A 53824-nucleotide genomic window follows, 5' to 3' on the forward strand; every position below is an offset into this window, starting at 1 on the left:
CATCAACGGCTCCCCATTGAACCGTAAATACTCCGAAATAAAGGAAAAGGCCAGAACGTATGACAACCAAATGAAAAAACTGCAAATAGAAGCACGGGATATCGCACAAAGCCACAATGGCAACCTGCCGAACGCTGACGCCGACCGGCTGCAACAAGCTTTTGATGAAGCCGTACAAGGGCAAGCCGAAAGCATCCGGCAAGCCTTGGAGGAAAACAAAGACAATTTGATTCCGGCCCTCCTCATCTCTGTCTACGGAGACCGGCTTGAAGACCAATACGTAGGAAATTATCTGGAAACGTACGCCTACAAAGACAACGGATGCCTCAATGAAGTAAACCAATACATGGCAGCCCTGAAACGTAAAGCCATCGGTAGCATGTTCACGGATTTTACCATGGATGACATGGAAGGCACGCCCCACAAGCTGTCCGACTACGTAGGTAAAGGGAACTATGTCTTGGTAGATTTTTGGGCCAGTTGGTGCGGCCCATGCCGTGCGGAAATGCCGAACGTAAAGAAAGCCTACGAACAATTCCACCCGAAAGGATTTGAAATCGTAGGCATCTCGTTCGATGCACAAAAAGGCGCATGGGAAAAAGGCACGAAAGATTTGGGCATCACTTGGCCACAAATGTCCGACTTAAAAGCTTGGAACTGCGAGGCAGGCAAACTATACGGTATACGAGGCATCCCGGCCACCATACTTTTCGGCCCAGACGGCAAAATCGTGGCCACGAACCTGCGCGGAGAAGAACTCCAGAAAAAACTGGAAGAGATTTACCAATAACCCGCAAACAGAACGTTCCTACGTTCCCATTCACGGAAGATGGCATCTCCGGATATTCCGGAAACGCCATCTTTCGCTTTATTATCCCGCTAAATTATGCTCTTGCCCAAACCTTAAAAACTAAAGTCTATACCCAGACCAAACACTTTGTTGGTACGGGTGAAAGAGTCACTACCCTTCAACGCCCCTGTCGCCACCAAAACGTCGGCCACAGGCTGTCCGGCCGCCATGGCCACCGTATTGCTAATGCCATTATAGTCGTTCGTCGTACGGTTGTAGTCCTTATAGAAAGTTTGGAAATAAGCCACGTTCACTTTGATATGCTTTGTGGCTTGTATGCCGAAGCCCACCCCCATAGAGTTGGAGCTGACATTAAAACTCATGTCCTTCATATAAGCATCCGTCAGTCCGTAATGCGTGTTCTGCCATCCGGCACTGAACTGCAACCTGTCGCAAATGTCGTATTCCACCCCGGCCAGGATTTCCCTTGAACCGCTTTCAAGAAGTTTTTGGGAGTCGCCTTCCTGCGAAGCCTGTTTGTCGAAATAATGATGGTAACCTGCCATCACACGCAACGATGGCAGGATTTCGTATTGCGCACCAAGGGTCAACAGTGCCGGAATGTCTTCCTTCACAGTCCGCCCGTCGCGGAACTTGTCCAACATGGCCAAGCGTTCAGCCGACTCACTGTTGGCCGCACGGTTGTCCAAACGAATTTTCGTCTTAAACTCATACTTGGCGCCAAAGTTGAACTTGCCTATTTTATAGTCCAAGCCGATAATGGGCGTAAAGCCCCACCCCGTCTGGTCGCAGTTAAGCGTCACGTCTTCTGTAGCTACCGCCAAAGTACCCATTTGTTTGGCAGCCGCACCGGCCTTTTGGGCCAATTCGGCATACTGTTGCGCCAAATCCTGATTTCCGGCAGCGGCAGCCTGTTCGGCAGCCGCCGTCAGTTGGCCGGCTTTTTCTAAATAAGAAGCCATTTGGCTTGAAAACAAAACCGGAGCACTCACCATTCCACCATCGGCCGGATTATTCACCGATATGTTCTTCACATAACCGTAGTAGTTCGTCGTGGCATACACCAAACGTCCACCCACGAAAGCCGACAGGTTGTCCGTCACCTTATAGGCCGCACCGATTTGAAACCCATAATAATATTGGCGTCCGCGCATGTAGCTGTCCATGGAATAGCTATTGATGCCCATATCTTTCCCCAATAAAGGCAGCAACGCTGCCTGACTCTCAAAAGAGCCTAAACCGTCCTCGAAGGCGCACTTTCCACCTCCACCGCCAATGGCGAAATTGAAAGAATACGACCAACGGCCACGATTGTAAGCCGCCTGCAAAGAAGGAACAACCGGAGCTTTGGCATCTCCTTTGAACAGTTTGGAAGATTCTCCACGATTGCCTGCACCGTATGCAAAAGGCCCAAACACAGAAGTAACCTCACGCGTTTGGTAGGCACTTTGGAAGTTCAAGGACAGGTGTAACCCATCCGGCAAGAAAGCTACACCCGCCGGATTACTATACACCCCGTCAATGCCAATGGCACCGTCTCGCGCGGGATTGCGCAAGAACGTCACATTCTGATTCGTGTTCGTAAGTAGCCCTCCGGCAAAAGTTAAACTTGAAACCATCAAGCCAAAGGAAGCCACAAGAGTTTTTTTCTTCATACCTATGAATATTTCTAAAAATCGGGCGCAAAATTAACGATTAAAACTTATATTCACAAAGAAATCCCTTGTTTTATTCTATTCCCAATCGTTACAAATACAACAAATACAGATTAAGGATTCCATTTCACGACAACGCACCTCCATTTAACGCCCACACAAAAAGCTTCCTTTGATTTTCCATTCTACCGGAATACCTCCAACGCTCTCCTATAATTCACACAGAATATTTGTATATCAACAAAATAAACATATATAAGCAAACTTTTTTCTACCATTTTCGCTCCCCCTTTCCTATTCCGTTTTTTATACTTATATTTGTTGTGGCCTTTCGACATACTTGCTTCGATGAGAATTAAACCTACTTAAAAATGACGGATATGAAAAAAACGCTATTTTTATGGTTGGCATTGGGAGCCACCGTGACTGCTTTTGCCCAATCCCCCAATGGCATCACCAAAACCTCGGCCGTACAAACGGGACAGACGAAAAACAAGGGAGAATCAATCATCTATAAAAGAAACACCCTACATACGACAGGAAAAATGGTAGAAACGGGACGCAAGGCACCGGACTTCCACCTGACACAGTCTGACCTGCAAGACGTAAAACTCTCTGACTTCAAAGGTAAGAAAGTCATTCTGAACGTATTCCCCAGTTTAGACACCCCCACTTGTGCCGTTTCCGTACGTGAATTCAACGAAAAGGCATCGGGACTGGAAAACACGGTCGTGCTCTGCATATCCATGGATTTGCCTTTCGCACAATCACGGTTCTGCACCACCGAAGGACTTACCCGTGTCATACCGCTTTCGGCCTTCCGAAGCCAGGATTTTACCAAAAACTACGGTTTGCAGATTGCAGACGGCCCCATGAAAGGCTTGTTGGCTCGTGCGGTGATCGTGGTGGACGAAAAAGGAATCGTACGGCACACCCAACTGGTCAAAGAGATTTCGCAGGAACCGGACTATGAAGCGGCATTGGAAAGCGCCGCAACGGCAACTACGGAGTGAGGACGCAGGCGCATACCCGCCTTCTGCCGCAAACTCCAAAAGGAAAAGGCTTATGGAGCAGATTTTATCCGCTGTCATCCCTCTTTTGACGGAAGTTTTTTCGTATCTTTGCCGCTTTAAGAATCATCATAAAAAAACAAACGATATATGTTCGACAATTTGAGTGAAAGACTAGAACGGTCTTTTAAAATCCTGAAAGGTGAAGGCAAAATCACCGAAATCAACGTGGCTGAAACCTTGAAAGACGTGCGCCGCGCATTGCTCGATGCCGACGTGAACTACAAGGTGGCCAAGACTTTTACCGACACGGTAAAGCAAAAGGCATTGGGGCAGAACGTGCTGACAGCCGTGAAGCCAAGCCAGTTGATGGTAAAAATCGTACACGACGAACTGGCAACCCTGATGGGAGGCGAAACGGCTGAACTGAACCTGCAAGGCCATCCGTCCGTCATCCTGATGGCGGGTCTGAACGGTGCCGGCAAAACGACCTTGTCCGGAAAACTGGCTCTGATGCTGAAAAGCAAGAAACGTAAGAATCCTTTATTGGCGGCTTGCGACATCTATCGTCCGGCGGCCATCGAACAGTTGAAAGTGTTGGGCGAACAAATCGGCATCCCCGTATATAGCGAACCGGACAACAAGGATGCCGTGCAGATTGCACAGAACGCTGTGAAAGAAGCCAAGGCCAAAGGTTACGACGTGGTCATCGTCGATACGGCCGGACGCCTGGCGGTGGACGAACAGATGATGCAGGAAATCGCCGCCATCAAGCACGGTATCAACCCCGACGAGACGCTCTTCGTGGTAGATGCCATGACCGGACAGGATGCCGTGAACACAGCCAAGGAATTCAACGACCGTCTGGACTTCGACGGCGTGGTGCTCACCAAATTGGACGGCGACACCCGGGGCGGGGCGGCCTTGTCTATCCGTACGGTAGTGAACAAGCCCATCAAATTCGTCGGCACGGGAGAGAAAATGGAAGCCATCGACCAGTTCCATCCTTCGCGTATGGCCGACCGTATCCTGGGCATGGGAGACATCGTGTCGCTCGTGGAAAAGGCTCAGGAACAATACGACGAGGAAGAAGCACGCCGCCTGCAAAAGAAAATCGCCAAGAACCAGTTCGACTTCAACGATTTCATGTCGCAAATCCAGCAAATCAAGAAGATGGGTAACCTGAAAGACTTGGCTAGCATGATTCCCGGCGTGGGCAAGGCGCTCAAAGACGTGGAAATCGACGACAATGCCTTCAAGAGCATCGAAGCCATCATCCAGAGCATGACTCCGCGTGAACGTACCAATCCGGAAATCCTGAACACTAGCCGCCGCCAACGCATCGCGAAAGGTTCGGGCACCAACATACAGGAAGTGAACCGCCTCATCAAGCAGTTCGACCAGACGCGCAAAATGATGAAAATGGTGACGGGCAGCAAAATGGGCAAGATGATGGCCAACATGCCCAAGATTCCGGGTATGCCTAAAATGCCTAAACTGAAATAAAAAACAATCCGCACAATCATGAGTGAAAGGATGAATAAATATTGCGCCGCATTTCTCTTACTGCTTTCTGGTGGGGGAAATGCGGCGCAAGCGCAAACCGCCTACAGCGTCTCCGGACGTATCGAGGACCCGTCCATGGAAGGACGGAAGATATATCTGAGCATATATGATAACAACAGGGACATAGACTCCGCCACCGTACACAACCAAAGTTTCCGCATGAAAGGAGTGGCCGACGCGCCATACTTCGTCCGTTTGGAACCATCCGACAGGAAAAGCTATGCCAATTTCGTCCTCGAAGACTCCGTGGTCATCGACTATCAGGCGCACAAACCTTCCAGTGGCGGCAAGCTCACGCAAAAGTACCTTTCGTTTTTACAAGAAATGGATTCGCTTAGATCCGCCACGGACTCGTGGAGAAAAAACTATAAGGCGCAACATCCCGATGCGACCGAAGCACAGTACACCCAAGACTTTTACAAGAGATATTTCCACTTCTACGAAAAATGGATCGGGCAGGAAGGCACCAACGGAGTGGGCGAATACGTTTGGCGGGATGCCTACATCCATTTTTACCATACAGGACAAATGGAACTCTTACGGATGCTCCGTGCGTCGCTCAGCCCTTACCTCGCTTCCCTGAAATTCACCCGAACTGCCGTGGACGAGAAACTTGCCAAATGGGAAAGCACGTCACCCGGAAAACCGTTCATCGACATCGAAGGCATCACGATGGACGGCAATCCGACACGCCTCTCCCAATACATAGGAAAAGGCCGTTTCGTTTTGGTCGATTTCTGGGCTAGTTGGTGCGGGCCATGCCGGAAAGAATCAAAAGAGTTCCTAAAACCGTTATGGGAAAAATACAAGAACGGGAATACTCTGACCATCGTGGGGATAGCCGTCAGAGACGAACTGGAAAAAACGAAAAAAGCCTTGGTGGAGGAAAACTACTCGTGGCCGCAAATCCTTGATGCGGGTACAAGTCCATTGGACCAATACGCCATCACGGGAATCCCCCACATCATGCTGCTCGCACCGGACGGAACTATTCTGGCCCGGAACCTGAGAGGCATGCAAATTGAAAAAACAATCCAAGAACATATCAATAAGAACACGCAATAAAAGGAGGTTAAAAATGACATTGATTGACGGAAAGGCCACCGCCGCACAAATCAAGGCGGAAATTGCCGAAGAGGTAAAACAAATCGTAGAAACCGGAGGGAAACGCCCGCATTTGGCTGCCATCCTCGTGGGACATGACGGAGGCAGCGAGACTTACGTGCGCAACAAGGTTTTGGCTTGCGAAGCCTGCGGTTTTAAATCGACCCTACTCCGCTTCGAGGATACTATCAGCGAAGAGGAACTTCTGGCCGAAGTGGACAAGCTCAACAAAGACGAGGACGTGGACGGATTCATCGTGCAACTGCCCCTCCCCCGCCATATCTCCGAACAGAAAGTCATCGAATCCATCGACTTCCGCAAGGATGTGGACGGTTTCCATCCCATCAACGTGGGAAGAATGGCCATCGGGCTTCCTTGTTACATCTCAGCCACCCCGAAAGGCATCCTGGAACTGCTCCGGCGTTACCATGTCGAGACGAGCGGCAAGAAATGCGTCATTCTGGGCCGCAGCAACATCGTAGGTAAACCAATGGCACAGCTTATGATGCAAAAGCAGTATGGCGATGCCACGGTGACCGTATGCCACAGCCGGAGCCGCGACTTGAAGAAAGAATGCCGCGAGGCGGACATTATCATAGCCGCTATCGGCCAACCTGATTTCGTCACGGCCGACATGGTGAAAGAGGGAGCCACGGTCATCGACGTGGGCACGACACGCGTCCCCGACGCTACGAAGAAAAACGGATTCCGCCTCAATGGCGATGTGAAATTCGACGAGGTAGCTCCCAAATGTGCTTACATCACCCCCGTACCCGGCGGAGTCGGCCCGATGACCATCTGCATGCTGATGAAAAATACACTGTCAGCGGGCAAAAAGGAATTCTATCGTTAATAGGGTATTGAACAGACATAAGGTGTACCGCCTGCTTGACGGTACACCTTATTATATATAAGCCTTCGCGGACTTCAAGGCTGTGGCTCAAAAAAAGTTTTAGTAAAAATCCGACGAAACATTTGCAGTTTCAAATAAAATGCGTACCTTTGCATCGCTTTAGGAAAGGAACATGATACTTTCCACACAAGCACACCAAAATGGTGACTATAGTTCAGTCGGTTAGAGCGTCAGATTGTGGTTCTGAATGTCGTGGGTTCGAATCCCACTAGTCACCCAAAGAAAAAGAGGATTTTCAGCAATGAAATTCCTCTTTTTTCGCTGTATATAAGGAGATTGCGTAGATGGAGACGAAAATATGTCATGAATAACATTGTTACAAGTAGACTTTAAGACTTACAAGTAACATGAATTTGTTTACCCATTGTTTATCCTAAAAGTTATGGCTACATTTAAAGCAACAATAAAGAAAGACAAGCAACGTTCCGATAAAACCTGGAACGTGCTAATAAGATTCACACATGAACGTAAGGTGCGATACATCTCCACAACGATGTATGTCACCAAGAAAGACCTGACCGCGTCTTTTAAAATCAAAAACCAACAAGTGATAGACAAATGCGATGATTTGATTCGGATTTATCGGGACAAGGTTAACAAGCTGAATCTTGAAATCAACTCCATGGACATTGATTCGGTCATAGATTACCTGAAATCAAAAGATGATAAAAGCGGCATAGATTTTATCGCCTTTTCTCGGAAATGGTGTGCGGCGCATACCGAAATAAAGGGAATAAGGAATTACCTTACAGCCCTAAATTCACTTTGCATGTTTTTTGGAAGAGAAACTATACTATGCAGTGAGATAACCGTCCAAAAGTTGAAAGAGTACGAAGAATATCTTTCAGACAAGAAACGTGCACAATCCTTATACCCATCTGCCATTCTCCGGCTGTTTATGGAAGCAAGGAATTATTATAACGATGAGGACAATGACATTATCCGCATAAAACAAAACCTGTCGAAGTATAAACCCAAACAGCAAAATGTGGCTGAAAAGAGGGCTTTGTCCGTAGAAGAAATCAGAAATGTATTCAATATTCCTTATACCGGAATCAAAGTGAGGGGGATGGACAATAGAAGGGATTTGGCGAAGGATTGCTTCATGCTTTCTTTTTGCCTGATGGGTATGAACTCCGCCGACCTGTATAATGCCACAGAATATGACGGGGAGCATATCACTTACTATCGTACCAAGACAAAAGACCGGAGAAATGATAATGCAAAAATGATTGTCAAGGTACATCCTATAATAAAGCCTTTGATAGAGAAATATCGTGGTAAGGAACGTGTGTTTAACTTCTATGAGAGGTTTTCTTCAATGGGTGACTTGAACCGCTCCATAAACATAGGACTTAAAGGAATTGGTAGGGAATTGGGTATAGACAATCTCCAATTCTATTCTGCGAGGCATTCCATGGCCACAATCGCTATTAATAAAGTAGGAATAAACAAATATATTGTCAACGACATGCTTTGTCATGTGGATTCGTCAATGAGGATAACCGACCTGTATATACAAAAGGATTTCGCTCCCGTCAATGATGCTAATTTCAAGCTAATTGAATATATGTTTGGATAAGATGCTTAAAGCCGGAGGTATAGTTCTCCGGCTTTTTCTGTTATTTGTTTTTAATAAACCCTATCGGATTACGTGGCTTCTCTTGCAGTCGCTTTTGTGCCTGAAGCTCGGCAAGCGTCTGGTTTATGAGTTCCAGTTGCATACGGGTATCTTCGTTGATGTCGTTCTGGTCGGCAAAGACTTCCTCAATATATTTTTCGATATTTTCAATCCGCTGTTCCAGTTCTGATGTCTGGAATGGTTTAGGAAGCGCAGCCATTTGACGGATGGCTACAAAAGCTCTCATTATCCCAATATTTACTTCAATGGCTATGTCGCTGTTCAGGATTCCAGAAAGCATGGCAAGCCCTTGCTCCGTAAAAGCATAAGGAAGTTTTCTCGTACCTCCCCAACTTGATGTTCCATTTTGGAATATCAAGTTTTGTTTGATCATGGAAAATTCCTCATTGGTAAGTTGGAACATAAAATCAGGTGGAAATCTTTTCATGTTCCGTTTGACTGCTTTGTTCAGGTTTCCGGTCGTAACTTGGTAAAGTTCTGCTAAATCTTTATCCAACATTACTTTTTGGCCTCTTATATCGTATATCTTACTTTGGATTATTTCAAGTTGGTTCATGGGCTATTCTCCTTTTTCTATTTTGATTCTTATAGGATTCCCGAATAGGAATGAGAATCAGCAAGGCACGCCATTCTCAAACAGATATTCAGGAGCTATGTCCGCGCCGTTTGCCCAAAATATCGTTTCATCCAACCCAAACTGGATAAACTTAGATTTGTCTTTCAGTTCTTCGTATGCAGGATATTCCAAAAGAGGTGCAAGGTCTATCTTTCGTTTTTCTCCATTATTGAAAGTGCATATCATGGTGTAATCACCAGTATATTCTACGTCTGTAACTTGAAGTATCACAATTGTATCTTTTTATCGATTAACATTCTTCGACTTTAATCGTTATTCAATAGCATTGTTGTTATCGTTTGATGATATTTTCCTAAAACGATACTCCGCATTGTTTTTGTCTAATGAATGTAGTTGCTCTTTTGCCATACGATGTAAAACGCTAAACCTGACATCACGAGCTATTCCGTTTTTAATCATTTCGGAATTATACGATTCCATATTGGATAACACTACTAACTGATTGATAGATGCTGTATCACGCATATTGAGTTTCTTTGCAAGTTCAGGGTTGGCTTCTTCCCAATCCTTAGCCGTATATCCAAACAAGGCAAGATTAAGCATGTCGGCTTCTGTCGCATAGATAATACGTTCCTTTGTTTTGGATATAGACAATTTTGGAATTATGTTGTCCCTAATGGCATCCGTATGAAGCTGATAATTCGTTTTTGACAAAATGCGTTTAACATCCCATTGCTGCACCAAAGGATTATTTTCAGATTCTTTCAGGCGTTGGTATTCCTTTATCAGATACAACTTGAAAACTGGGCTAATGGCTGCACCGAACTCAAACGCTATATCTTTATGTGCATAAGTGCCACCATAACGACCTGATTTGGAAATAATACCTATTGCATTTGTTTTTTCTACCCAACTATTCACGCTCATGGTAAAAGTAGGTAATCCTGCTTCCTTTTTAAAGTGGTCAAATTCGACCACTTTAAAATCCGGGTTATAAATGGTCTCCCATGTTCCAAGAAATTCAATGGTGGAGCGTGTCCTAATCCAGTTCTTTATTATATCCGCTGCACGAGAACTGTCATCCCTTGCTTTCACCATATCTGTAAGGCATATATAGTCATTTTCATTGGCTTGCAATACCACGGATATTTCAGTGTTATTTACTGTTATCTTCTTTGTTGGTGACATGTTTATTCCTCCTTTTTATTCAATTCCAGTTTCGCACCGCATACGGGACAAATAATAATATTGGATGTTTCGTCTTGTAACAATTCAGATACAGAAATGCCAATAATAGAAGCTATTTCTTTTAGTTTATCTAAAGACGGATTACCATTTATTATTTGTGATAGAGATGATTGAGTTATTCCTTTCCCTCCGTTTTTATTAGTCATCAATGCAGCTACTTGACTAACTGTAAAACCTCTTTTTTGAATTTGTTCTTTAATATTCATAATGTATAAGTTTTAAATTATATCGCAAAGGTATCGTTTTAACTCTAAATAGCCAAAAAAAATTAGATATATCTTCTTTAATACTTATTTTTATTAGTTTTAAATTTATCCAATCATTTTGTTAATTATTAGTTAAATCTAATACAACTCATTGTGGTATTAGTTTTATCTAATATCTTTGCATCATCAAACAAGAAGTAATAACAAATAAAACGATATAGATATGAGTATCATAGATTATAAGAAAGGTGAGAACAAAGGTGCTTTGTTTATTCATGGTGCAATATCAAGCTGCGTGCGTTACTTCACAAGAAGATAGTAGAGTTCTATTTCAAGAAAACGGACGGCACGTTACGCCAAGCGTTCGGCACGCTCAAAGAAGGGTTGATTGGTGAAACAAAAGGCACAGGCAGAAAGCCGAATGAAAACCTGCAAGTGTATTGGGACACTGAAAAAGAAGAATACAGGTGTTTCAAGAAATGCAATCTGGTTAGGTTCTCGAAATAAAGGCCACAATGACAAGACAATAATAGCGAGTTGGGGCTTCGGCCAACGTTTCTTGCAATGATGCCCCCACCGTCAAATGGGCGGTGGGGTTTGGATGAACGGCCGTGCAAATGCAGGGATTTTACAACAACGCAGTGATTGTCACAAATAAGATTTTAATTTATTCCATTGTATTTTATAGTATTAGTACCTTTGGGAATACCATTTTCTCAAAGGTATTTTCATGCAAAGAACCAAGATAGATATACAGAAAGTTTTACCTAATGAAGGACAAATAGAAGGACTTCCGAGAAATCCACGTCTCATTAAAGGCGAGAAGTTCCGGAAGTTATGCCGTTCTATCCAGTCGCTTCCGGAAATGACTGAAGCAAGGGATATTCTTGTTTATCCACATCAAGGAGATTATGTCGTTATCGGCGGCAATATGAGGTTGCAAGCCTATAAGCATTTGGGTTGGAAAGAAGTGCCTTGTTGCGTGTTGCCCGTAGATATGCCAGTAGAAAAACTCCGCCAGATGCTCATTCAAGACAACAACCCGTTCGGAGAAAACGATTGGGATGCTTTGGCTAACGAATGGGATAGCGAAGAACTGAACGATTGGGGATTTGATGTATGGCAAGAACCAAAAAAGGAGAAGAAAGCCCAACCAACCAAAGATACACGGAACGAAACGGAGGCAGAAAAGCCCGACTTCTTTGCCGCCATGTTGGGAGACCGTATCTATGACAGCGATAACGAGTTTGACATCCCTACACTAAGATTGGACAGACAGCCCACAAGCGGCTTGCTTCTGCCATTTTCCGGATGGGGAGCGGACACAAGAGCAAAGAAAGGCATATCCACCTATCATTTCTACGTAGAGGACTACCGCTTCACAAACATCTGGAACAATCCCGTATCGGTATTGGATAGTGGGTGTTCAGAACTGGTAGAACCAAATTTTTCATTATTCGATACCACTCCAATAGCTTATGGATTACAACAAATATACATGAAGCGTTGGATTGCCCGTTTTTGGCAGGAGTGCGGTGCAAAAGTATATGCCGACCTTAATGTGTCGCAGAAGTTTTACAAGTACAACCGACTGGGCATCCCTGACGGTTACAACGCTTTTGCTACACGCGGTTATGCTGATAGGCTGGAATACCTTAAAATGGAAATACAAATCGCTCGTGAAATATCAGGTCTCGACAACCCCAACATGATAGTTTACGGCGGCGGAGAGAAGATAAAGGAACTGTGCACAAAGAACAATGTGCTGTATGTGGAGCAGTTCATACGTAATAGGATAAAGTGAAAGGGAATAAAAATTATGGCAAAGACTTCGGGTGGTGTGCGCACATATCGGCAAGGCAGCTCCACTTACCGCAAACGGCAGGCGGAGGTTGAAGCCATGCGTCAAAGCGGCAAGTATTCCAGTGTGGAAATGGGTAAAGGTGGCGGCTACGTGGCTATTGAGAAAAGTACAGCACGTCACAAGCCCGAAGAACTGGAAGCGGCTCGCATCCTTGCAGACAAGGGGTACAAAGTGACACTGAAGAATGAGGCTGGTTCAACAAAGACTCCCGACGGGTATTTGTTTACGGTTTCATTTGAACAAAGGACACCTACAGGGAGTTCCGCAAAGAATATACGGGCATCGCTTTATCATGGAAGGGATAAGAAAGCTGATATTCCTATACTTTACATGAAAGGAAACGGTCATACCCGTAAAAGTGTTGAAGACGGAATAAAGTATTTTGAGAGTTCAAGCAAATATCGCTTTAAAGAAATTATAATCGTTACGCAAGATGGAAGAATACATCGTCATAAACATAACTCTTAAAAAGAAGCGGTCACTGACTTACGCTTCGACCTTACCCGATAGGAAATGTCCTACTAAGCAACCGGGGGGCTGCCAGTTCCCGACCCGGACTATAAGTATGATACAAAAGTAGCAATAATAATTGAGAAAGCATAGAAATCGGCTTGAAAACGGCTTGAAATGGCAAATAAGAGAATAGTTGAAGATGGGATAAAGACTCGTTTCACGAGCGAACGTCAGCCGCCCAAAAGTGGCCGAAAGCCCAAACTATACACCGTTGCCAAGAAAGCCTACAACGTGTCACGTGAGGAATGGAACGAAGTAAAATTATACCTCCTTCAATGTACCCCGCAGGAGATTGACACGATTATCGGCAAGGACGATACCCCGATGTGGGTGCTTATCCTTGCGCGTGGCTTAAAAAGAAATGCGGCAAAAGGAGTGACCGATGTCTTGAACGACATGGAAGACCGTTTGTTTGGACGTGCTGTGTCTTCCCCGGACAGCGAACAGACAATGGAACATGGAAGTATCAGTATTGATAAATGGATAAAAAAGAATAGTGATGATTGAATCAGTCCCTCAAATAGATCCACAAAACGTTTATATTCCGCTTTATGAAGACACGGAACACTTTATCATTCTCATAACTGGAGGTAGAGGTAGTGGAAAATCGTTCAATGCGGCTACTTTTATTGAGCGGCTTACATTTGAACAGTCAAGAGACCGCACGTTCGCCCACAGTATTTTGTATTGTCGCTATACAATGGTGTCAGCCAACCTATCTATTATACCGGAGATACAAGAGAAGATAGACATAGACGGTGGAAGCAAATATTTTAAAACTACTCGTTCGGATATAGTAAACATGTTCAGCGGCGGACGCATTATGTTCCGTGGTATCAAGACTTCTTCCGGCAATCAGACGGCAAAGTTGAAATCCATTCACGGCATTACGACTTTTGTCTGCGATGAAGCGGAAGAATGGACGAACGAGCAAGACTTTGACAAAATCATGCTTTCCATTCGCCAAAAAGGGATTCAGAACCGGATTATCATCATTATGAATCCGACTGATTCCAATCATTTCATTTATAAAAAATACATCGAGAACACGCATAAGTTAGTGGAGATTGACGGCGTGCCGGTGCAGATTTCCACTCATCCGAACGTGCTCCACATCCATACGACCTACTTCGACAACATCGACAATCTTTCTCCCCAATTCATCAAAGAAGTGGAACAGATGAAAGCGGAGAATCCCGAAAAGTATGCTCATACGGTTATCGGACGTTGGGCTGATGTGGCAGAGGGGGCAATTTATAAAAAGTGGGGTGTCGTAAAGTCTATTCCTCAATGGTGCAAGAAGATTGCATTAGGGTTAGACTTCGGATTTACCCATGATGAAACAGCAATCGTAATGTGTGGGGTGATGGATAATGATTTGTACATTGACGAGATATGTTATAAAACACAGATGCTCACAAAGGATATTATCCAGACGCTTAGACCCTATCAAGGGATGAAAGTCATTGCCGATAGCGCCGACCCTCGTCTGATTCAAGAAATACATAATGCAGGAATACGTATATATCCGGTTGAAAAAGGAAAAGGCTCTGTCATTGCAGGTATTGAAAAGGCTAAGGAGTTTAACATATTCGTCACCGAACGCTCGTACAATCTGATGAACGAATTACGAAACTATGTTTGGGACAAGGATAAAGACGGGCATTATGTAAACCAACCGGCAGACGAACAGGATGACCACTTATGTGATAGTTTCCGCTATTATGTATATGGCATGATATTAGGTAAGATTCAGAAACCACGGGATAATTCAGGAATATTCGCACACTAAAAATATTGATATATGAGAACGATAGACGAAGTTTTAAGAATTGAGGATATAGACCAAAAGATAGCCTATTTGAAAAAAGGCCGCAAGACGGAGCTTCCCGATGCGGTGAAGCTGTACAACGACTGGAATCCTAACCGCCATGAGATAATCACGGACACGGAAAAATACCCAAAGATTAAAATCACGGTCGAAAAGGAGAAGGAGGTCTATGATGAAAAGACAGGCAAGACAACCACTATCCCGAAAAAAACAAAAGATGTGGAGCCTAACCGCATCGCTCTGCCTATTGAACAGGACATTGTGAATATTCAGACCGCTTTCACTGTGGGCACGGAGCCGAAGATGAACTGCGAACCGGAAGAAAACGAACAAGGATTGTTTTCTGCCCTGAGAAAGGTGTTGGAAAAGAACAAAATCAAGTATCAGAACAAGCGAATCGTGCGCTCGTGGCTTTCCGAACAGGAGTGTGCCGAATATTGGTACGTGGTGAAAGATGATGGTTTTTGGGCAAAGTTGAAGCGCAAGATTGGCACCCTTTTCGGCGCGTCCGCTCCTGAATACCGTCTGAATAGCGTGATTTGGTCACCATTTAGGGGTGACAAGCTATATCCTTTCTTTGATGATAGCAATAACTTGGTGGCTTTCTCTCGCGAGTACAAGAAAAAGGATTTGGACGACGTGGAGATTACCTGTTTTATGACTATTACGGCAGATTCCGTTTACCAATGGGAGTTTATAGACGGTTGGAAATCCGTTTCTTCATTCAAACATGGATTCAAGAAGCTGCCTGTCCTGTATTGCTATCGTCCGGAAGCCTATTGTGAGAAGATTAAGACACTCCGGGTGCGGTTGGAGAAACTTCTATCCAATTATGCCGATTGTATAGATTATCACTTCTTCCCTATCCTGATGTTGTTCGGTGATGTGCAGAACTTTTCAGGTGAGTTTAAGAGCCGAGTAGTAGAACTGACTGGACAAGGAGCAAATGCGCAATATCTGACGTGGAATCAGGTCCCTACAACAGTCCAGTACGAAGCTGAAACGTTGATAAATCAAATATATGCGCTCACAAATACTCCTCGAATATCTTTTGATGCAATAAAAGGTAGTGGGAACGTTCTTTCCGGTGTGGCTTTCGATTATGTTTTCCTTTCCACCCACCTGAACGTGGAAAACTTGGCAGAGGTAATCGGCGAGTTCATGCAGAGACGTGTCAATTTCCTTGTTTCCGCGCTTGGTTCCATCAATTCCAGTCTTGAAAAAGCAGCCGAAACGATAGACATCAACGTGGAAATAGAACCTTACCGATTGGAAAACCTTTCAGAAAAGATAGACACAGCATTGAAAGCCAAGAACGGAGAATTATGGTCACAGCAGCGCGCTATCACTTTCGTTGGAAATATAGATAATGTGCTAGATGAGGTCGAGCAGATAAAGGAAGAGCAAGCCGAGAAACAGCAAAATGAAATCTCCAAGCAGGAAAAACTATCAAAGTTCAGTAGTAAAAGCAACCAACCTGTAAAATAGGACTACTGACATTTTGAATAATATTTGGGATACTTTTCCGGTTTACCAATATTATTCATATATTTGCGATAAATAAGCTACTATGTTGGATATTAAAGAATTAAGAATAGGGAATTATTTAAACTTAAATTCTCAATTATTTAAGGTTAAAAAGCTGTCTTTAAATGGCAATTTTTATTCTTATGAAATTGATAAAAATCTTGTATGCGGATGTTATTGCAATCCATTGCCTTGTTATAGAGAAGTAGAATGTGTTTCTACTAAAGATTTGTCTCCTATCCCTTTGACATCAGAGCTTTTGGAGAAATGCGGCTTTGTTTATGAAAATGTATTTGATTCGTATTGGTCGCCTGATTTACGCTATTTAAAGGAAACTAAAGAAGGATTTTACTTGTATGACAATGAAAATTGTTGTTGCCGCATAAGTAAATCCATTCATTTCTTACATCAGTTACAGAATATGTATTACTGTTTGACTAATCAAGAATTGAATGTAAAGCTATAGACATCTTATCCATCTACGTATTGTCGGCGCGATTCCACCCGGTTTCGCGCTTTCTTTGTATTTAATTCATGACAATCCCGCTATTGTCACGTATTATTCTTCCCTAAATTTCTTTTTTCTCTTCCACATCTGTAATTTTACCGTAGGATTTTATTAATCAAGCTCATACGGTATGACAATATTTGAAATGATTTTGGCAGGACTGCAAACGAAGTTTCCGGGTACGGACACTGCCACTTTGACCCGAATCGCCACCAAAAAGGCAGAGGGTGTAACGGACGAAACAAAGGTAAACTCCATTGTTGAGGGTATCTCTTTTCAGGACGTGATGCAAAACTATGGTGATTTCCGTGCAGGACAAGCACAGACTTCCGCTGTTTCCAACTACGAGAAGAAGCATGGACTGAAAGACGGTAAACCAATCGAGAATCCAGAAGAAAAGAAAGACGAAAAAAAGGATGATGTCCCTTCTTGGGCACAAGCTTTGATTGATTCCAACAAAACTCTTTCTGAAAAACTTGCCGGTTACGAACAGGAGCGCGCACAAGCACAGCGTAATGCGCAGGTTTCTGCAAAGGCAAAGGAATATGGCATTCCCGAAACACTTGTACCCATGTTGAACATTCCGAGCGATGCGGACTTAGACACTTACATGAAGGACGCAAAGCAAACGTTTGTCAATGCGGGATTTCAAGGCGTGCAAGTTCCCACAACATCAGAACAGCGTACTGAAAAGGAGAATCACGAAATTGCTGCTATGATTAACAAGGGAACAGAAGAGATTAAAAAACAGAATCAGTAACTTAAAAATGTAAAAAGATTATGCCAGGAGGAATTAAGTATAATTTAAAGCCTATTGAAGAACCTACTCCGGAAATGTGCCGGATTGAAACCATTTTCCGTTATTCGGGAGGTTTTAATCTGGTTTTGACTAATCTTACAGGAGTAAAGGGTATTCCACCCATGACACCATTGGTGCTTGATTTTGTAAAAAGACAGGCAACAGCAGTCATCAATGTAGATGTGGTAGAGGATATTTCCGCAGGGACAGTTTCCTTGAAGATAAAGAAAAATTCCTTTGCCTATAAAGGTATGCACTTAGGTAATGGTACGAATGGAGGAACAATCGAATCTATTGATAAAACCTCTAATGCCGAATATGATACAGTGACTTTAGCTGCTTCACCAACTTTGGCAGCTAAAAAAGGAGACACTTTGTTTGAAGCTACAGCAGCCGCAGGGAAAACTCCCAAAGCTACCGCAACCGCACTGAACTACGCATGGACGAAAGTAGAAGAAGGTGCAACCGTCACCGCTATCGGACAGGCTTACGAGATTAGACCAACCAAGCTGATTGTGCCTATTTCAGAAAAGGATAAGGCTTCGTTAGGTGACAGATTCATGTTTACTTATTAAAGAAAGGAGAGTATATGTATTTGACAGTTCAGACATTATTGAATGACCCTGAAATAGTAAAAGCGGTGATTGACCGTGTACAGGCTCTCCGTCTTGATACTATTTTCTGGAAGAAGCACCTTGATTTCGAGGAAACGAAGTCGCGCGTGTTTAAAACTTATCTCGGTACGGTTACAGGCGTAACAGCCGGTTCTGTTATCGACCGTAATTCTAACAAGCCGTTAAGAGAGCGAAAATCTCTCGGTTCAGGTTATGGTGAAGTCGCCTATTTGGGTGATCGTTACCAGATGGACAATGACAGGTTGGATATGTTACAGGAGCTTGTAACCAAGTACAACAACGCCCGTCCGGCAGATCAACAAAGAGCATTAAACGACATTATCAACTATATTGTGGATGATTATCGCCAAGTATTGCTTGCTCCACATAAGCGTATGGACTTAGTTGATGGTGCCCTGCGTTCCGATGGTAAGGCAACGGTGAAAGTGGATGACAATCCACAGGGTATTGCCATGCTTGATATGGAATTGCCTGTACATCGTATCACTCCAACAACGGGAGATAAGAGCAACTTCGTAAAATACCTTATGGATCAGGTTGTCGAACTTCGTACCAAGTTCGGTATATTCGTTTCAATGGAGATGTCTCGCAAGACGTTTATCAAGTCGATTGTCGGCTCAAAAGATTTTGGGGAGTTCTACAAACAATCCTTTGCACAGAAAGAGGTGCAGCTTTCTTCCGGCTTGATGTCAAGCGAAATGGCTACAACGATTTTCCAAGGGTTAGGCTTGCCACCTATTGTTATTAATGAGGACTTGGTAGAACTTGCTGACGGGACAATGAAGCAGGTATTCAAGGATAACCGAATTTCATTGTTCACCACGGCTAAACAAGGGAAGATGCGTTGGCATACTCCGTATGAAATCGCAGACCCTGTTCCAGGAAAGAACTACAACCGTTCGGAAGGAGGCATGTATATCTCCAATGTGAGAACGGATGAAGGCCGTTTCATGGAATATGGTTGTGAGTGGATTCCGGAATATACGTCTCCGAATAAGATTGTAATCTTTGATTTGGATACGATGTTGGCGTGATGAAAGTATCTGACTACATAAGGCAGACCTTCAGGGACTTTGGCGTTGCTTTGAGCGATGCCAATCTCCTTACAATCCTTTTGCCCATGAAGATAAGCGGAGAGGATGATGTAAACGAAGACAATATCCAACCGATTTCGGTAGGTATGACAAAGTTTATCCCTACCCTTTTACTTCGTGGTAGTTCCAAGTCCGTATCGGAAAACGGGCACTCCAAATCGCAATCATGGGACATTCAAGGTATCAAAGATTACTATTTCCTGATGTGCAAACGGTACGGATTGAAAGACGAACTGAATACGAACAAACCTAAAGTGACTTTTCTCTGATGTTAGACGAAGCACCTCACATATTAGTAGTAAGGACGATAACGCCGCCGGATAATGACGAGTACGGGCGACCGATACCCGGCACAGGCGGTGAATCGTGGGATGAACTGACTGAATGCTTTTGCCATGACAATTCCCAGCAAAAGGAAGTGTCGGTAAACGGCAAATTGTGGGTTTATTCCTACCATGTGGTATATGAGGGCAAGAAACTGGCATTAGATACAAAAGTAAGGTGTTTGGATAAGGACACAAAAGAGATTGTAGGAGAAGGTAAAGTAATCAAGAATGCCGAATGTTATTCGGAAGAACTGAAAGGGCGTTGTGATATATGGTTAGGGTAAGTGTCAAATTTGATTGGTCGGATTTTCCTGCTTTTGAAGAGCAAGGAACAAACGAAGTGCGCGAAACAGTCGATAAAGTCGGCAATGAAGCTGATGACTACGATGTGAAAGACGGAACTTATCAAAACCGTACAGGCACGCTCCGCAAGTCTAATAAGCATAAGGTTGAGAAAGATTGTAGTTTGATTTTGTATAACGATGCAGAAAGTCCCAAAGGTTATCACTATGCCTCTAATGTGGAAAGCAAGGGCTTTAGGGTGAGAAGCGGAGGGGCTTTGTATGCAGAGAAACGATTGAAAGAATTAATAAAATGAAAAAGTACATCGGAACAAAACAGATTGAAGCCGAACCTATGACAATGGGCGATGCTTACGAAAAAGGCTTGTTGCAAGCAGGTAAAGTGCCTAACGAAAACGAGAAGTCAAACGCAGGCTATCATGTCCGCTATCAAGACGGTTATGAAAGCTGGTCGCCTGCCGAGCCGTTTGAGAAAGCGTACAAGTGCGCAGACACATTTATTGACCGCTTATATATCGAATATTCCGACTTGATAGAAAAGTTCGAGAAATGCGCAACTTTTGTTGATAGCGACAAATTCCGTGAGGTTGTCAAAGATGATTATCCGGCATTTTTGCTTTCACTTCAACGGGATTTGATGGGACGTTACCTGCAAGCTCTAAGTTGCCGTATTAACATTGCGGACAATATTACCGAAGATGTTTCTATCCAAAGAATGTCTTTCGGAATTGCAATTCAAGCATTGAAGTTCGGTCTTGCTATCCGTAGAAAAGGTTGGAACGGCAAAGGATTGTTTGTAATTAAACAAGTACCGGCACACATCGGAAGTGATGTTATCCCAAAGATGCAATCACTTCCTCAGTCAGCTAAAGACTTGATTCTGTCAGGTAAGGGCTTTATTGACTACACAAGCCAATGTCTTATCTACAATGAGAATACAGGACGGGCTGACAGTTGGGTTCCGTCTATCTCTGATGTATTTGCAGAAGATTGGGAAATCGTAAAATGATAGTAACGACTGACATAGCGAATATTCTCTACAAGGACTGCCAGGCTTTCGGCATAGAGGTTTACCAATCGGGAAACATCCCTGACGAACACAAGGAATTGCCTTCCGAAAGAGTGATTATCCGCACTAAATCCCAATCCCCCGAAACCTATTGGAAGAAAGGCTTTGTGGAAGTGAACCTTTGTGTGCCAGATGTGGAAGGGAAAGCGAACCTCATCCGTTTACAGAAACTGGAACGTAAAGCGCAAGAGCTCTTGGATGATGTAGTAGGAGAATATGACGAGTCAAGCTACTATTATTCGATTGATTCAATCGGAACGGAAGCGGACACAGCTTTGAAGTGTCATTATGTGAATGTTAGAATTTTGTTTCAAGTATTAAATGTAAACTGATATGAAGCCATTTATAGGAATTAAAAGAATTTGGTATGGTAGTGTGATTGATGAAACCGTTACCAAAACGAGCCTGAAAACTCTGATTGGTGAAATGACAGAAGTCAAAAACTCCCACCAAGACACGTGGCAGTACACGGAGGATGACCCTACCTATACTGACTATATCAATGAGTTGAACGGGGAAATTTATTATCGTGATGTTACCCAAAAGGGAGCAAAAACCATCGCATTTACAATGGGTGAATGGACTTTTGACGATAAGGTTGCCTTGCAAGGCGGAGAAAAGGTTGACACAGATGCCGGTTGGGCTTCCTCTGATACGCCTGGCATTGTTAACTTGGGTATTGTGGCACAAACCAAAACAGGCAATTATATTGTCTTTACCAATGCTGCCGTTATTGCAAAAGGAACACAAGCGGAGAAGAACATAGGCTTAGGCGTTACAGCTGTTGCCATGTCGAATCCGGCAGAAGGAGTTAAATCAGATTACTTGTTTGAAGGGGAAAAAGTCGATGCCGCATGAACAACCGTCACCGTAACCCCTACGCCTTCCGACGCTACCGTTAAACTGGACGGCGATACGGTAAAGTCAAAGCGGGTGAACGCCGGTGCTTCCGTTCGCTATGAAGTGTCGAAAGTCGGTTACACTACTCAGTCGGGAACAATAGAGACCAAACCTTCCGATGCAGGCAAGACTGTGGACAAAAAGATTGTTCTTGTAGAGATTTCAGGGTAATGTTTAATTCTAAGGGTAAGGCGATAATGTTTTGTCTTACCCTTTTTAAGTTTTTATCAATGGAACAAAACGCAGCAAAAATAGTAACAAGTGCCATTCTTGATATGGACTTTAAAACAGTGGTAGTAGCAGGGAATGCGTATATAATTATGCCGCCAACAATGAAAAAACTTGCCGGAGCTGGTTATTGGCTTTCTGGGATTAAAGGAGATACCATTAAAGAAGTTTTTTTATCGAAAGACAATATAGAAGCCTTTTCACACGCCTTGTCGTGGTTGATACAAGGAGACGAAAGTCTGTTTGAAGAGCTATTGAATGGGACAGATAAAGAACTGAGTGACGCTTTGGAAGAAGCCTATTCATTGATTTCTGCTGAAAATTTTTCCAAGCTGTTGGCTTTAGCCAAGAACGTAGCAAATCTGACAGCAAAACCGAAACAGTAGGAAATGATTGCTTACTGGGACAAATCGCATCGTTCATGGAAAATCTGCATTTGTCTTACGATGAAGTGGTGAATAAGATACCCTACCGCAACTTGGTAATCATGCAAAAAGACAAGCTCCATGTGGCTTTCGGCGAAGTATTACGTGAAGTGTCGGATGAGGACATGTTCAAGAATAGAAAATTTGACGAGTAATGAAATTCAAAGGCGATATATCAGGTCTGGACGCACTGGAACGGCAATTGGAGGATGTCTATTTGGATCGCTTGGCTGATGCCGGAGAGAAAGCCGTACAAGAAGCCATAGCGGAGGGTAATTACCAAAATATCACGGGAAACTTGCGCAGCTCCATTGGCTATGTAATAGCTTACAATGGGCAGATACTACGTGAAGGCGGCTTCTACAAGATACAGGGAAGAGGCGAAAACATGCAGAAGGTGGAGTTTACCACTAAGGCAGGTAAGCATGTCTCCTTTTGGGCTAAAGGTAAGTACGGGGATGGTTCAGAGGGAAGCCGAAAAGGTTTGGAGTTTGCCCGTTCACGAATAAGGGAAACTATGGGATATGCGTTTATCCTTGTAGCCGGAATGGAATATGCAAGCTATGTCTCGTCCAAAGGTTATGACGTGATAGACAGGGGTACTTATTTATTGTGGAATTTAATAGGTAAATGATATATGGCAGGAATAATTACAGATGTATCATCTGACATACAGAAACTTCAACAGTTAAGAATGGAGATAGAGAATGTCAAGAAAGCATTGAAGCAAATCAATGTGAAAGTTGACATTGATATTGCCAAGGGGATGGAAGCGCAGTTGAAATCCCTTATGGGGCAATATGATGCTTTGGTAAGAAAGGTGTCGGAAGCTGAGGGGAAAATAATGGTTTCTACCAAACGGATAAACGATGCTTCGGAAAAGATTATCAAGGCGCAGGAGCAGCTTTCAAAGGCGGCAGATATGAATCCGAAATCTGGTAGTGGTAATGCAAACACAACTGCGAATAATGCGGAAACAGCAAGCGTGCAGGCACAGGCTAAGGCGTATGATGAACTGGCGGCAGAAATTGACGCTGTTATGGGAACGCGTATGCAAAACATCAAACGCTTAATCGAAGAACAGAATGCTATCCGTCTGATAAACGAAGAGATAAAGAATCTGACTAAATATCAGTCAGGCAATTCCTCTTTGACTACGGCTCAACAAAAACGGTTGGAACAACTCAACAATTCTCTGTTAACTCATAAGGCTGCATTGTCGGAAGTTCGTCAAACGTTGATGAACAATGTGAAAATGGATAATGTCGCGGCCACTTCAATGAACGGGCTTTCACAGTCATTGTCACGCATGAAGATTGCTTATCGTGAACTGACGGAAGAAGAAAGGAAATCACCTTTCGGAAAGGAATTACTTGCATCTATTAATCAGGCAGACGCAAAAATAAAGGAGTTGGATGCCACGATAGGAAATCACCAACGCAATGTAGGGAACTATGCTTCGGGATGGAACGGGCTTAATATGTCTGTACAGCAGATAGTACGTGAACTTCCGGCGGCAACAATGGGACTTAACATGTTCTTTCTTGCTATATCGAACAATCTGCCCATCCTTACCGATGAGATAAAGCGTGCCAAGGATGCTAATGAGGCATTGAAGGCATCCGGACAGAAAGGAGTACCGGTATGGAAGCAGCTTGTTTCGTCTTTGTTTAGTTGGCAAACAGCTATGATGGTTGGGATAACTGTGCTTTCAATGTATGGTAAGGAAATTGTGGAATGGACTAGTAATTTGTTTAAGTCCAAAGATGCAATATTGTCTACGGAAGAGGCAATGGAGAAAGTAAATGAATCCTTGGAGAAAAATAACGGAAGTTATGGTAGTAATATTCTTTCGGTCAAGAAACTTTCATCTGAATGGAAAAAGTTGTCTTCTCAAAAAGAACAATTGCAATGGATAAATGATAATAAAACAGAATTTAATAAGCTTGGTATCTCTATAAATGGAGTAAAAGACGCAGAGAATGCTTTTGTCAAAAATACAAGCGCTATCATAGAGGCTTTTAAGTTAAGGGCTAAAGCCACAGCTGCTCAAAAATTAGCGGCAGATGAATATGAAAAAGCATTAGTGAAAAGAAATGAAGCAGAAACAAAACAAAATAAATTAGAAGAAGAAGGCCCAACTGCAGTTGATAGACTTAAAGCCGCTATATATGGTAGGCGTAAAATAGTACCTGGCGCACAAGGAACTATAGGAGCCACAGTTACAGACTACGAACAATCTGTTCGAGATAATATAAAATCACTAAATAGTGAGGCAGATGCCGCAGAGAAAGCTGGTGATGCTTACTTTGATTTAGCAGCAGGGTACGAAAAAGCGGCAAAATCAGAATTGGATAAATCTGGTATTGAAGAATCTCATAAAAAAGTGAATGACAATACGAATAAGATAACTAATCAGCAATCACGTATTGTTGAAATTGAAAGAAAGAATGCCACAGACCGCATCCGCCAACAGGAAGATTTGGAGAATAAAGTGGCCCAATCCCGGATAGATGCCATGGATGAAGGCTTTGAGAAAGAGAAAGCCCAAATGGAACTCAACCATAAAAAAGAGTTGCAGGAGATTGGCCGACAGCGGCAGGATTACATCAATGCCATCATACAAATGGAAAAGGAGGCTTTTGATGCCAAGGAGAAGTTGAAAGCGTCCAAGGACAAGAACTATAAGACAAAGGCATTTGATTCTTCCACCGTAAGTGTTGATACATCCGCGTTCGACATTATGGGAAAGGAAACGAGGGAAAGGCAGAAAATGGAAATAGCGGATTTTTATAAGGATTCCCTTTCTGAATATCAGGACTATGTCACGAAGTACAATGCCACGAGGGAAAAGTTTGCCAAGGAAAGGGAAAGATATAAGAATGCCGGTGCTTCCGGTGCCCAGTTGAAAGAAATAGATTATCAGGAAGAGGAAACGTTAAAAGCCATTGACAATGAGTTTGCCGCCCGTGAGGAAAGTTTTAATTCATGGGCTGACAACGTAATTGACTTGTCACTTGAAAAACTCCGTGAATCGCTTAATCAGGCATATCAGGAGATGATGAACATGGAAATCAGTGACCCGGACAATCCTGATTTGGCACGCAAGAGGGCAGAAGTGGATACGCTAAGAAAATCCTTGGAAAAGAAAGAAATTGAAAAAGAGATATCTCCAGGAAAGTCCACAAAGGATTGGGACAAGCTGTATAAAGTTCTTACCGATGTGAACGATGTATTCGAGGAGATAGGAGATACTGTCGGGGGAACATTCGGTGAAATCATCTCCTTGGCCGGAGGCATCGCGTCTTCTTCCTTACAAGCGGTGGGTGCCATAAAGGCGATAAATGCGGAAATGTCTGCTTTGGATAAAGCATCCGCAGTACTGGCCGCCATAAGTGCCGGAATGAAAATCATATCAGGAATAGGTGGCTTCTTCAAGGAAAAGTTCGGTGCCGACTACTCGGAATATGAAGCCTTGAAATCCCAATATGATACCCTGATAAACATTTGGGACCAACTCATAGATAAGAAAATGGAGTATATTGACATTGATTACGGCATCGAGGCGCAGAAAGCCGCCGACGAAGCTGCAAGGCTTGTCAATGTACAGATAGAGCGTCAACGGCAACTCATCAAACAGTTGGCTTCAAGCGGAAGTAGTGCCGGTTCCCATTCTCTTGGATACCGTATAAATGACCGTCTTACCGCAGAAGATTACGAACGCATATCCGGCCTCGTTGGAGAGAAGATAACGGCTGAATACCAATTGTGGGACTTGTCTTCCGAACAGATGGAGAAGCTATTGACGGATGAAAGACTTGTGTCCGTATTGGGTGAGGTGAACGGCGAGTTCATCGACTACATCCAGAACATAGCGGATTATGGGGAGCAGTTGGAAGAAATCGCCCAAAAGGAAAAAGAGGCATTGACCGGAATCGGCCTTGACGAGTTCAAAAGCGGATATGTGGATTTGCTGTCCGACTTGGATTCAACAAACGAAGACTTTGCCGACAATTTCGAGAAATATTTGCAGAATGCCATATTTTCTTCGCTTATAGCCAACAAGTATAAAGAAGAAATAGAAAGCCTGTATAACCAATGGGCGGCAGATTCAGAAAGTGGTGGCAAGCTTACTCCGGAGGAAGCTGAAAGGCTACGGCAAGAACAAAAAGAACTTACAGAACAAATGCTTGCCGACCGGGAACAGCTCATGAACGATTTCGGGTGGGAATCATCAGGCGGAACTTCCGCACAACAGGCCAGTAGCGCGGTCAAGGTACAGGCATCCCAAGAAAGCGTGGATGAGACCAACGGAAGGCTCACGGCCATTCAGGAAACGGGATACCGTATCGAGAACGCCAACCAACAGCAGGCCATTGCCATAACTGAACTTAAAGGCTCGATTTCTGGATTGTTGTCTAAAATGGGCGGCATGTACAATATTTCCGACGAGACCCGTACAATTTTGGCCAATTCTTATTTGGAACTTCAACAAATCAGAGAGAATACAGGTGAAATAGTAAAGCCAATCAAACAGATGCAAAAGGATATGGAAGAAGTAAAACGAAACACATCAAGATTATGAAAGGAGAATTACTAATTAACGGAAAAGATGCTTGGACTACATGGGGTGTATGTATGGGGGAAGGATTTCTTGATTCAATAGATACACCTGCTCCAATGAAAGACTACATTGAGAATGAAAGCCGATTGGAGCACGGTAAGCGTATAATAACGGAAAACGCGAAAGTGGACAGCAGAAATTTCACATTGGAGTTTACCATTATGGGGAGTACGGAGAGTGATTATCGGGCAAAAAAGAAAGCTTTCGAAAGCGAACTTTATAAAGGTCCGATAACCGTCCAAATACCCAAGTTAAACAGTGAAGTGTACAGGTTGGTCTATCTTGGCAAAAGCATTTCTTACGGGTTAAGCCTTAACAGGTGTTTTGGAAAATTTTCAGCCAAATTTGAGGAACCCAACCCGGCAAATCGAGGAGATTTGTGACAATGGCCCGATTGTTGCAAAATCGGTTATCCAATATAATGTAGCATGAGCAATATTCATTACTTTTGGGTATATGATAGAAATAAAGGATAACAACGAGGTATTAGTTTTGTCCACACCGATAGGTGTAGGAAGCAAGCGAAAATTTGAGTTGATGAAAGATGACTATATCACGCTCAAATTTTCCTTGCTTTATCCCGTCCGGTTCAAACTCGGCTGTCATACAGAGTGCGAGTTTGGCCGCTTTGAAATCATAGAAGACCAGAAGCCGTCTTTCAACAATTCCACGGGCGGTTATGACTATGAGTTGAAGATGGAAGCCTCTTACATGAAGTGGAAGAACAAGGTTTTCAAGTACACCCCTGAAACGGGAGGCAATGAGGCGGCATGGGATTTGACGGCGCAACTTTCATACCATCTTGACATCTTCCTGCGCAACCTGAAAGCATGGGGATTCCAATTTAACGGTGAGGACTATGAATATGAGATAGACAATGACGTGAACGTGGACGCCTTGGTCATGCACTATTCCAACACCAACCTCATAGATGCGCTTACCGCCCTTGCGGAAGCCGCAAACTGCGAATGGTGGATTGAGGGCAAGAAAATCCGTTTCGGACGTTGTGAGAATGGGGAAGCTGTGGAAATAATCCTTGGCGAAGAGGCAGAAACCATGAGCCTGTCCAAGAGCAGCGGTGAATATTTCACGCGCATATACGCATTCGGCTCCACGCAGAACATATCATCCCGGTACCGGAAGAAACTGGAGTTCACCATAGACACACTTGACCGTTCTGGAAATAAAAGTGATTTCAAAGATAGCAATAAACCTGTAAACCCGTCTTTTTTCAGGAAAGACCTCATAAAACACCATTCTTATGAAAAACAGATGGACGGTGTAGGCACGGTGTCTGCAAGCTTGGCCACTCCGGACATTAAAGAATATGAGTTGTATGACAATCTTACCATAAATGTCATGCAACTGTACAAATCCCGTTATGTCATTGATTTGTCTTCAATGGTGTTCAGTTATGACTTTTCGTCATTCCCCAATGCCGTATTGGAGGTAAAAGTGGAAATCGTGGCATCCGAAAATGACGCAAGCACAGTTTTGTCAGAATCAAGCTATACCGTTGACAATTCAAACAAGACGCTGAAACTGTCCAAGGAAAGTTTTGAAAGTCCCTACGGATTGATACGCAAACTGTATTTACGAATTACATATTCTTGTACTTCCCCATTAGTTACGTATATTCCATATACTCTTGTCGGGGACTGCATATTGAGTTCGGTGTATGGGTATGTGGAAACAGACGTGCATTATGTTGATGAAGATGGTGAGAACCACAAAATAGGAGTGACCATCAACCGCAACGCCATGCCCTATACAGACGAGCATGCCACTTTATTATATGAAATCACGTCAAACGACAAACTATATATAGGTGCCAAATTCACGATTGACGGACTTGTAAAAGGGAATGTCCCCCTCGGCTATTTCGATTCCGACGTTGACGGCCTTACGGTAAACGGGGTTGTACAACGCAGGCTGATGCTTCCTGAAGGCACACCGTATATAGACGTATACCCCGACATGTCACCAGACGAAGTGATAGAGGGCATCGTGACTTTCGATTACGTCTATCCACGCAAGGTGCTTTCCATATCTTCGGTCGAAGAAGAAATGATTGATGTCACGGAAGGCGAGGAAAAGAAACCCACAGGAATGAAAGTACCGGTGTATACCATCAAGACCACCGGGCTTGTGGGGTTCGACAATTCCTATGTGATTTCAGAGAAACTTACGATCACCTTACAAACCGGAAAGCTTGCCGGACTTACATTCGGCCTTACGTTCCTTCCGGAAAAGAGTGACAATACGTCCACATGCTTTGAAATAGTTGCCAACGAGGACTACGGGGGCCGTTTGCCAGATACGGTAATGAAACCAGAGGCCGGGAATGAATTTGTCATGGCCGGATACGACACGGAATATGTTTTTGAGAACCTTGTCACAGAAGCGGAAGAGGAACTGAAATCTGAAGCAGAGAAGTATGCCGAGAAAATCAGGAACAACATCGGCACCGTGTCGGCCAAACTCATGTCAGACTGGTCAAAGGCACGTAATGAGGCACAGGAAACACCTTGTCCTTTCGATGTAGGCCAGAAGGTAACGGTCAACAACCCCTCATTCTTCCCAAGCCCCCGTACTATGCGTGTGCTTGGCTATGAACTTGCACTTGACATTCCATGGGATTCTCCTGTGTATACCATCGGTGAAAGTGCCTCCTATTCCCGTCTTGGCGCACTTGAAGACAAGATAGATTCCATCAAACTGAACGGAAGCCGTTACTTTTCTGGAAAGGTTAGCTCTTCAACATCAGGTACAAATGTGTATTTGATAAAGAAGGACGATGAAACCGAGCCGTCGGATACAAACGCCTATTCTTCGCTAAGGACAGACAAGGAGATAAAAGAAGGGATAGAAAAGAACAACAAAGAACTGGCCAAGAAGTTCCTTTCAAAGTTAAACGATGATACCGCTTCGGGCATCATTACTTTCCTCCAAGGGCTGATAATCGGTAATTTTTCATCCGGCGAATCCGGCGGCCAAATATCTTCCGACGGGGCGGCGGAACTGGCCTCGCTTCTGCTGAGGGGGGCATTGGAAATTGGGAAGTATTCCGCAGGGAAATCGGGCGCGAAGATTGGCGCGGACGGGGCTGCGGAACTGCTTAATGTTTTGGTGCGTGAATTAGTGACAGCCAACGGGATACAGTCGCCGGGATTCTCGACAGGGGCATTGGGCACGGGGCTGTGCCTGAAAATGGACGGGAACGGGGATTCCTATATTGAGGTTGACCGCATGCTTGTGCGCAAGGTGGCCGAGTTCATCAAGCTTGTGATTCAGGAAATCAAGCACGTGGGAGGACAGATTATCCTGACGCCTGCCTCCATGTCGTGCGTGAATGTGGAAGACAAGGGGGATTATTACCGCTGCCATTTCACGGCCACGGACGGTGAGAAGACGGTTGAGAACCAGTTTGTCGTGGGTGACTTTGCCCGTGCGCAGACGTTCAACGTGAAGGAGGGTGTGAACGAGAACGTGAAGAACACTTACTACTGGCGTCTGGTGACGGGCGTGGGTGACGATTACATCGACCTCTCGAAGACGGACTGCGACGCGGGCAGCACGGTTCCTGCCGCCGGTGACGAAATCGTGCAGTTGGGGAACCGGAATGACGCGGCACGTCAGGCGGCCATCATCCTTGCGGCTTACGGGAACGACGCGCCTTACATCAAGATGTACCGTGGCATCAACTCTTACAAGTTGGACGGGAAGGAGTTTGCCTCGTTCTCGCGCAAGGAAGTGAACATCATCGCGGACGTGTTCAAATGGTCAAGCGGCGAATCCGTGAAGGACTACATTGACGGTTCGGTGGGAGAAGTCCAGGACAAGGTGGACGAAGTGAGCGGCAAGGTGGAGGACGCGGTGGAGCGTCTGGCGGAGCAGCAGAATTACATCGCCGCCCTACAGCAGACCTCCGAGGACTTGCAGGACCAGATTGACGGCGCGATTGAAAGCTACTTTGAAAAAACCGACCCGACGACCTCCAACTACCCGGCGAACGAGTGGACCACCGAAGAACAGAAACAGTCACATTCAAACGACACCTATACCAACATCAGCACGGGCAAGAGTTGGAAGTGGGTAAAAGACGGCAGCACGTGGAAATGGAAAGCCATCGCGGACACGGCCACGGAAAAGGCTTTGGCCGCAGCGGCCAAGGCACAGGACACGGCTGACGGCAAACGCAGGGTGTTCGTCAGCCAACCCACCACGGGGCAGGCTTACGACGTGGGCGACCTTTGGGTGAACGCGACTTACGGGGAGACGTACAAGAACGACTTGCTGCGTTGCAAGACCTCCAAGAAAGAGAATGAGGCTTTCTCCATCTCGCATTGGGAGCTTGCCTCACGCTATACGGACGACACTAAGGCCAACGAGGCCAAGACTGCCGCAGACAATGCGGCCAAGGCCGCGAAAAACGCCCAGGCCGATGCCAACGAGGCGAACTCCATGCTTTCGGACATCGCCAACGACAACAAGCTTACGGCGCAGGAGAAACAGCAGGCCAAGAAGGAATGGGACGTGATAGTTTCCGAGAAGCCGAAAAACGACGCTTCGGCTGACAAGTTCGGAGTATCCAAGACAGCCTACGGCTCTGCATACACGGCTTTGAGCACGTATGTCACACCCCTGTTGTCAGATTTAAGCTCCACGAGCAACATCACGGGCACGGAGTTCAGGGCGAAGTTCAAGGCTTACTATGACGCGCGCACGGACTTGCTGAATGCCATATCGGCAAAGGCAAAGGAACTGGCCGACAACGCGCAAGAGGCGGCTGACGCGGCGGCGGAGAACGCCTCGCAGGCCATAGAGGACGCGGCTTCGGCGAAGAATGCCGCCGACAAGGCACAGGCGGACGTGGATGCCGAGAAGGAGCGCATGGACGATTGGGCGGCCGACGGCAAGTTCTCCCCTTCCGAAAAGAAGCAGTTGAAGGAGGAACTCGCCCGCATCGACGGGGACAAGACGCAGGTCGCGGACGGTTACACGAAGTACGGGCTTGGCACTCCCACGGCTTATAACACGGCTTACACGAACTACCGGAAGGCCATCAACGGCGTGGTGTCCTCTTCTTCCGAGACCGTGGCCATCCCTTCGGACTTCGCCACGAAGCGCACGGCGTACTATACGCAGAAGAGTGCCGCCCTGACGGCCATTTCGGACGCGGCGAAGGCGTATGCGGACAAGGTGGTGGCGGGGATTGAAGTCGGGGGACGGAATATCCTCATGGAGACCAACCAAGGGAAGAAGAGGTGGTACGCAAACACGAATGAGGGGGAGACGCTTTTCACCATTTCCGAGTGGGTTGACGAGGGGGTAAAAGGTGTGAAGTTGGAACTTACCAAAAAACCATCCTCATGGAGTATCATTTATTACAATTTGAATGGCACATTGGATTTGCTTGAACCCAATACCACCTACATGCTGAGCTTTGATGTATTGTCCAATATATCAAATACATTATCAGCCACAATAATGGGCTCCAATGCTACGGGAAAACTTACCAATAGTCCTTCATTCAGTTTTGAGGCCAACAAGAGGAAACACGTCGTGTTAAAGCTTGTAACAAACGACCTGTCGGAAAAAGGTTCGCAAGTGTTGTACTTTTCTTATAATAAAGTAAGTTACATCTGTTTCAAGAACCTGAAACTCGAAAAAGGGAATGTTGCCACCGCGTGGACACCCGCCATCGAGGACGTGAACGGCATGATAGAGGATGCGCAAAAGGCGGCTGATGACGCAGCGGAAGCGGCCAAGAAGGCGCAGACGGATGCCACGAATGCCAACAAGGAACTGACGAACATCAAGAGCGACAACCTCATATCCCCCATCGAAAAGACAGCCCTGAAACAGCAGCAGGCGGACATCCGTTCGGAATACGGCGAGATTACGGCCAACGCGGTGCGTTATTCGGTATCGACTACGGCATACAAGGCGGCATACGACAAGGCTTCGGCCGCGCTTACGAAATATACGGCTTCTTCACCGGAATATATCACGGTGGGGAGCGACTACGCGAACATATCAGCCTACTACGATGCGCGGAAGACCATACTCGATGCCATTGCCGCTGCGGCGAAGAAAGCTGCGGACGATGCGACGAACAAGGCGAACCAGGCGGTTGAGGACGCGGCGCGTGCGGGGCATTACCTGTTGGACTTGGACAACGATTCGGGCCAGGTGGCTTGTGACGCTGACGGTAATGTGACGGGTGGCTACCCTACCACGAACGCGAAGGTGTGGTATGGCACGGAGGTGGACACGGGATGGACGTTCAAGGGTACGTTCAGCGGTTGCACGGGCAGCGTGGGCGCGTCTTCGGGCGCGGTGACGGTCACGGGGATGAGCAAGGATGACGCTTCCGTGACGGTCACGGCCACGAAGAGCGGGAAGCCGGAACTTTCGGCAGTGTTCACCGTCGTGAAGGTACGGTCGGGACGTGACGGAACAGACGGAACGAACGGAGTTGGCATCAAGTCCATAACCAACAAGTATGCCGTATCGGCATCGAACACCACCGCACCGACATCGTGGAGCGACACGGTTCCGACAATGACCACAACGAACCGTTACCTGTGGAATTATGAAATTGTCACCTATACCAACGGCACGACAAGCGAGACCAAGAAGAGGGTCATAGGTGCATACGGGAATACTGGCAACACGGGAGCGACGGGGGCGACGGGTGTGGGTATCAAGTCCATTACGGAATATTATTTAGCCTCTTCGGCTTCGAGCGGAGTGACAACTTCAACGTCAGGTTGGACGACTTCGGTACAGACCACCTCGTCTTCCAAGAAGTATCTTTGGAACTATGAGGTGGTGACTTACACCAATGACACGAAATATACGAGCAGCCCGGTGATTATCGGTACTTATGGGGATAAGGGTGATACTGGTCCACAGGGTGTACAAGGTCCAAAGGGTGCTGACGGGACGCCCCGCTATACTTGGATTCGCTATGCGGACAATGCGTCCGGTTCAGGCATAAGCAACTCGCCTACGGGAAAAACTTATATCGGGTTTGCTTATAACAAGACCACCGCCACGGAAAGCAACACCCCTTCGGATTATACATGGTCACTTATCAAAGGCGAAAAGGGCGACACGGGCGTTCCGGGGGCAAAAGGGGCTGACGGGAAGACCACTTATACATGGATTAAGTATTCCGATAACTCGACGGGCAGCGGGATGTATGACACTCCCAAATCCACGACACAGTACATCGGCATAGCAGTAAACAAGACTACGGCCACGGAAAGCAATACTCCATCGGATTACACGTGGTCTAAGTTCAAAGGTGACGACGGTGCGGATGGGAAAGGCATCAAGAGTACCGCCGTGACTTACCAAGCGAGCACTTCGGGGACTACGCCTCCCACGGGTACATGGAGCGCGTCCGTCCCGTCCGTGGCTGCCAACCAGTACCTTTGGACGCGCACGGTAATCACCTATACGGACAATGCCACATCCACTTCGTACAGTGTGGGCAAGATGGGTGCCAACGGGGCAAAGGGAGACAAGGGGGATACGGGACCGGCAGGTGCTGACGGTGACGGTATCGTTTCGGTATCGAATACTTACCAAGTAGGCAGTTCGGGCACGACGGCTCCGACGGGAAGTTGGAGCGCAACTGTCCCTTCACCACAGAAAGGCAAATACCTTTGGACGAAAACGGTGACGACATACAAGAAGAGCGACCCTACTACGGTGTACTCCGTGAGCTATTACGGCACGGACGGTACGGCGGCCAAGTACGTGAGGGTGGCCGGTGACCAAGTGTTTGTATATGCCAACAATTTTTCAGGGAATCCCACTCCTACCTCCATTACGCTGACGGCCACCCTCACGGGTACATCCGGCTACCAGTGGAGCTACAAGCAGGCAGGCCAGTCTTCTTTCACAAACATATCGGGGGCCACTTCTCAGACTTATGCCTTGGCACACAACAATTCGACGGTTTGGGGCAGCGCGAAGTCTGTTACCATACGTTGTACCTCGGGCGGTGTATATGACGAAATCACGATAGCCAAGGTTTCTTCGGGTACCAACGGTACGAATGGCAAGGACGGCACGAACGGTACGAACGGAAAGGACGGTGCCGCCGGTAAGAATGGCACGGATGCCTACACCATAATCCTTGGCAACGAATCGCATGCCTTCCAAGGGACGACGAGCGCGGCCATCGCCGCATCCACGAAATGTGAGGTAATCGCATACAAGGGTGCCACAAGGGTTGCGGCAACGATTGGTACCATAACCGGAGCACCATCGGGAATGTCCACGAGCATTTCAAGCAACGGAACCACATCGGCCTCGTTCACGGTGTCCGTCACTTCTTCGTTGACTACCGGACAGGGAGTGCTTACCGTGCCCATTACCGTAGACGGTAAGACCTTCACGAAGAATTTCTCTTTTTCCGTGGCTTTCAAGGGTAACACTGGCGCGACGGGAGCGGCAGGGAAAGGTGTCAAGAGCATCGTTGAGCAGTATTATCTGTCCACTTCCAATACGGCACAGTCGGGCGGCTCATGGGTGACCGCTCCTCCTGCATGGGCGAACGGCAAGTACATGTGGACGCGTTCCGTGATAACCTATACCGATAATAGCAGCACCACTACAAGCCCGGTGTGCGTTACGGGGGCCAAGGGCGCGACGGGCGACAAGGGGGCGACGGGTGCAACCGGGGCGGCAGGAAAGGGCGTTTCCTCGGTCGATGTGCTTTACTACCTCTCCACTTCTGCTACTTCTTTGTCTGGTGGGAGTTGGTCAACGACAGCTCCTGCATGGGTAAACGGGAAGTACATGTGGAGCAAAACGAAGGTAACCTATACCGATGGCAGCTCCAAGGAAACAAATCCCGTGTGCATAACGGGGGCGAAAGGTGATACGGGTGCGACGGGTGCCAAGGGCGACAAGGGACAGCAAGGGAACCCGGGTGCCGATGCCGTGTTCTATACCATAGAGCCTTCCGTGGCCATCGTGAAGAAGTCGTGGGATAACAAGCTTACCCCAACGTCCGTGACGTGTACGAAATACAAACAGACAGGAAGCGACGCGAGGGCGACAACTACTGAAAAGACGTTGAAATACCAACGTGTGGGCACGGACGGAAGCGTGCAGACCGCCGCAAACGGAAGCTCGGTAACGGTATCCCCTACTTCTACGACGACCTCCATAAAGTTCTGGCTTTATGACGGGAGTAATATCATAATGATGCAGGAAGTCCCTATTGTGGGTGACGCAGTGGATGTTTATGAAAAGGTGCATGCGGAAATCGAGCAAAAAGAAGATTCCATTTTGAGCACGGTGCAAAAAACGTATTCCACGAAAGACGAATTGACCGGTTTGGAGACTACGTTAGGAAAAAAGGTGAGCACTGTGGAGCAGACTGCCGAAAGCCTGAAAACCACGGTGAGCGGCCTTAACGGCAAGGTTTCGACGTTGGAACAGACGGATTCGAGCCTTAAAAGCCAAATCAGCACGGCAAATGGAAAAATATCCACCTTGGAGCAGACGACGAGCAAGATTTCCTTGAAGGTGAGCAGCATCTGGCCGGACAACCTTTTCCCTGACGGCAGTTTTGAATACGGTGGGCTTTCCAATCAGAACCTGTCAAATTGCACTGTTTCGATAGACGGTTCCTCACATATACATGGCAGTAAAAGTTTGAAAATACAGTGTAAAACGGGGAACTCATGGGTATATTTAGGCCGTGCACAGGTACCTGTTGTTGCCGGGAAATTATATACCATAGTCATGTGGATACGAGCCACATCCTCTTTCACAGAAAGCGGTGGTGCTACAGGGGCTTACTTTTCAACAAACAACCAGCTTGAACTTGCGGGCTTCACTGCATTTCAACCTGCATTTACTTCGGCATGGACAAGGAAAACATACAAGGTGACAGCACCAAGCGGTAGTAAGTTCCTTGTACTCCGGCTTGGCACGGCGGGACAGACAACAAACCGCACGTTGTACTTTGACGGGATAATGGTGTTTGAGGGTGATTTGACTGGAGATCCTCCCACCTCATTCATTGAAGGCAAACGTGACGGGGAACTTGCCACGGGAATAGACGTGGTGAACAAAAAAATCACCGTGACGGGCGACCAGTTTGTCATACGGAACAATGCCGGGGATGTAACGGCAAGCGTGGACGCAGACGGGGTGCTGAAAATAGGAAGCGGTGAGTTCTCGGGATACATGAAAACCGTTCCGCAAATAGACCCCAACAATAACAGCGTCACGGTGACGAGGGACGTATTGAAGAAGGGTGGCTTCTTCTGTTTCCCCACAAGGGACGGAAGTTCGCGTGGTACTGTGACATTGCCCACATCCGGGGACTACTTGGGGACGCACCTCTACATATACAGCGGGAGCAGCGTGCAAACGTCTGGAGCTAAAATTTCCTACAACGGGGTGGAAAACTACACCTCGCTTGTCGTGAGCACCTCTTGCACGTACGTGGAACTCGTGGCCGTGCCAAACTCTGTGGACGCGGCAAGATGGCATGCCTACCAGACAGGACAAAGCAGCACGCTTCCTGACATCGTGTGGCTCTTGCTCGTGCCTGGCGGTGCAAAATATACATCGTCAAACAATGTGCTGACCATAAGCAGGGCATGATTGAGGGAACATCCGGTGGAAAGAAATACGCTAAATTCAAATAACATTATTCATTAATTAAAAAAAAGTATTATGGAGATTAAGAAAAACAGCACGAGAGTGATTTACAACGGAGAGGCCACGACGGCAAATGCCAAGTACAACATCGAGTATGAGACGGACGGAAAGGAACTGGTACGCGTGAACGCCTCGGTGAACAAGGTGGAGGAAGTGGAGTTTCCCATGGAGGACGGCATGCGGAAAGGCGTGCAGGAAACGAACGTGGGGTACATCTATTACGAGAACGGCTCTTACACGATGTCGAGCTTCCCGGAGAGCGACGAGCTTCCGAAGTACGTGTCGGATGCCATACAGATAGTGAAACAGATAAAGGAAGATGCTTCTGCCTGACTATTGAAACAACGGGTATAAGGCAGCGATGCCTGCCTTACCTGTTTTTCAGGTGGCTTGTCTTGTGGTACCGGGGGGCTTTGGCATTAATTATAAAAAAGCATTGTAATGGAAAAAGTGATTATTGATTTTATAGAAAATCACATGATGAACCACATCATACTGATAGCATTATGCGTGGCGGCCACGATAGGCGCAATGGCCGTGGATTTGGTCTCTGGGGTACAAAAGGCCAAACAACGCGGCGAGGCGCGGACTTCCACGGGATACAAGAAGACGGCCACGAAGGCAAAGAAGTACTTCACGCCTTTCCTGACGTTGTGCTTCATCGACATCCTGTGCTGCGTGGTGGTTCCCATACCGGTGTTCTCGATGTTGTGGACGGCTTACTGCATTTTCTGCGAGTTCGTGTCGGTAAGGGAGAAATCATGGCAGAAGGAGGAACTCCGGAAGGCGGAGAAGACGATGAGGGTAATCATCGACAACAAGGACGAGATAGCCAAGATGGCGGCAGAGCTTCTGTTTCAAAGGGAACATGATAATAATACAGTAAAGAAGGAGGAAAAGTGACATGGCACTCAGGAATTTGAATTTCACCCTACAGGGTGACAGGTATGTGGCGGAAGAGACGGTGAACGCGGACTATGCTCTCCATCTGGAACGGAAGGAAGGCGGCGGGTTTTACATCTCGCAGCGGAGTTCGGACGAGGGGACGTTCGTGCCGTGCATCCTGCCGAACACTTTGTACAATCCCGGACAGTTCATAGACTGGTGCTTCGGACACGGCGTTTATCCGATGCACATCAGGATTGAGAGCATGTCGGAAGTGACGAAGGCCACTATCAGGGAGGCGGAATGATGGAGAGGATGAACTATTCACGGTTGAACATGGCGGGGTTGGGAACGACCCGCGCCAATTCTTCCGGCATCATAGGGCGCGGGGACCCGTATGAGCTTGTCGGCAACGCCCTGCTCTTGGAGGAAGGCAAGGCTTGGCTTTGGGCTGACGGAAGCCCCGTGATGATGGAGGAGGTGACAAGAAGGACAGTAAGGAAACAATTAAGACACAAGTAGTCATGGCAGTAGAAGGAAAGACGATATTACAGACCCCGGAACGCACGGAGCTGACGGGGAAAGAGGGCATCCCGTTCCAGGAGGGTGAGCGGAACGGGCATGTGCTGTTGGAGAGAATCAATGAGTATGTGAGTGGAAACGTAGTTTACATTTTACCGGGAGCTTTAGAAACGACAAAAGATTGGTCTACAACAGACGTGGAATCTATTGTAGGGAATTGGGATGAGTTTGTGGAAGCCGTAAATCATAAAGTCGTAATTGCAAAAGTTTCAATTGGATATGATGGGATTATAGTATATATTCCTGCAGGAATCGTCAAGCTTGATGGATTTATTGGATTTTATATAAATGCAGGCAATGGCATTTTTGTATACTCAATATCATCAGATAGAATATCCCTTGAAACTTTAGTAGTTGTCCCCAATGTCATAAACAACCTGAATTCTGATAATGAAGAAAGTGCTCTTTCGGCCGCACAGGGTAAAGTGTTGAATGACAAGATTGCGGAAATCTCAAATACGGCCTCTGCGGACAAGGACGGTTTGATGTCGAAGGAGGACAAGAAAACGTTTGACAGCATCCGATTCAGCGAAGATGAGAATAGTATTTGGTTTAATGGGAAGAAGTACGGAGCAACGCTTTTCAAGAATTTATTTGGCCTTTCTACGGGTTCAAGCAACGAAGAAATCAAAACGGCACTTGGTGGGAATACTTATAATGATATTTCCCAGATGGTCGACAGAGGAATCCTGTTTTTAAACATCAATAACAAGGCATTGCAACATGTGATGATTAGAATAGAAAACACAGTTTCCTCAGAGGGGGATTATTTACATATCAGAGGATTATCTGACGCATCTGACACGGCCTATATAAAAATACGTCATTACAATGGTATTTTTAATATAACGAAGGATGTTGCGCGGGATAACTTATTGTTCAAATCTAACATAGTCAATGTATTAGACTCTTCCTCTTCAGATTTACCACTTTCCGCAGCGATGGGAAAAGAACTAAATGATAAAATTGAGGCCATAAAATCGGAAAATTCTGCATTAAGGGATGAAATAGAAGCACTGAAGGGAAGCGGGGCATGAAAACGGGGAGGCACGCCGCCTCCCCCTGTTAAACTTAAATATAATACCATGAAAAACATATTAGTTCTTCGGGCGTCCCTCACGGGAGGCGATGGCAAAGTTAAACAAAAAAATGTAGATATGAAAGCGAGCAACACATTGATTGAGGCGATAAAGAGGTTCGAGGGTTTCCGGGGCACGGCTTACAAGTGCCCGGCGGGCGTGTGGACGATAGGCTACGGACATACGGTTGGCGTGAAGCGTGGCGACAAGATGACGGAGGGCGAGGCGGAACGGCAGCTCAGGCGTGACTTGGCAGAATATGAGGCATTTGTGGACAAATTAGGCGTGACGGAGCGTCAGAACAAGTTCGACGCATTGGTGGACTTCGCGTACAACCTTGGGTGCGACGCGTTGGCCGGTTCCACACTTTTGAAAAAAATACGGGCTTGCGCCCCGGATGCGGAGGTGCGTGCGGAGTTCATGAGGTGGGTGTATGCCACGGTGGCCGGGAAGAAGCGGAAGCTTGACGGACTGGTGAAGCGGAGGAAATGGGAGGCTGACAGGTTCTTCAATATCGCATAGCCATGGGAACGAGTGAGGAGTATTGGCCGATGCTTGACGACATCGGAGAGGGCGGCGGGAAGGGATTGCCGCCTTGGTTGGCCTTCCTCGTGTTGGCCTTGGGTGCCTGGATGTTGGCACGTGCGTTGGTTTTATAAATTAACAACGGTATGGATATGAATAGATTTTTTAGGGTGTTTTGGCCTTGGCTGATGGTGCCGGTGTTCTGGCTCGTGGTGGGGCTGTCGTTGTTTGCCATGTGCGGATGTGCGAGGGTGCAGTACGTGCCGGTGGAGACGGTGAGGATAGACAGCGTGCATGGTGCGCGGTGGTCTGTGGACAGTGTTTACCTGAAGGATTCGATTCACGTGGAATTGAGGACGGAGAGGGACACGGTGTATAGGACGGAATACAAGTACCGGACGCACTGGAGGGAGCGCGTGGTGAGGGACACGTTGGTGTCGGTGAGGACGGACAGCGTTGGCGTGCCTTATCCTGTGGAGCGGAAGCTTTCGAGGTGGGAGGAAACGAAGCTGCACTATGGGGGCTTTGCGCTCGTGGCCGTGGTCGTTTGCATCCTTATAGGATTCGGGAGGTTTGTGTACAGGCTGAAAAAGTAATGTTTACTCCTTCGGGGACGGGAGTATAAAAAAGCCCCCAACGTTCCTTGCATTACCACATGACAAGACGCGAAAATAGCTCGCGCGTTGAGGGCTTTATGTCTTCATCGCGAGCTATCGTTGTATATAAACGCCTTGTCATGTGGTATGACAAAGATATGAATAAAAATCGGATTTTGTATGTGCAAGGAAGATATTTTTAATGAGATTATTCAGGTTGTCAGCAGGGAAACGGAGATTTCACCAAGAATCATATTGTCGGGAAGCAAAGAAACGGAGGTGGTGGATGCACGTTACTTGCTTGTGTATTTCCTTTCCAAGGAGGGCTTCTACCCTTCCCAGATTGCATTATTGGTGCGCAAGACGAAACGCGCGGTAAACTATATGCTGTCTAATTTTTCTTCGCGTGTGAGGTGTGGGAAAATGATGGGAATATATCGGGAAAGAATCGGGAATGAGTTGGGAAAAAATTGATTTTGAGTGACATAATGTATTTGTAGTTTTGCAGGGTCAGGATATGCCTGACCTTGTAACGTTTAATTTAAAAGATACATTATGGAGAGAACTTATGTTTTTAACAGCGATGGTACCGGCGGAGGCAGCAAAATGGACATCACTGCATTGCTCCCCGGCATGATTGGAGGAGGACGAAGCGTTGACCCCAACCTGCTTGCCTTGATGGGTAACCGCAACGGCTTTGGAGGACAGGACGGATGGTGGTCTATCATTTGGCTGGTGGTGATTGCTTCTATTTTCGGATGGAACGGCAACGGTGGTTTCTTTGGCGGACGTGGTGGTAACGGTTGCAACGGATTGCCTGCGGAACTGGCTGGAAATTCGGGACGTGAATTGCTGATGCAGGCCATACAGGGTAACGGGAACGCTATTTCCCAGTTGGCTTCTTCGTTCAACTGTTCTACGCAACAGATCCAGACAGCCTTGTGCAACGTTCAGAACAGCATTACACAGGTTGGTAATCAGGTCGGCTTGTCTACCAACCAAATCATCAATGCGATGCAAAGCGGGAATCAGGCTATCCTGACACAGCTTGCTGACTGCTGCTGCAAGACGCAGAATGCCATCACAACGATGGGATATGAGAATCAGCTTGCCATGTGCAACCAGACGAACCAACTTGTGAACACAGCCAACCAGAACACGCTGTCATTGCGTGACGGAGCTACGGCGAACACGAATGCCATACTCGCGAAACTTGACGCCATTCAAAATCAAGCTTTGCAGGATAAGATTGCAGCCCTGACGGCCGAGAAGGCTTCCCTGACGGCTGAAATCTCACAGCGTAACCAGAACGCCACCATCCTGAATGCCGTAGGGCAGCAGATCGCTCCGCTGGCAGCAGGTTTGCAGGCTTTGCAGGGGGATGTGGACGGAATCAAGTGCCGTATGCCGCAAACCGTACCCGTACAATACCCTAATATCGTAGGTGTAAATCTTGATACTTACCGTGCAGCTGCTTTCGGTGCTTATGCCGGTGACGCTTACGGTCGGAGCGGATATGGTTGCGGATGCAATGGAGGTTATTGGGGATAATGTAAGAAAGGAGGTAAGCTATGTGGCCTAACTTTTTTACAGGATTTCCGTTCGGGTTTCCGGGACTTGGCAGGGTAAACTACAATACCCTGCCGACCGTGGCGGTGAATGTGGGTACGGAGAATGTCACTCTGGAACTTCCGAACCATGCCTTCTATGGCAGGAACTATGTCGGTGGGTTCTACATCAGTCTCCGTCAGGACATCCCGGCCGGGACAACTCAGACGCTGCCTATTCTGATAGGTACGAACGGTGACACACGTCCGCTGATGGCTTACAACAATGAGCCTGTAACAGTGGCCAATCTTGCCGGACAGGGTATCTATGAAATCCATTACAACAAGTACACGAATGAGTTGTTCCTGGTGAATGGAGGTTACAGACCGACTTCGGCACCAGCACCGACACGGGCAAAAGAAACCGCTTCTTTTGGAGCAAGTAAATAACAAGGCGGGGGTCTGTGTTTCGCAGGCTCCCTCATAAAAGTCAAACAATCATGTTTCAGAATTTAAGACCAAACAATACCTTATATATTCTTCATAGAGGGGCTGACCCTGTTCTTGAATGTGGTAAGGTTGTAACAGTAAAGAATCTAAGGACTGTTTATAAAAACACTCCCAATACTCTTTATCCACAGCCTGTTCAAGTAGTGGATATTGTTGCAAGTGTCAGTAACGGGGATACTGTTACTATAACCGAAATGCCTGCCAATCTTGACATTGCTGATGATGTAAAGAATGGTATTCTTGTGTCTGCTTCACGTGAGGAGATGAATGTTGAAATTCTTACGATGAAACAAAAGAGTGAAGAAATACTTAAAAGCGTTGAATATCATAAGAAGTTTCTTTCTTCATGCGAGCAGATGCTTTGTGCTTTAAACCCGGAGGTTGTAGCAAAGCAACAACAAGAAAAGGAAATATTGGACTTGAAAAGTCAAATGGCTGAAATGAGCCGGAATATGGCTGACCTTATGACATTGAACAAGCAACTGATGGAACAGTTTGGTCTTGGTTCTGACACATCCAAAACAAAGAAATGATTATGGGAATGTGGAGTATTTTGGAAGAAGGGCGTGACGATTACGGACGCGGCTTCGGTATGAGAGACGGCGGTGAGATTGAAGAAGCTTACAGGGAAGGATGCCGTCACGGATATGAAAAGGCCATGAACGAGATGCGGGGCGGAATGGGGTTCCGTGAAAGCGGAAACTACAGTGGCGGAAACGGATATGGCAACAGGGGGTATGGTGAACGTTACGATATGGGCGAACGCCGTATGCCGGGTTACTTCCCGGAGTATCCCCGAATGGATGAGATGGGAGAACGTCGGCGCAGACGTGCCAATGGTGAGTTTTATTGATACGGGAGGGGTGGAATTCCCCTCTCTTTTACTAAATCATAAAGGAGAAGATTATGGGACAGAGACTGGATGCTTATGACCGGTTTCCTTCGGGAATGAAGGAATATATTTCGCAATACGGGTGGCACTTCTCGAAGAAGATGTGCGAGTGGGCCGTGTCGAAAATGAAAACCAAGGACGAATCCACCGGGAAACAGAAAAAGCTAGATGCATTGAAGAAGGACGAGGTGGAAGAGTTGTTGAAAAAATACGGCATCAAGCTGGAGAAGGATGCAGGGTACGACTGTGTGTATGCGGCCAACATGGGCAAGGCGGATTATTATAAGAGTTCGATAGCCGATGAATCCCATCTTGCATTGTTCATCAAGGATTACATTGATGACCCTGACGGTTATGACGGGCTTCCTTTTACCCGCTTCTATGCGGATTGTATTGGTTCGGGTACACCAATCATTTGGGAGGATATGATGTAACATTATGATAGTGCAGGATTTCTACATACCGAAGTATGGGTGGAGCGTGAGGGTGTACTATGCCGTTACAACCTATTGGACTGAACGGATAATGAAAGACCTGTATGATTGTGGATGCCGCAGTTATTCGTTGAGACAGGCATACCGCAATCTGACAGAAGGCAACTTGAATACCGGGCTGACTTATTCAAATTTCCACGACCGTGAAACGGTGATGGTGCTTTCCCTCACTTCCACACCGGAGCAGTTTCAGAACTCATGGGATCACGAAAAGGGGCATCTGTGCCGTCATATTTCGCAGGCATCCGGGATTGACCCGTATGGGGAGGAAGCGCAGTATCTTAGCGGTTACGTCGGGCAGAAGATGTTTCCGGTTGCAAAGAAATTTTTGTGCGAACATTGTAGAAAGGAGTTGGGATGTTGAACGTATTGAAAGCCATCATATCCGGCAAACGGGGTCAGGAAGTCTATGACCTACTGTCTGACGAGGAAAAAGTTAAACTGAATGAATATGCCAAGCTGTATGGCGTAAACCGCCGTCAGCGCAGGGAAATCGAGAGAAATGCGAAGAAACGTGTACATAGATGAACTCATAGCCATTGCCGACAATCTTCCGTATATGGATTATTGCCGGCTTATGGCTGTGCTGAATTGGAATCTGTAATAGAAATATTACTTTTCATTCTACCAACTCATGGGATTTCAACCATGAAATAATTTTGTTGCACAGGTATTCCACATCCTTACGGAAGGATGTATAATTCTGATAAAGGAAGACAAGGTTCGCACAATTGTTGGATATGGTGCTTTTGGCCTGTACGCCCAACACATTGGACAGTTCATCACGCAATCCGGGAGCCATCTTGTCCCCGGCCAAAGAGGACGGGGAATAAAGATAAAGGACTATGAAGATGAACTTTTTCCGTTGAATCACTGTATTTGTGGCCGGTTTGCACCCTCTCTCGACGATAAGGCTTGTGAAGACTTTGTGAATCTCGGGTATGAGCTTCTTGTCGGACAAGACCGGACGGGCAAGTGCGTTTTCTTCCTTGGACAAGTCAGATTTTACGCTTCTGATTTTCCTTATACGTATGATTTTATCAAAATCCAGTTCCATGACACGATTATTTAATTAGAAATCCGTATATTTGTGACGGAATAATCGTATGGGGGTTGGCTTGGTCGTGCGGGCTGGCCCCCTTTTTATTTTCAATTTGTCCCTCTTCCCCACAGCATCGCATTGTAGAGCGAGGTTGCATAGAGTTTCACTTCCCAATTTTTGGTAAGATATTCGTTACCAAGGGCTGCAAGACTGGCTTTGTGCCAGAGGTATCCGTTTATTTCTTTATTCATGGGTATTCTCCTTTCTGTTTGATTCCGTTTTCAAAATCCCCTTTCCTTGTATTTGGCTATACATTCTTTCAATTGCCTTTCGGATTCTTCCACAAGCTTTTGGCACAACCTGATTTCTGCCATTTCATCTTCTGACAGTCGCGGGCATCCTTTGAGCCATGAGGAATAATTGCATCCGTTCGTGCTGAGGGAATGGCATTCCAGGGTGTAGTCATACCAACGCAGCAGTTCCCCTTCGGGGGCGTTTTCTTTCAGGTCGGTGACTATCACATCCATGTTGAAGTAATAATCGCCACAGCAGACAGTTTCACCCACGCATCCGGCTACCCAGCATTGTTTTGCATCCTCGTAATCAAAATCATGCTTTTCGCAGAAGGCTTCCAACAAGGCGTTGCAGGAATCGTAATAAACGAAAAGCAATCTTAAATTATCATCGGGTTTGTTCATACTAAATATTTTTTCGGGTTTATATATAACAAGAAGCCCGGCACGGTAGGTGTCGGGTATAAAAAAGAGCACCGGAAACGGGAATCCGGTGCTCTCATGTGTCTGAAACCCAAAGCAGGGGCTATACGAGTTTCAGACGGGATAATCCTATCGGATAGGTACCGGTTTCACTCCAAACAACTTGTAATTGTGGCTTTCGTATTTATAACGCCAAATTACTATATTGGAATCAAGTTCATATTTCTCAGACAATGCTTTCAGCTTATTTACGATATTTCTCGTCGATATGCTGTTTGTTCCACTTTCCATCATCTTCTTCCAAATGTGTTTGTCTATGAGTATGTCTTCGGCAAATGTGTTTGCTTCCTTTTCCTGTTTGTTGTCCAAGGAATATGTTTCGTCCGAGGATATGAACAAGTTTTCCACGTCGTTCCCATTGAAGTGCAGTTCTACATGTCCTAATTCATGCAACACGTTGAATACAAGCCTGCTCATGTCATTATAACGGTGCGTGGTAATAATGGCAGGTGTTTCTCCAGTCATCATGGAAACTGCGTCAATAGGCGTTTTATCTAATTTACGGACAACGGAATAGGAAATGCCGTGGTCATTTAAAACTTGTTTTAGCGTTGCTTCCGTCAATGTGCCTTTGTGGACATGCCCGGCTATTGTTTTAGCTGCACTGACACCACCGCCTTTCGTATAAGGTTGCAACGGATTGTTTTTAATGGCACTTATATAGGCCAAGACAAGCCATGTGTTCTGATTTCTTTCATCAAAACTAAGTTTGTCGCTCTTCTTATACAGGGACTGACGGACAAAATTCATTTTCCCTATTTCCAAAGGATTGAAATTCAAAAGCCCTGAAAGTATTTCCAACTTTTTCTGTATAAAAAGACAAGCATTTATTCCAAGCCGCTTATACAATTCCGGCAAATTCAACAAGGAAGAAAGCATCATTTCGGTAGCTATGGCTTCCTTCTCCAGATTGTCACGCCGTTCGATGGCTTTCGTGTCTTTGTCATATTGCAATTGAAGCTTCATCCACATGTCTGCCGGAATATCCAATGCAGCTTCCAATTTTGCGGCAATAGACGGGGTTATATTTTCCCCTTTCAGCAAACGGGTGACGTTGGGCTTTTGCATCCCCATCCTTTCTGCAAATTCAGTTTTCTTCATTCCGCGGGCTTTTATCTCATCGGCAATTATTTCACTCGGATGAGTGGCTACGAAAGGAATCGTTTCTTTTTTGCTATTTGTCTCCATAATGCTCGCTTATTTCAATCAGGCATATCCTGATTCCATTTTCAAATTCTTCAAATATGAGCCGATATTTGGAAGTGAATCCAATCCGTACACTTGAATAGCCCTCGTAATCATAATGCAAAGGCTCGTAGTTGAGTTTTTTTAAACATGTGTAATTCCTTGACATTGTCAACCGGTCTCATCAAGTTAATCACCATGCGCAAATCCCTCATGAATACGGCGTTGCTTTTCAATTTCTTATATCTTTTATCGTTGCTTTTGCCGGTTTCTATAAACAACTTCAGCTCTTCATCCTTATATTCTATGTTTAGCATAAGTAGCTATATTCCTTGTCATGGTGCAAATATAATACAAAGTTATCAATAATGATAATTTTGAAAATGGAATTTATATAATTTTATCTCTCTTCGGATTCAACAGGTACTCAATATCTTTTTGGGGAATCCCTAAAAACAGGAGTGCTTTCCTCATATCGTCCTCCGGGATAACCCTTTGTCCGTTATCGAGAACGCACACCGTTATCTCAATATCTAAGAGCTTCACTTTGCCCTTACTTACGACTTTTGGCATATCGTTATTCATTTTCCACCTCCTTTGCGTAATGGCCCAACATTCCATAGTTCGTAAGTATCTTCTTGTCATAAATACGTGCGGCTTCCATTTCGAGTGCGCATCCTTTGGATTCCACCCATCCGGGCAGGACAAGGACCGCATCGCATTCAAGCAATGCGGTGATGCCGCGCCCGATGTGTCCGGCATAACTTGATTCGGGGTCTGAAGACACTTCCAAAGGCGACACCGCCTTGAAGCCATGTTTTTCTATCTGTGCGGCAGCTGACTTTATGGCTGATTCCACGTCTTCCATGTCCCGTCCGCTGATGGGAAGGCTTATGTAGATTCTATTCTTCATTGTTTCAATACTTTTTGTTCCCATGTTTGTAACTCCTAAGTTCGTTGTAGCGCATCTTCTTTTCGATGTGCCAATGTATATCAATTCCGAGATGCATGGCAAGTCCGAATATCTTCAAAAATGCGACCTGTATCTCAAAACTTATCACCGATGCAACTATATTGAAAACGGATTCGGTAAATGTTTTGTCTTTGTATATACGTGAATATTCTTCAATCACTTCATATTCCAGGCAAGAGCCATCCAATTGGATGCCGTATACTCCATGCCAATCGAGCAAGCGTATCACGGCATCGGCAAGTTCGTCCTCGACAGTGTCTTTGATGTATTCGTCGAAAGCGACCTTGTAGGCATGTTCCGGGTCTTTTGTGAAACGCGATATGAAATCTTCAAACGGGTTCCTGAACGCGTGCATCCTTTTCCGGTCGGCTTCCAAGGCTTCCATCAGTTCGGATATGACCAGGCAGAGGTAATGTTCGTTACTGTATTCTTCTTCGTGCCAACCGTGTTCGCAGGCTGTCTTATAGGCACGGTCTCTCAGTTCGTTCAAGTTCATGGGTCAATCCTCCTTATTTTCATTTTTGATACTAATGAAACTATTATGGCTAAATGGAAAGGGAATACAGATAATGAGTATTACCGTACCGAGCCAATGGAAAAAGTCCTGAAATATAAATTCTAAGATTTCTAACATACTCATTCCTCCGTATTAACTAATTCCTTCTTAATCGCCTCTTTTAGGGCTGGCAATACCTTCGATGCAAACCTTTTGCAACAGTCTTCCATTTTCTTTGTACTGCATTGATAAGAAACACTTTGAAACATTTTGCGTGAAAAATAATCTTCATCAAGATGTAGGATGAATTTCCGTATATCTTCTTGAATAGACCAGCAGTAATTAAAATTACCCCAATCTGTCATTGCAAAGAACTCTTTGCTATCTGTTAAAATCACTTCACCCAACCAACAATTAGAAGCGGTTCTCAGTGAATATCTATATATTGTTTCTTTTGCCATTTTCATTCCTCCGTATTAGGTAGTAAGTCCTCAATGTATGCCCAAGCTATCATATTATCATTTTCTTGATATATAACATTATAATCACTATCGCAAGTAATACTATGTTGGGTTAGCATCATAAAATCGTTTTCTGTATCATGTAAAATCACAAATGCCCTAAATGGCTGTGGTACATCTTTTGCATCATGCCACACGCTGTTGATGCGCCACTCTGCACCATGATAAAAACCTTTGTATAAAGCATCCTTATCAATGTTGCTTATCTCATATTCTCTATCAGCAAATTCATCTGCTGCTTTTTCAATATCTTCTCGTTTCATATCATACAAGTAATTTTAAACAAGACAATATTCTATCAACAGGGATAGCTGTTATATAGTCTTTTTCGTTAAATGCAGACAGTCCGTTTTCCCTTCCATGCAAGAAAATAATATCTTTCCCATTTACTTTCCTTATACACCATGCAAACTTTCTTTCCATGTCTGTTCCAACTGTTACCATAAGGCCAATCATAGAATTCTTTATATCTTCTGTCATAATATTTCTCCTTTCCACCTGTCCCGACAGCTACCACATGACTGCCAGGAACAGGTAATATAGTTTTGTTTTACTCATCTGTTAGATAAATCTTATATTCCACCTTTTTCCTTTAAGTTGGGGAAATGTTTTCAATAGAGTGTCTTCCAATTCTTCCTCTGACATAAGAGGAACTCTGTAGGTGTATATAATATTTCCAACGTATTTTCCCTCACTCCATACATGAATTTCTTTAGATCTGCCTTTCATCTTCAAATCAATTTAAGTGCTTCAATTAAACTATCATTCATAATTCAAAATCAATTTTCTGTTGCAACACTTCATCGGCATAGAACTTGTCGAAGCTCTTGTCGCTAATCCACCAGTTGAAGCCGAACTCCGCATCTTGGAAGTTGTGGTTGATATATCCACCATCAATTAACTTTTGGATGGTCTGAATCCACTTATGTCTGGCATGGGGAAAACGTTGGCAATCTTTAATCTTTTGTTTGTAATTCGACATCGGGCATAAAATGCAGCCAATCCGTCTGGAACCTTCATCGTACAATGAACAATGCGGAACCTTCACCACCTCGTTAAGGAACTCCCAGACATCACGCTCAGTCCAGTAGATGATTGGTGAAATTAATATCTTGTCCTTCCCCCCTACACAAATTGCCATTGTTTCTTCGTGTTCTTCCCACTGGTCGAACGTTCCGCTGAACGATGCTTTGCCATTTTTGCCGGTCTCAAATTCATTACGTTTAGCGCGTCTTTTGCTTTCCTGATTGCGGATGCCTGTCAGCGTAACCTTTCCTGCACCGGATGTTTCCTTGAACTCGGCACAGCACCATCGAATAGTTCGTGTCGGAATTAGATGTTTTTTTAAAGCCATATCGTAGATACTCATCTTCGGCTTTATCAGCTCCACGTCTGGATAATTCCGTTTCACAAAGCGAATAACCTCTGGTGGGTCTACACTTGTAAGGTTCATGTGGGCCTTGAATTTCACTCCTGCCAGTTTTGCAATATGGTATAATGCCTGACTATCCTTTCCACCGGAGAAAGCCAAATAGAATCCGTTTTCCGGGTCAAGGCGCAAAGCCATGGGTTCGGCCTTGCGCAAAAGGTTGATGGAGTAGTCTATCTTTTTATCCAATTTCATAATTCAAAAAGTTCTTTTTGTACATATACATTGCCGTTTCTCAGTCTAATTTCTCCCAAACACTCTTCCCGAAATCGTTTCTCCTGCGCATCGAAATACTCTTTGTCTATTTCCGTCCCGTAGAAATCGAAGCCCATCTTGTAGGCGGCTATCCGGCTGCTCCCGCTACCTAAATGGGTATCGAGGATCTTGTCGCCAGGATTGGCATAGTTCTGTAACAACCATGCGTACAGAGCGACCGGCTTCTGTGTCGGGTGAATCCGTTTTTCATTTTTACGTTTATCCCCTTGCTGAAGGTGTCCTTCTTTCAATGATTTACCTTGGCACATTCCGTTCCACATGTAGGTGAACATTCTTACCGTATCAATCATGGAACAGAAGGCGATTTCACAATCAGAAAAGGAACTTTTCCCGTTAACTTTATTCCAGACAATTCTGCCGGAAGAGAAAATACCATAAGGGTAGTAGTTCACACCCCATACTATTTGTTCTTTGCTGACCCTGAACAATTCTTCAAAGAAGCGTTTTAAAGGAATTCCCCAATGTTTTACCTTGTATGCCGGCCGTTTTATGCCGAAGGATGAGATTTCCTTCCCATAATAGCCTAATTTGTTGGGTCCGTCAAAATACGGAGGGTCAACCACAGCCAGTTCAAAGAACTTGTCGGGAACGGACTTCATGTATTCCATGCAGTCCATGTTATATACTTCACTTATCGGGTGTGTATTCATAGGTCTCTTGTATTGCTTTGAATATTTCGTAAACCACTTGCGGTACTACCGCGTTTCCGTAGGCTTTGATGGATTCCTGCCGCCACTTTGGAAAGGTGATACCGTCCAGTCTACCGGAAAGCCCATCATCTCCGCTACAAACAGGGGATTGAGTTGGGAACTTTTCCCAGTTTGATGGGCTACCAAATGGTTCAGTTCCGATGTCCGGGGAATACCGTCTTTCCTGTCTTTTGTCGTTCCGGCATTGTGACAACTCGCTGTAGGCGTTGGCAACAACTCCAATGGCATGAATGCCGTCTTCCCCTGTCCATTGCATATTTTCAGCCCCTGTGTCTGTACGGTCGGCAGGAGTTCCCGGATGGAATAAGGGTTGAGGTTGCTCATTATTTTCTTTTGCCGTACCGGATTTCCATTTGGTTTCCGCCTGTCCTCCATTACAGCAGGTGTCGGTAGCAATACGCCTTGCGATAAACCACACCCTGTCCCTGCGGTGGGGTGCTCCGACGGCACAAGCCGGAATAACAAACGGCCGGACGGAATATCCCTCACGTTCAAGGTCACGGCAGACGGTTTCGGCAACGTATTCCTGCCGCAGCAATGTTCTCTTTCGGTCAGCCTCTCCGAACAAAGAGGCTTCGCTTCCCACTTCAACCTCCTCGCCGGGCTGTACCATCGTGAGGATGCCAGCAACGTTCTCGCCAACGACCCAAGAGGGCTGTATCTCCCGTATAGCCCGTAGCATTTGAGGCCAGAGGTAACGGTCATCGCCCGCTCCCTTTCGTTGTCCGGCAAGGCTGAAAGGTTGGCAAGGGAACCCTCCTGAAAGAACGTCGATTCTCCCCCTCCATGGGGTGAAATCGGTTTTTGTGATGTCTGCATAGTGCTCTGCATTTGGAAAATGGTGGTTTAAGATTCGTGTGCAAAATTCGTTTATCTCGCAATGGAAAACGTTTGTCCATCCCGTCCATTCGGCGGCAAGGTCAAAACCTCCAATCCCGCTGAACAAGCTGCCGTGTGTCAACTTTCTATCCATCGATTCCGAACTTAATCTTAATCAGGTTGATGATGGCTTTATATTGCTTCTCGTAGATTGTGCCTTTATGCGTCTCCTCTACTTTCTTCTCGAACTCCTCCAGGCTTCCACGGAAACAGCCGCAGGTTATTTCGACTTTATTTCCCTTTGTCTTATAAGCATGCGTATGTCGGTTGAATGAACCGAAACAATCAAAGCCACAGTGCATGTGATCGTTCTCAACCCGAGCATTGCCGTACACCTGAGCATTGCCGG

64 protein-coding genes, 1 tRNA gene and 1 pseudogene (1 of these 66 running past the window's edge) are annotated in these 53824 nt (G+C 45.7%); 46 read left to right on the top strand and 20 right to left on the bottom strand.

What is annotated here, in order from left to right:
* A protein-coding gene (locus HMPREF9442_RS05015) for a TlpA disulfide reductase family protein (RefSeq protein WP_008626067.1) crosses the window boundary here: on the top strand, positions 1–790 show its 3' portion. Its footprint begins 305 nt before the window's first position; the window shows 790 of its 1095 coding nt (coding positions 306–1095); the start codon falls outside the window, past its left edge; the stop codon is at positions 788–790.
* A 113-nt stretch (positions 791–903) separates the two neighbouring features.
* On the opposite strand, the gene HMPREF9442_RS05020 is transcribed toward HMPREF9442_RS05015, so the two are convergent.
* Positions 904–2466 (bottom strand): transporter, encoded by a 1563-nt coding sequence (locus tag HMPREF9442_RS05020; protein ID WP_008626068.1) that lies wholly within the window; start codon positions 2464–2466, stop codon positions 904–906.
* A gap of 371 nt (positions 2467–2837) precedes the next feature.
* Here HMPREF9442_RS05020 and tpx point away from each other — a divergent pair, with 371 nt between their 5' ends.
* From tpx to HMPREF9442_RS05050, 6 genes are all read left to right on the top strand, one after another.
* Complete coding sequence (gene tpx / locus HMPREF9442_RS05025; RefSeq protein ID WP_008626070.1) at positions 2838–3479, top strand: thiol peroxidase; 642 nt, start codon at positions 2838–2840, stop codon at positions 3477–3479.
* Between the two features lie 147 nt (positions 3480–3626).
* On the top strand, positions 3627–4982 hold the full coding sequence (gene ffh, locus HMPREF9442_RS05030) for a signal recognition particle protein (RefSeq protein ID WP_008626071.1): 1356 nt from the start codon (positions 3627–3629) through the stop codon (positions 4980–4982).
* 18 nt (positions 4983–5000) lie between these two features.
* Positions 5001–6107: a TlpA disulfide reductase family protein gene (locus tag HMPREF9442_RS15305; RefSeq protein WP_008626072.1), complete on the top strand. Its 1107-nt coding sequence runs from the start codon at positions 5001–5003 to the stop codon at positions 6105–6107.
* Between the two features lie 13 nt (positions 6108–6120).
* A complete protein-coding gene (gene folD / locus HMPREF9442_RS05040; protein WP_008626073.1) occupies positions 6121–6999 on the top strand; it encodes a bifunctional methylenetetrahydrofolate dehydrogenase/methenyltetrahydrofolate cyclohydrolase FolD in 879 nt (292 codons plus the stop codon).
* 203 nt (positions 7000–7202) lie between these two features.
* Positions 7203–7276: transfer RNA gene (locus tag HMPREF9442_RS05045), tRNA-His, on the top strand.
* A gap of 165 nt (positions 7277–7441) precedes the next feature.
* Positions 7442–8641, top strand: a complete 1200-nt coding sequence (locus tag HMPREF9442_RS05050) for a phage integrase SAM-like domain-containing protein (RefSeq protein ID WP_008626075.1) — start codon at positions 7442–7444, stop codon at positions 8639–8641.
* A gap of 40 nt (positions 8642–8681) precedes the next feature.
* Here the strand turns inward: HMPREF9442_RS05050 and HMPREF9442_RS05055 are convergent, their stop codons facing one another.
* Genes HMPREF9442_RS05055 through HMPREF9442_RS05070 form a run of 4 tightly spaced genes read right to left on the bottom strand, consistent with a single transcriptional unit; the run spans position 8682 to position 10732 of the window.
* Entirely contained in the window at positions 8682–9257 is a 576-nt protein-coding gene (locus HMPREF9442_RS05055) for an ORF6N domain-containing protein (protein ID WP_008626077.1), read from the bottom strand.
* A 57-nt stretch (positions 9258–9314) separates the two neighbouring features.
* Positions 9315–9548 (bottom strand): DUF2442 domain-containing protein, encoded by a 234-nt coding sequence (locus tag HMPREF9442_RS05060; protein ID WP_008626081.1) that lies wholly within the window; start codon positions 9546–9548, stop codon positions 9315–9317.
* A 42-nt stretch (positions 9549–9590) separates the two neighbouring features.
* Positions 9591–10466: a KilA-N domain-containing protein gene (locus HMPREF9442_RS05065; RefSeq protein ID WP_008626082.1), complete on the bottom strand. Its 876-nt coding sequence runs from the start codon at positions 10464–10466 to the stop codon at positions 9591–9593.
* Between the two features lie 2 nt (positions 10467–10468).
* Positions 10469–10732 carry a helix-turn-helix domain-containing protein gene (locus HMPREF9442_RS05070; RefSeq protein ID WP_008626083.1) on the bottom strand — a complete coding sequence of 88 codons (264 nt, stop codon included), beginning with the start codon at positions 10730–10732 and terminating at the stop codon, positions 10469–10471.
* Positions 10733–11017: 285 nt separating this feature from the next.
* Between HMPREF9442_RS05070 and HMPREF9442_RS15665 the strand changes: the two genes are divergently transcribed.
* The 39 genes and pseudogenes from HMPREF9442_RS15665 to HMPREF9442_RS16415 all read left to right on the top strand — a co-directional run bounded on the left by HMPREF9442_RS15665 (position 11018) and on the right by HMPREF9442_RS16415 (position 45716).
* A complete protein-coding gene (locus HMPREF9442_RS15665) occupies positions 11018–11239 on the top strand; it encodes an SH3 beta-barrel fold-containing protein (RefSeq protein WP_087944073.1) in 222 nt (73 codons plus the stop codon).
* Between the two features lie 223 nt (positions 11240–11462).
* Positions 11463–12536: a DUF4417 domain-containing protein gene (locus tag HMPREF9442_RS05075; RefSeq protein ID WP_008626086.1), complete on the top strand. Its 1074-nt coding sequence runs from the start codon at positions 11463–11465 to the stop codon at positions 12534–12536.
* A gap of 15 nt (positions 12537–12551) precedes the next feature.
* A complete protein-coding gene (locus tag HMPREF9442_RS05080) occupies positions 12552–13064 on the top strand; it encodes a hypothetical protein (protein WP_008626088.1) in 513 nt (170 codons plus the stop codon).
* A gap of 159 nt (positions 13065–13223) precedes the next feature.
* A complete protein-coding gene (locus HMPREF9442_RS05085; RefSeq protein WP_008626089.1) occupies positions 13224–13616 on the top strand; it encodes a hypothetical protein in 393 nt (130 codons plus the stop codon).
* Positions 13609–14901 (top strand): PBSX family phage terminase large subunit, encoded by a 1293-nt coding sequence (locus tag HMPREF9442_RS05090; RefSeq protein WP_008626092.1) that lies wholly within the window; start codon positions 13609–13611, stop codon positions 14899–14901. The genes HMPREF9442_RS05085 and HMPREF9442_RS05090 overlap by 8 nt, the downstream gene beginning before the upstream one ends.
* A gap of 12 nt (positions 14902–14913) precedes the next feature.
* Complete coding sequence (locus HMPREF9442_RS05095; RefSeq protein ID WP_008626094.1) at positions 14914–16428, top strand: phage portal protein; 1515 nt, start codon at positions 14914–14916, stop codon at positions 16426–16428.
* An 82-nt stretch (positions 16429–16510) separates the two neighbouring features.
* Positions 16511–16933, top strand: a complete 423-nt coding sequence (locus HMPREF9442_RS16170) for a conserved domain protein (RefSeq protein WP_008626102.1) — start codon at positions 16511–16513, stop codon at positions 16931–16933.
* Positions 16934–17105: 172 nt separating this feature from the next.
* Positions 17106–17735, top strand: a complete 630-nt coding sequence (locus HMPREF9442_RS05100) for a hypothetical protein (RefSeq protein ID WP_008626103.1) — start codon at positions 17106–17108, stop codon at positions 17733–17735.
* Positions 17736–17755: 20 nt separating this feature from the next.
* Positions 17756–18349 (top strand): head fiber protein, encoded by a 594-nt coding sequence (locus tag HMPREF9442_RS05105; protein WP_008626104.1) that lies wholly within the window; start codon positions 17756–17758, stop codon positions 18347–18349.
* 14 nt (positions 18350–18363) lie between these two features.
* A complete protein-coding gene (locus HMPREF9442_RS05110) occupies positions 18364–19443 on the top strand; it encodes a hypothetical protein (RefSeq protein ID WP_008626105.1) in 1080 nt (359 codons plus the stop codon).
* The gene (locus HMPREF9442_RS05115; protein ID WP_008626106.1) at positions 19443–19772 is read left to right on the top strand and encodes a DUF6706 family protein; all 330 of its coding nucleotides are present in this window, start codon (positions 19443–19445) and stop codon (positions 19770–19772) included. The genes HMPREF9442_RS05110 and HMPREF9442_RS05115 overlap by 1 nt, the downstream gene beginning before the upstream one ends.
* Positions 19772–20113: a hypothetical protein gene (locus HMPREF9442_RS05120; protein WP_008626108.1), complete on the top strand. Its 342-nt coding sequence runs from the start codon at positions 19772–19774 to the stop codon at positions 20111–20113. The genes HMPREF9442_RS05115 and HMPREF9442_RS05120 overlap by 1 nt, the downstream gene beginning before the upstream one ends.
* A complete protein-coding gene (locus HMPREF9442_RS05125) occupies positions 20101–20427 on the top strand; it encodes a hypothetical protein (RefSeq protein WP_008626110.1) in 327 nt (108 codons plus the stop codon). Before HMPREF9442_RS05120 ends, HMPREF9442_RS05125 begins: the two co-directional genes overlap by 13 nt.
* Positions 20424–21140 (top strand): DUF2829 domain-containing protein, encoded by a 717-nt coding sequence (locus HMPREF9442_RS16405; protein WP_008626112.1) that lies wholly within the window; start codon positions 20424–20426, stop codon positions 21138–21140. Before HMPREF9442_RS05125 ends, HMPREF9442_RS16405 begins: the two co-directional genes overlap by 4 nt.
* Positions 21137–21532 (top strand): hypothetical protein, encoded by a 396-nt coding sequence (locus HMPREF9442_RS05135; protein WP_008626114.1) that lies wholly within the window; start codon positions 21137–21139, stop codon positions 21530–21532. Before HMPREF9442_RS16405 ends, HMPREF9442_RS05135 begins: the two co-directional genes overlap by 4 nt.
* A gap of 1 nt (position 21533) precedes the next feature.
* Positions 21534–22058, top strand: a complete 525-nt coding sequence (locus HMPREF9442_RS05140) for a hypothetical protein (protein WP_008626116.1) — start codon at positions 21534–21536, stop codon at positions 22056–22058.
* Between the two features lie 15 nt (positions 22059–22073).
* Positions 22074–22271: pseudogene (locus HMPREF9442_RS17000) on the top strand (hypothetical protein); the annotation flags it as partial.
* Between the two features lie 59 nt (positions 22272–22330).
* Complete coding sequence (locus tag HMPREF9442_RS05145) at positions 22331–22714, top strand: hypothetical protein (RefSeq protein WP_040602663.1); 384 nt, start codon at positions 22331–22333, stop codon at positions 22712–22714.
* Between the two features lie 35 nt (positions 22715–22749).
* Positions 22750–22908 carry a hypothetical protein gene (locus tag HMPREF9442_RS16410; RefSeq protein ID WP_008617572.1) on the top strand — a complete coding sequence of 53 codons (159 nt, stop codon included), beginning with the start codon at positions 22750–22752 and terminating at the stop codon, positions 22906–22908.
* The gene (locus tag HMPREF9442_RS15310; RefSeq protein ID WP_008626121.1) at positions 22908–23387 is read left to right on the top strand and encodes a hypothetical protein; all 480 of its coding nucleotides are present in this window, start codon (positions 22908–22910) and stop codon (positions 23385–23387) included. Before HMPREF9442_RS16410 ends, HMPREF9442_RS15310 begins: the two co-directional genes overlap by 1 nt.
* A 3-nt stretch (positions 23388–23390) precedes the next feature.
* A complete protein-coding gene (locus tag HMPREF9442_RS05155; protein WP_008626122.1) occupies positions 23391–27338 on the top strand; it encodes a hypothetical protein in 3948 nt (1315 codons plus the stop codon).
* Positions 27335–27760, top strand: a complete 426-nt coding sequence (locus HMPREF9442_RS05160) for a hypothetical protein (protein WP_008626123.1) — start codon at positions 27335–27337, stop codon at positions 27758–27760. The genes HMPREF9442_RS05155 and HMPREF9442_RS05160 overlap by 4 nt, the downstream gene beginning before the upstream one ends.
* A 73-nt stretch (positions 27761–27833) precedes the next feature.
* On the top strand, positions 27834–38021 hold the full coding sequence (locus HMPREF9442_RS05165; RefSeq protein ID WP_008626132.1) for a carbohydrate-binding protein: 10188 nt from the start codon (positions 27834–27836) through the stop codon (positions 38019–38021).
* Positions 38022–38093: 72 nt separating this feature from the next.
* Positions 38094–38411, top strand: a complete 318-nt coding sequence (locus tag HMPREF9442_RS05170; protein WP_008626134.1) for a hypothetical protein — start codon at positions 38094–38096, stop codon at positions 38409–38411.
* Between the two features lie 108 nt (positions 38412–38519).
* Positions 38520–38981 carry a hypothetical protein gene (locus tag HMPREF9442_RS05175; protein WP_008626135.1) on the top strand — a complete coding sequence of 154 codons (462 nt, stop codon included), beginning with the start codon at positions 38520–38522 and terminating at the stop codon, positions 38979–38981.
* A gap of 1 nt (position 38982) precedes the next feature.
* Positions 38983–39270, top strand: a complete 288-nt coding sequence (locus HMPREF9442_RS05180) for a hypothetical protein (RefSeq protein ID WP_008626136.1) — start codon at positions 38983–38985, stop codon at positions 39268–39270.
* The gene (locus HMPREF9442_RS05185) at positions 39267–39485 is read left to right on the top strand and encodes a hypothetical protein (RefSeq protein ID WP_008626137.1); all 219 of its coding nucleotides are present in this window, start codon (positions 39267–39269) and stop codon (positions 39483–39485) included. Before HMPREF9442_RS05180 ends, HMPREF9442_RS05185 begins: the two co-directional genes overlap by 4 nt.
* Before the next feature lie 2 nt (positions 39486–39487).
* Entirely contained in the window at positions 39488–40582 is a 1095-nt protein-coding gene (locus tag HMPREF9442_RS05190; protein ID WP_008626138.1) for a hypothetical protein, read from the top strand.
* 120 nt (positions 40583–40702) lie between these two features.
* Positions 40703–41146 carry a lysozyme gene (locus HMPREF9442_RS05195; protein WP_040602650.1) on the top strand — a complete coding sequence of 148 codons (444 nt, stop codon included), beginning with the start codon at positions 40703–40705 and terminating at the stop codon, positions 41144–41146.
* 2 nt (positions 41147–41148) lie between these two features.
* Positions 41149–41283 (top strand): hypothetical protein, encoded by a 135-nt coding sequence (locus HMPREF9442_RS16860; RefSeq protein WP_008626140.1) that lies wholly within the window; start codon positions 41149–41151, stop codon positions 41281–41283.
* A gap of 18 nt (positions 41284–41301) precedes the next feature.
* The gene (locus HMPREF9442_RS05200; RefSeq protein ID WP_040602665.1) at positions 41302–41745 is read left to right on the top strand and encodes a hypothetical protein; all 444 of its coding nucleotides are present in this window, start codon (positions 41302–41304) and stop codon (positions 41743–41745) included.
* 180 nt (positions 41746–41925) lie between these two features.
* Entirely contained in the window at positions 41926–42219 is a 294-nt protein-coding gene (locus HMPREF9442_RS05205; protein ID WP_008626142.1) for a hypothetical protein, read from the top strand.
* Between the two features lie 81 nt (positions 42220–42300).
* Positions 42301–43296, top strand: a complete 996-nt coding sequence (locus HMPREF9442_RS05210) for a hypothetical protein (RefSeq protein ID WP_008626143.1) — start codon at positions 42301–42303, stop codon at positions 43294–43296.
* Between the two features lie 20 nt (positions 43297–43316).
* Positions 43317–43742 (top strand): hypothetical protein, encoded by a 426-nt coding sequence (locus tag HMPREF9442_RS05215; protein ID WP_008626144.1) that lies wholly within the window; start codon positions 43317–43319, stop codon positions 43740–43742.
* 50 nt (positions 43743–43792) lie between these two features.
* Positions 43793–44335, top strand: coding sequence for a hypothetical protein (locus HMPREF9442_RS05220; RefSeq protein ID WP_008626145.1), 543 nt, complete (start codon positions 43793–43795; stop codon positions 44333–44335).
* Between the two features lie 2 nt (positions 44336–44337).
* Positions 44338–44655 carry a hypothetical protein gene (locus HMPREF9442_RS05225; protein ID WP_040602666.1) on the top strand — a complete coding sequence of 106 codons (318 nt, stop codon included), beginning with the start codon at positions 44338–44340 and terminating at the stop codon, positions 44653–44655.
* 53 nt (positions 44656–44708) lie between these two features.
* Positions 44709–45128, top strand: coding sequence for a DUF7841 family protein (locus HMPREF9442_RS05230; RefSeq protein ID WP_008626147.1), 420 nt, complete (start codon positions 44709–44711; stop codon positions 45126–45128).
* A 4-nt stretch (positions 45129–45132) separates the two neighbouring features.
* The gene (locus HMPREF9442_RS05235; RefSeq protein ID WP_008626148.1) at positions 45133–45552 is read left to right on the top strand and encodes a hypothetical protein; all 420 of its coding nucleotides are present in this window, start codon (positions 45133–45135) and stop codon (positions 45550–45552) included.
* The gene (locus HMPREF9442_RS16415; protein WP_008626149.1) at positions 45546–45716 is read left to right on the top strand and encodes a hypothetical protein; all 171 of its coding nucleotides are present in this window, start codon (positions 45546–45548) and stop codon (positions 45714–45716) included. The genes HMPREF9442_RS05235 and HMPREF9442_RS16415 overlap by 7 nt, the downstream gene beginning before the upstream one ends.
* Before the next feature lie 91 nt (positions 45717–45807).
* Here HMPREF9442_RS16415 and HMPREF9442_RS05240 read toward each other — a convergent pair whose 3' ends face one another.
* The 15 genes from HMPREF9442_RS05240 to HMPREF9442_RS05305 all read right to left on the bottom strand — a co-directional run.
* On the bottom strand, positions 45808–46245 hold the full coding sequence (locus HMPREF9442_RS05240; protein WP_008626150.1) for a hypothetical protein: 438 nt from the start codon (positions 46243–46245) through the stop codon (positions 45808–45810).
* A 92-nt stretch (positions 46246–46337) separates the two neighbouring features.
* A complete protein-coding gene (locus tag HMPREF9442_RS16420; protein WP_008626151.1) occupies positions 46338–46481 on the bottom strand; it encodes a hypothetical protein in 144 nt (47 codons plus the stop codon).
* A gap of 30 nt (positions 46482–46511) precedes the next feature.
* The gene (locus tag HMPREF9442_RS05245; protein ID WP_040602651.1) at positions 46512–46928 is read right to left on the bottom strand and encodes a hypothetical protein; all 417 of its coding nucleotides are present in this window, start codon (positions 46926–46928) and stop codon (positions 46512–46514) included.
* A 147-nt stretch (positions 46929–47075) separates the two neighbouring features.
* Positions 47076–48194: a helix-turn-helix domain-containing protein gene (locus tag HMPREF9442_RS05250; RefSeq protein ID WP_008626154.1), complete on the bottom strand. Its 1119-nt coding sequence runs from the start codon at positions 48192–48194 to the stop codon at positions 47076–47078.
* A 387-nt stretch (positions 48195–48581) separates the two neighbouring features.
* Positions 48582–48776, bottom strand: coding sequence for a hypothetical protein (locus HMPREF9442_RS05260; RefSeq protein WP_008626158.1), 195 nt, complete (start codon positions 48774–48776; stop codon positions 48582–48584).
* Positions 48769–49104: a DUF4406 domain-containing protein gene (locus HMPREF9442_RS05265; RefSeq protein WP_157183525.1), complete on the bottom strand. Its 336-nt coding sequence runs from the start codon at positions 49102–49104 to the stop codon at positions 48769–48771. Before HMPREF9442_RS05265 ends, HMPREF9442_RS05260 begins: the two co-directional genes overlap by 8 nt.
* Before the next feature lie 4 nt (positions 49105–49108).
* Positions 49109–49660 carry a nucleoside triphosphate pyrophosphohydrolase family protein gene (locus tag HMPREF9442_RS05270; RefSeq protein WP_008626162.1) on the bottom strand — a complete coding sequence of 184 codons (552 nt, stop codon included), beginning with the start codon at positions 49658–49660 and terminating at the stop codon, positions 49109–49111.
* 140 nt (positions 49661–49800) lie between these two features.
* Positions 49801–50121, bottom strand: a complete 321-nt coding sequence (locus HMPREF9442_RS05275; RefSeq protein ID WP_147639884.1) for a phiTE_072 family protein — start codon at positions 50119–50121, stop codon at positions 49801–49803.
* A gap of 2 nt (positions 50122–50123) precedes the next feature.
* Positions 50124–50444 carry a hypothetical protein gene (locus HMPREF9442_RS05280; RefSeq protein ID WP_008626167.1) on the bottom strand — a complete coding sequence of 107 codons (321 nt, stop codon included), beginning with the start codon at positions 50442–50444 and terminating at the stop codon, positions 50124–50126.
* A gap of 1 nt (position 50445) precedes the next feature.
* Positions 50446–50661 carry a hypothetical protein gene (locus HMPREF9442_RS05285; protein WP_008626169.1) on the bottom strand — a complete coding sequence of 72 codons (216 nt, stop codon included), beginning with the start codon at positions 50659–50661 and terminating at the stop codon, positions 50446–50448.
* An 81-nt stretch (positions 50662–50742) separates the two neighbouring features.
* A complete protein-coding gene (locus tag HMPREF9442_RS16520; RefSeq protein ID WP_008626171.1) occupies positions 50743–50910 on the bottom strand; it encodes a hypothetical protein in 168 nt (55 codons plus the stop codon).
* A gap of 37 nt (positions 50911–50947) precedes the next feature.
* Positions 50948–51805, bottom strand: coding sequence for a phosphoadenosine phosphosulfate reductase family protein (locus HMPREF9442_RS05290; RefSeq protein ID WP_008626173.1), 858 nt, complete (start codon positions 51803–51805; stop codon positions 50948–50950).
* The gene (locus HMPREF9442_RS05295) at positions 51802–52494 is read right to left on the bottom strand and encodes a DNA methyltransferase (protein ID WP_253271030.1); all 693 of its coding nucleotides are present in this window, start codon (positions 52492–52494) and stop codon (positions 51802–51804) included. The genes HMPREF9442_RS05290 and HMPREF9442_RS05295 overlap by 4 nt, the downstream gene beginning before the upstream one ends.
* 19 nt (positions 52495–52513) lie before the next feature.
* A complete protein-coding gene (locus tag HMPREF9442_RS05300) occupies positions 52514–53569 on the bottom strand; it encodes a DNA cytosine methyltransferase (RefSeq protein ID WP_008626177.1) in 1056 nt (351 codons plus the stop codon).
* A partial coding sequence (locus HMPREF9442_RS05305; protein ID WP_008626179.1) for a hypothetical protein occupies positions 53562–53824 on the bottom strand: 263 nt, incomplete at its 5' end. The genes HMPREF9442_RS05300 and HMPREF9442_RS05305, both read right to left, overlap by 8 nt.

This window comes from Paraprevotella xylaniphila YIT 11841 (genome assembly GCF_000205165.1).
Classification (GTDB): Bacteria; Bacteroidota; Bacteroidia; order Bacteroidales; family Bacteroidaceae; genus Paraprevotella; species Paraprevotella xylaniphila.

Coding starts and splice junctions, on each gene's coding strand:
- HMPREF9442_RS05020 (WP_008626068.1), bottom strand. CDS start 2,466: ATGAAGAAAAAAACTCTTGTGGCTTCCTTTGGCTTGATGGTTTCAAGT.
- tpx (WP_008626070.1), top strand. CDS start 2,838: ATGACGGATATGAAAAAAACGCTATTTTTATGGTTGGCATTGGGAGCC.
- ffh (WP_008626071.1), top strand. CDS start 3,627: ATGTTCGACAATTTGAGTGAAAGACTAGAACGGTCTTTTAAAATCCTG.
- HMPREF9442_RS15305 (WP_008626072.1), top strand. CDS start 5,001: ATGAGTGAAAGGATGAATAAATATTGCGCCGCATTTCTCTTACTGCTT.
- folD (WP_008626073.1), top strand. CDS start 6,121: ATGACATTGATTGACGGAAAGGCCACCGCCGCACAAATCAAGGCGGAA.
- HMPREF9442_RS05050 (WP_008626075.1), top strand. CDS start 7,442: ATGGCTACATTTAAAGCAACAATAAAGAAAGACAAGCAACGTTCCGAT.
- HMPREF9442_RS05055 (WP_008626077.1), bottom strand. CDS start 9,257: ATGAACCAACTTGAAATAATCCAAAGTAAGATATACGATATAAGAGGC.
- HMPREF9442_RS05065 (WP_008626082.1), bottom strand. CDS start 10,466: ATGTCACCAACAAAGAAGATAACAGTAAATAACACTGAAATATCCGTG.
- HMPREF9442_RS05070 (WP_008626083.1), bottom strand. CDS start 10,732: ATGAATATTAAAGAACAAATTCAAAAAAGAGGTTTTACAGTTAGTCAA.
- HMPREF9442_RS05075 (WP_008626086.1), top strand. CDS start 11,463: ATGCAAAGAACCAAGATAGATATACAGAAAGTTTTACCTAATGAAGGA.
- HMPREF9442_RS05080 (WP_008626088.1), top strand. CDS start 12,552: ATGGCAAAGACTTCGGGTGGTGTGCGCACATATCGGCAAGGCAGCTCC.
- HMPREF9442_RS05085 (WP_008626089.1), top strand. CDS start 13,224: ATGGCAAATAAGAGAATAGTTGAAGATGGGATAAAGACTCGTTTCACG.
- HMPREF9442_RS05090 (WP_008626092.1), top strand. CDS start 13,609: ATGATTGAATCAGTCCCTCAAATAGATCCACAAAACGTTTATATTCCG.
- HMPREF9442_RS05095 (WP_008626094.1), top strand. CDS start 14,914: ATGAGAACGATAGACGAAGTTTTAAGAATTGAGGATATAGACCAAAAG.
- HMPREF9442_RS16170 (WP_008626102.1), top strand. CDS start 16,511: ATGTTGGATATTAAAGAATTAAGAATAGGGAATTATTTAAACTTAAAT.
- HMPREF9442_RS05100 (WP_008626103.1), top strand. CDS start 17,106: ATGACAATATTTGAAATGATTTTGGCAGGACTGCAAACGAAGTTTCCG.
- HMPREF9442_RS05105 (WP_008626104.1), top strand. CDS start 17,756: ATGCCAGGAGGAATTAAGTATAATTTAAAGCCTATTGAAGAACCTACT.
- HMPREF9442_RS05110 (WP_008626105.1), top strand. CDS start 18,364: ATGTATTTGACAGTTCAGACATTATTGAATGACCCTGAAATAGTAAAA.
- HMPREF9442_RS05115 (WP_008626106.1), top strand. CDS start 19,443: ATGAAAGTATCTGACTACATAAGGCAGACCTTCAGGGACTTTGGCGTT.
- HMPREF9442_RS05120 (WP_008626108.1), top strand. CDS start 19,772: ATGTTAGACGAAGCACCTCACATATTAGTAGTAAGGACGATAACGCCG.
- HMPREF9442_RS05125 (WP_008626110.1), top strand. CDS start 20,101: ATGGTTAGGGTAAGTGTCAAATTTGATTGGTCGGATTTTCCTGCTTTT.
- HMPREF9442_RS16405 (WP_008626112.1), top strand. CDS start 20,424: ATGAAAAAGTACATCGGAACAAAACAGATTGAAGCCGAACCTATGACA.
- HMPREF9442_RS05135 (WP_008626114.1), top strand. CDS start 21,137: ATGATAGTAACGACTGACATAGCGAATATTCTCTACAAGGACTGCCAG.
- HMPREF9442_RS05140 (WP_008626116.1), top strand. CDS start 21,534: ATGAAGCCATTTATAGGAATTAAAAGAATTTGGTATGGTAGTGTGATT.
- HMPREF9442_RS05145 (WP_040602663.1), top strand. CDS start 22,331: ATGGAACAAAACGCAGCAAAAATAGTAACAAGTGCCATTCTTGATATG.
- HMPREF9442_RS16410 (WP_008617572.1), top strand. CDS start 22,750: ATGGAAAATCTGCATTTGTCTTACGATGAAGTGGTGAATAAGATACCC.
- HMPREF9442_RS15310 (WP_008626121.1), top strand. CDS start 22,908: ATGAAATTCAAAGGCGATATATCAGGTCTGGACGCACTGGAACGGCAA.
- HMPREF9442_RS05155 (WP_008626122.1), top strand. CDS start 23,391: ATGGCAGGAATAATTACAGATGTATCATCTGACATACAGAAACTTCAA.
- HMPREF9442_RS05160 (WP_008626123.1), top strand. CDS start 27,335: ATGAAAGGAGAATTACTAATTAACGGAAAAGATGCTTGGACTACATGG.
- HMPREF9442_RS05165 (WP_008626132.1), top strand. CDS start 27,834: ATGATAGAAATAAAGGATAACAACGAGGTATTAGTTTTGTCCACACCG.
- HMPREF9442_RS05170 (WP_008626134.1), top strand. CDS start 38,094: ATGGAGATTAAGAAAAACAGCACGAGAGTGATTTACAACGGAGAGGCC.
- HMPREF9442_RS05175 (WP_008626135.1), top strand. CDS start 38,520: ATGGAAAAAGTGATTATTGATTTTATAGAAAATCACATGATGAACCAC.
- HMPREF9442_RS05180 (WP_008626136.1), top strand. CDS start 38,983: ATGGCACTCAGGAATTTGAATTTCACCCTACAGGGTGACAGGTATGTG.
- HMPREF9442_RS05185 (WP_008626137.1), top strand. CDS start 39,267: ATGATGGAGAGGATGAACTATTCACGGTTGAACATGGCGGGGTTGGGA.
- HMPREF9442_RS05190 (WP_008626138.1), top strand. CDS start 39,488: ATGGCAGTAGAAGGAAAGACGATATTACAGACCCCGGAACGCACGGAG.
- HMPREF9442_RS05195 (WP_040602650.1), top strand. CDS start 40,703: ATGAAAGCGAGCAACACATTGATTGAGGCGATAAAGAGGTTCGAGGGT.
- HMPREF9442_RS16860 (WP_008626140.1), top strand. CDS start 41,149: ATGGGAACGAGTGAGGAGTATTGGCCGATGCTTGACGACATCGGAGAG.
- HMPREF9442_RS05200 (WP_040602665.1), top strand. CDS start 41,302: ATGAATAGATTTTTTAGGGTGTTTTGGCCTTGGCTGATGGTGCCGGTG.
- HMPREF9442_RS05205 (WP_008626142.1), top strand. CDS start 41,926: ATGTGCAAGGAAGATATTTTTAATGAGATTATTCAGGTTGTCAGCAGG.
- HMPREF9442_RS05210 (WP_008626143.1), top strand. CDS start 42,301: ATGGAGAGAACTTATGTTTTTAACAGCGATGGTACCGGCGGAGGCAGC.
- HMPREF9442_RS05215 (WP_008626144.1), top strand. CDS start 43,317: ATGTGGCCTAACTTTTTTACAGGATTTCCGTTCGGGTTTCCGGGACTT.
- HMPREF9442_RS05220 (WP_008626145.1), top strand. CDS start 43,793: ATGTTTCAGAATTTAAGACCAAACAATACCTTATATATTCTTCATAGA.
- HMPREF9442_RS05225 (WP_040602666.1), top strand. CDS start 44,338: ATGGGAATGTGGAGTATTTTGGAAGAAGGGCGTGACGATTACGGACGC.
- HMPREF9442_RS05230 (WP_008626147.1), top strand. CDS start 44,709: ATGGGACAGAGACTGGATGCTTATGACCGGTTTCCTTCGGGAATGAAG.
- HMPREF9442_RS05235 (WP_008626148.1), top strand. CDS start 45,133: ATGATAGTGCAGGATTTCTACATACCGAAGTATGGGTGGAGCGTGAGG.
- HMPREF9442_RS16415 (WP_008626149.1), top strand. CDS start 45,546: ATGTTGAACGTATTGAAAGCCATCATATCCGGCAAACGGGGTCAGGAA.
- HMPREF9442_RS05240 (WP_008626150.1), bottom strand. CDS start 46,245: ATGGAACTGGATTTTGATAAAATCATACGTATAAGGAAAATCAGAAGC.
- HMPREF9442_RS16420 (WP_008626151.1), bottom strand. CDS start 46,481: ATGAATAAAGAAATAAACGGATACCTCTGGCACAAAGCCAGTCTTGCA.
- HMPREF9442_RS05245 (WP_040602651.1), bottom strand. CDS start 46,928: ATGAACAAACCCGATGATAATTTAAGATTGCTTTTCGTTTATTACGAT.
- HMPREF9442_RS05250 (WP_008626154.1), bottom strand. CDS start 48,194: ATGGAGACAAATAGCAAAAAAGAAACGATTCCTTTCGTAGCCACTCAT.
- HMPREF9442_RS05260 (WP_008626158.1), bottom strand. CDS start 48,776: ATGAATAACGATATGCCAAAAGTCGTAAGTAAGGGCAAAGTGAAGCTC.
- HMPREF9442_RS05265 (WP_157183525.1), bottom strand. CDS start 49,104: ATGAAGAATAGAATCTACATAAGCCTTCCCATCAGCGGACGGGACATG.
- HMPREF9442_RS05270 (WP_008626162.1), bottom strand. CDS start 49,660: ATGAACTTGAACGAACTGAGAGACCGTGCCTATAAGACAGCCTGCGAA.
- HMPREF9442_RS05275 (WP_147639884.1), bottom strand. CDS start 50,121: ATGGCAAAAGAAACAATATATAGATATTCACTGAGAACCGCTTCTAAT.
- HMPREF9442_RS05280 (WP_008626167.1), bottom strand. CDS start 50,444: ATGAAACGAGAAGATATTGAAAAAGCAGCAGATGAATTTGCTGATAGA.
- HMPREF9442_RS05285 (WP_008626169.1), bottom strand. CDS start 50,661: ATGACAGAAGATATAAAGAATTCTATGATTGGCCTTATGGTAACAGTT.
- HMPREF9442_RS16520 (WP_008626171.1), bottom strand. CDS start 50,910: ATGAAAGGCAGATCTAAAGAAATTCATGTATGGAGTGAGGGAAAATAC.
- HMPREF9442_RS05290 (WP_008626173.1), bottom strand. CDS start 51,805: ATGAAATTGGATAAAAAGATAGACTACTCCATCAACCTTTTGCGCAAG.
- HMPREF9442_RS05295 (WP_253271030.1), bottom strand. CDS start 52,494: ATGGAATACATGAAGTCCGTTCCCGACAAGTTCTTTGAACTGGCTGTG.
- HMPREF9442_RS05300 (WP_008626177.1), bottom strand. CDS start 53,569: ATGGATAGAAAGTTGACACACGGCAGCTTGTTCAGCGGGATTGGAGGT.